General features: G+C 70.2%; 50 protein-coding genes (2 of these 50 only partly in view). 35 read left to right on the forward strand and 15 right to left on the reverse strand.

What is annotated here, in order from left to right:
• The 4 genes in view from gcl to alc are tightly spaced (at most 14 nt apart) and all read left to right on the forward strand, a layout consistent with a single transcriptional unit that may run on beyond the window.
• On the forward strand, nt 1–16 hold the 3' portion of the coding sequence (gcl, locus tag C8E96_RS26330; protein ID WP_091369623.1) for a glyoxylate carboligase. 1,748 nt of this gene lie to the left of the window's left edge; only the last 16 of its 1,764 coding nucleotides appear in the window; the start codon falls outside the window, past its left edge; the stop codon is at nt 14–16.
• A gap of 14 nt (nt 17–30) precedes the next feature.
• Complete coding sequence (locus C8E96_RS26335) at nt 31–1,143, forward strand: glycerate kinase (protein ID WP_091369625.1); 1,113 nt, start codon at nt 31–33, stop codon at nt 1,141–1,143.
• Nucleotides 1,140–2,474, forward strand: a complete 1,335-nt coding sequence (gene allB / locus C8E96_RS26340) for an allantoinase AllB (protein ID WP_091369627.1) — start codon at nt 1,140–1,142, stop codon at nt 2,472–2,474. Before C8E96_RS26335 ends, allB begins: the two co-directional genes overlap by 4 nt.
• A complete protein-coding gene (gene alc, locus C8E96_RS26345; protein ID WP_091369628.1) occupies nt 2,471–3,451 on the forward strand; it encodes an allantoicase in 981 nt (326 codons plus the stop codon). The genes allB and alc overlap by 4 nt, the downstream gene beginning before the upstream one ends.
• 221 nt (nt 3,452–3,672) lie before the next feature.
• Here alc and C8E96_RS26350 read toward each other — a convergent pair whose 3' ends face one another.
• Complete coding sequence (locus C8E96_RS26350; protein WP_091369630.1) at nt 3,673–4,170, reverse strand: GNAT family N-acetyltransferase; 498 nt, start codon at nt 4,168–4,170, stop codon at nt 3,673–3,675.
• A 144-nt stretch (nt 4,171–4,314) separates the two neighbouring features.
• Between C8E96_RS26350 and C8E96_RS26355 the strand changes: the two genes are divergently transcribed.
• From C8E96_RS26355 to C8E96_RS26365, 3 genes are read left to right on the forward strand one after another with little or no spacing between them, the layout of a single operon-like run.
• Nucleotides 4,315–5,439 carry a GNAT family N-acetyltransferase gene (locus tag C8E96_RS26355; protein WP_091369632.1) on the forward strand — a complete coding sequence of 375 codons (1,125 nt, stop codon included), beginning with the start codon at nt 4,315–4,317 and terminating at the stop codon, nt 5,437–5,439.
• A gap of 60 nt (nt 5,440–5,499) precedes the next feature.
• Complete coding sequence (locus tag C8E96_RS26360) at nt 5,500–6,831, forward strand: hypothetical protein (RefSeq protein ID WP_091369633.1); 1,332 nt, start codon at nt 5,500–5,502, stop codon at nt 6,829–6,831.
• Entirely contained in the window at nt 6,831–8,060 is a 1,230-nt protein-coding gene (locus C8E96_RS26365; protein WP_091369635.1) for an MFS transporter, read from the forward strand. The genes C8E96_RS26360 and C8E96_RS26365 overlap by 1 nt, the downstream gene beginning before the upstream one ends.
• On the opposite strand, the gene C8E96_RS26370 is transcribed toward C8E96_RS26365, so the two are convergent.
• Complete coding sequence (locus tag C8E96_RS26370; RefSeq protein WP_166658127.1) at nt 8,057–9,601, reverse strand: PucR family transcriptional regulator; 1,545 nt, start codon at nt 9,599–9,601, stop codon at nt 8,057–8,059. The genes C8E96_RS26365 and C8E96_RS26370 overlap by 4 nt on opposite strands.
• 139 nt (nt 9,602–9,740) lie before the next feature.
• Here C8E96_RS26370 and uraD (C8E96_RS26375) point away from each other — a divergent pair, with 139 nt between their 5' ends.
• Genes uraD (C8E96_RS26375) through C8E96_RS26420 form a run of 10 tightly spaced genes read left to right on the forward strand, consistent with a single transcriptional unit; the run spans nt 9,741 to nt 20,014 of the window.
• Nucleotides 9,741–10,253, forward strand: a complete 513-nt coding sequence (uraD, locus tag C8E96_RS26375) for a 2-oxo-4-hydroxy-4-carboxy-5-ureidoimidazoline decarboxylase (protein ID WP_091370175.1) — start codon at nt 9,741–9,743, stop codon at nt 10,251–10,253.
• Entirely contained in the window at nt 10,250–10,561 is a 312-nt protein-coding gene (uraH, locus tag C8E96_RS26380; protein WP_091369638.1) for a hydroxyisourate hydrolase, read from the forward strand. The genes uraD (C8E96_RS26375) and uraH overlap by 4 nt, the downstream gene beginning before the upstream one ends.
• A gap of 4 nt (nt 10,562–10,565) precedes the next feature.
• Nucleotides 10,566–11,444, forward strand: coding sequence for a factor-independent urate hydroxylase (pucL, locus tag C8E96_RS26385; RefSeq protein WP_091369640.1), 879 nt, complete (start codon nt 10,566–10,568; stop codon nt 11,442–11,444).
• Nucleotides 11,444–12,298, forward strand: coding sequence for an FAD binding domain-containing protein (locus C8E96_RS26390; protein ID WP_091369641.1), 855 nt, complete (start codon nt 11,444–11,446; stop codon nt 12,296–12,298). The genes pucL and C8E96_RS26390 overlap by 1 nt, the downstream gene beginning before the upstream one ends.
• A complete protein-coding gene (locus C8E96_RS26395; RefSeq protein WP_091369643.1) occupies nt 12,298–12,768 on the forward strand; it encodes a (2Fe-2S)-binding protein in 471 nt (156 codons plus the stop codon). Before C8E96_RS26390 ends, C8E96_RS26395 begins: the two co-directional genes overlap by 1 nt.
• Nucleotides 12,765–14,120 (forward strand): 8-oxoguanine deaminase, encoded by a 1,356-nt coding sequence (locus tag C8E96_RS26400; protein ID WP_091369645.1) that lies wholly within the window; start codon nt 12,765–12,767, stop codon nt 14,118–14,120. Before C8E96_RS26395 ends, C8E96_RS26400 begins: the two co-directional genes overlap by 4 nt.
• 5 nt (nt 14,121–14,125) lie before the next feature.
• Complete coding sequence (gene pucD / locus C8E96_RS26405; RefSeq protein ID WP_091369647.1) at nt 14,126–16,432, forward strand: xanthine dehydrogenase subunit D; 2,307 nt, start codon at nt 14,126–14,128, stop codon at nt 16,430–16,432.
• 35 nt (nt 16,433–16,467) lie between these two features.
• Nucleotides 16,468–18,387, forward strand: a complete 1,920-nt coding sequence (uraD, locus tag C8E96_RS26410; protein WP_091369649.1) for a 2-oxo-4-hydroxy-4-carboxy-5-ureidoimidazoline decarboxylase — start codon at nt 16,468–16,470, stop codon at nt 18,385–18,387.
• Between the two features lie 9 nt (nt 18,388–18,396).
• Nucleotides 18,397–18,873 (forward strand): nucleoside deaminase, encoded by a 477-nt coding sequence (locus C8E96_RS26415; RefSeq protein ID WP_091369651.1) that lies wholly within the window; start codon nt 18,397–18,399, stop codon nt 18,871–18,873.
• 1 nt (nt 18,874) lies between these two features.
• Nucleotides 18,875–20,014 (forward strand): XdhC family protein, encoded by a 1,140-nt coding sequence (locus C8E96_RS26420; RefSeq protein ID WP_091369653.1) that lies wholly within the window; start codon nt 18,875–18,877, stop codon nt 20,012–20,014.
• Between the two features lie 185 nt (nt 20,015–20,199).
• Here C8E96_RS26420 and C8E96_RS26425 read toward each other — a convergent pair whose 3' ends face one another.
• On the reverse strand, nt 20,200–21,813 hold the full coding sequence (locus C8E96_RS26425) for a peptide chain release factor 3 (RefSeq protein ID WP_091369655.1): 1,614 nt from the start codon (nt 21,811–21,813) through the stop codon (nt 20,200–20,202).
• A gap of 131 nt (nt 21,814–21,944) precedes the next feature.
• Here C8E96_RS26425 and C8E96_RS26430 point away from each other — a divergent pair, with 131 nt between their 5' ends.
• A complete protein-coding gene (locus tag C8E96_RS26430) occupies nt 21,945–23,624 on the forward strand; it encodes a ribonuclease J (protein WP_091369657.1) in 1,680 nt (559 codons plus the stop codon).
• Between the two features lie 4 nt (nt 23,625–23,628).
• On the opposite strand, the gene C8E96_RS26435 is transcribed toward C8E96_RS26430, so the two are convergent.
• From C8E96_RS26435 to C8E96_RS26445, 3 genes are all read right to left on the reverse strand, one after another.
• Nucleotides 23,629–23,967: a DoxX family protein gene (locus C8E96_RS26435; protein WP_091369659.1), complete on the reverse strand. Its 339-nt coding sequence runs from the start codon at nt 23,965–23,967 to the stop codon at nt 23,629–23,631.
• Between the two features lie 82 nt (nt 23,968–24,049).
• Entirely contained in the window at nt 24,050–24,727 is a 678-nt protein-coding gene (locus tag C8E96_RS26440; protein WP_091369662.1) for a hypothetical protein, read from the reverse strand.
• A gap of 183 nt (nt 24,728–24,910) precedes the next feature.
• Nucleotides 24,911–28,756, reverse strand: coding sequence for an endo-alpha-N-acetylgalactosaminidase family protein (locus tag C8E96_RS26445; RefSeq protein WP_228769633.1), 3,846 nt, complete (start codon nt 28,754–28,756; stop codon nt 24,911–24,913).
• Between the two features lie 169 nt (nt 28,757–28,925).
• Here C8E96_RS26445 and C8E96_RS26450 point away from each other — a divergent pair, with 169 nt between their 5' ends.
• The 4 genes from C8E96_RS26450 to C8E96_RS26465 all read left to right on the forward strand — a co-directional run bounded on the left by C8E96_RS26450 (nt 28,926) and on the right by C8E96_RS26465 (nt 32,667).
• A complete protein-coding gene (locus C8E96_RS26450) occupies nt 28,926–30,170 on the forward strand; it encodes an ROK family transcriptional regulator (RefSeq protein WP_091369664.1) in 1,245 nt (414 codons plus the stop codon).
• Nucleotides 30,171–30,211: 41 nt separating this feature from the next.
• A complete protein-coding gene (locus C8E96_RS26455; RefSeq protein WP_091369668.1) occupies nt 30,212–31,036 on the forward strand; it encodes a class I SAM-dependent methyltransferase in 825 nt (274 codons plus the stop codon).
• Between the two features lie 267 nt (nt 31,037–31,303).
• The gene (locus tag C8E96_RS26460) at nt 31,304–31,828 is read left to right on the forward strand and encodes a hypothetical protein (RefSeq protein ID WP_091369670.1); all 525 of its coding nucleotides are present in this window, start codon (nt 31,304–31,306) and stop codon (nt 31,826–31,828) included.
• Nucleotides 31,829–31,929: 101 nt separating this feature from the next.
• Nucleotides 31,930–32,667, forward strand: coding sequence for a hypothetical protein (locus C8E96_RS26465; protein ID WP_091369672.1), 738 nt, complete (start codon nt 31,930–31,932; stop codon nt 32,665–32,667).
• Between the two features lie 7 nt (nt 32,668–32,674).
• Here the strand turns inward: C8E96_RS26465 and C8E96_RS26470 are convergent, their stop codons facing one another.
• On the reverse strand, nt 32,675–34,042 hold the full coding sequence (locus tag C8E96_RS26470; protein WP_091369674.1) for a permease prefix domain 1-containing protein: 1,368 nt from the start codon (nt 34,040–34,042) through the stop codon (nt 32,675–32,677).
• Nucleotides 34,039–34,413, reverse strand: coding sequence for a PadR family transcriptional regulator (locus tag C8E96_RS26475; protein WP_091369677.1), 375 nt, complete (start codon nt 34,411–34,413; stop codon nt 34,039–34,041). The genes C8E96_RS26470 and C8E96_RS26475 overlap by 4 nt, the downstream gene beginning before the upstream one ends.
• A gap of 147 nt (nt 34,414–34,560) precedes the next feature.
• Between C8E96_RS26475 and C8E96_RS26480 the strand changes: the two genes are divergently transcribed.
• From C8E96_RS26480 to C8E96_RS26495, 4 genes are all read left to right on the forward strand, one after another.
• Complete coding sequence (locus C8E96_RS26480; protein WP_166658128.1) at nt 34,561–35,553, forward strand: endonuclease/exonuclease/phosphatase family protein; 993 nt, start codon at nt 34,561–34,563, stop codon at nt 35,551–35,553.
• 27 nt (nt 35,554–35,580) lie between these two features.
• Nucleotides 35,581–36,021: a VOC family protein gene (locus C8E96_RS26485; protein WP_091369681.1), complete on the forward strand. Its 441-nt coding sequence runs from the start codon at nt 35,581–35,583 to the stop codon at nt 36,019–36,021.
• A 2-nt stretch (nt 36,022–36,023) separates the two neighbouring features.
• The gene (locus C8E96_RS26490) at nt 36,024–36,674 is read left to right on the forward strand and encodes an NAD(P)H-binding protein (RefSeq protein WP_091369683.1); all 651 of its coding nucleotides are present in this window, start codon (nt 36,024–36,026) and stop codon (nt 36,672–36,674) included.
• Between the two features lie 70 nt (nt 36,675–36,744).
• Complete coding sequence (locus C8E96_RS26495; protein WP_133794799.1) at nt 36,745–39,492, forward strand: helix-turn-helix transcriptional regulator; 2,748 nt, start codon at nt 36,745–36,747, stop codon at nt 39,490–39,492.
• Nucleotides 39,493–40,339: 847 nt separating this feature from the next.
• Here the strand turns inward: C8E96_RS26495 and C8E96_RS26500 are convergent.
• From C8E96_RS26500 to C8E96_RS26520, 5 genes are all read right to left on the reverse strand, one after another.
• On the reverse strand, nt 40,340–41,500 hold the full coding sequence (locus C8E96_RS26500; RefSeq protein WP_166658129.1) for a serine hydrolase domain-containing protein: 1,161 nt from the start codon (nt 41,498–41,500) through the stop codon (nt 40,340–40,342).
• A 555-nt stretch (nt 41,501–42,055) separates the two neighbouring features.
• Nucleotides 42,056–44,143: a metallopeptidase domain-containing protein gene (locus C8E96_RS26505; protein WP_091369689.1), complete on the reverse strand. Its 2,088-nt coding sequence runs from the start codon at nt 44,141–44,143 to the stop codon at nt 42,056–42,058.
• Between the two features lie 110 nt (nt 44,144–44,253).
• Nucleotides 44,254–45,477 carry a PucR family transcriptional regulator gene (locus C8E96_RS26510; protein WP_091369691.1) on the reverse strand — a complete coding sequence of 408 codons (1,224 nt, stop codon included), beginning with the start codon at nt 45,475–45,477 and terminating at the stop codon, nt 44,254–44,256.
• A gap of 45 nt (nt 45,478–45,522) precedes the next feature.
• On the reverse strand, nt 45,523–46,860 hold the full coding sequence (locus tag C8E96_RS26515) for a helix-turn-helix domain-containing protein (RefSeq protein ID WP_091369693.1): 1,338 nt from the start codon (nt 46,858–46,860) through the stop codon (nt 45,523–45,525).
• A 76-nt stretch (nt 46,861–46,936) separates the two neighbouring features.
• Nucleotides 46,937–48,667 (reverse strand): Xaa-Pro dipeptidyl-peptidase, encoded by a 1,731-nt coding sequence (locus C8E96_RS26520; RefSeq protein ID WP_091369695.1) that lies wholly within the window; start codon nt 48,665–48,667, stop codon nt 46,937–46,939.
• A gap of 125 nt (nt 48,668–48,792) precedes the next feature.
• Between C8E96_RS26520 and C8E96_RS26525 the strand changes: the two genes are divergently transcribed.
• Entirely contained in the window at nt 48,793–49,278 is a 486-nt protein-coding gene (locus C8E96_RS26525; protein WP_228769634.1) for a cupin domain-containing protein, read from the forward strand.
• A complete protein-coding gene (locus C8E96_RS26530) occupies nt 49,271–50,023 on the forward strand; it encodes an SDR family NAD(P)-dependent oxidoreductase (RefSeq protein ID WP_091369697.1) in 753 nt (250 codons plus the stop codon). The genes C8E96_RS26525 and C8E96_RS26530 overlap by 8 nt, the downstream gene beginning before the upstream one ends.
• 6 nt (nt 50,024–50,029) lie before the next feature.
• Here the strand turns inward: C8E96_RS26530 and C8E96_RS26535 are convergent, their stop codons facing one another.
• Nucleotides 50,030–50,539 (reverse strand): EF-hand domain-containing protein, encoded by a 510-nt coding sequence (locus C8E96_RS26535; RefSeq protein ID WP_176926708.1) that lies wholly within the window; start codon nt 50,537–50,539, stop codon nt 50,030–50,032.
• 333 nt (nt 50,540–50,872) lie between these two features.
• On the opposite strand from C8E96_RS26535, the gene C8E96_RS26540 reads away from it, so the two are divergent.
• The 3 genes from C8E96_RS26540 (at nt 50,873) to C8E96_RS26550 (ending at nt 54,252) form a co-directional block, all read left to right on the forward strand.
• Nucleotides 50,873–52,177, forward strand: a complete 1,305-nt coding sequence (locus tag C8E96_RS26540) for a S8 family peptidase (protein WP_228769635.1) — start codon at nt 50,873–50,875, stop codon at nt 52,175–52,177.
• A 112-nt stretch (nt 52,178–52,289) separates the two neighbouring features.
• Nucleotides 52,290–53,252 carry a carbohydrate kinase family protein gene (locus tag C8E96_RS26545; RefSeq protein ID WP_091369700.1) on the forward strand — a complete coding sequence of 321 codons (963 nt, stop codon included), beginning with the start codon at nt 52,290–52,292 and terminating at the stop codon, nt 53,250–53,252.
• A 25-nt stretch (nt 53,253–53,277) separates the two neighbouring features.
• Nucleotides 53,278–54,252 (forward strand): serine hydrolase domain-containing protein, encoded by a 975-nt coding sequence (locus tag C8E96_RS26550; protein ID WP_091369702.1) that lies wholly within the window; start codon nt 53,278–53,280, stop codon nt 54,250–54,252.
• A gap of 2 nt (nt 54,253–54,254) precedes the next feature.
• Here the strand turns inward: C8E96_RS26550 and C8E96_RS26555 are convergent, their stop codons facing one another.
• Entirely contained in the window at nt 54,255–54,638 is a 384-nt protein-coding gene (locus C8E96_RS26555; protein WP_166658130.1) for an STAS domain-containing protein, read from the reverse strand.
• Between the two features lie 141 nt (nt 54,639–54,779).
• Between C8E96_RS26555 and C8E96_RS26560 the strand changes: the two genes are divergently transcribed.
• From C8E96_RS26560 to C8E96_RS26575, 4 genes are all read left to right on the forward strand, one after another.
• Nucleotides 54,780–55,163, forward strand: a complete 384-nt coding sequence (locus tag C8E96_RS26560) for a hypothetical protein (protein ID WP_091369707.1) — start codon at nt 54,780–54,782, stop codon at nt 55,161–55,163.
• 108 nt (nt 55,164–55,271) lie between these two features.
• Nucleotides 55,272–55,775 (forward strand): hypothetical protein, encoded by a 504-nt coding sequence (locus C8E96_RS26565; RefSeq protein ID WP_133794803.1) that lies wholly within the window; start codon nt 55,272–55,274, stop codon nt 55,773–55,775.
• A 187-nt stretch (nt 55,776–55,962) separates the two neighbouring features.
• A complete protein-coding gene (locus tag C8E96_RS26570) occupies nt 55,963–56,583 on the forward strand; it encodes a LuxR C-terminal-related transcriptional regulator (protein WP_091369714.1) in 621 nt (206 codons plus the stop codon).
• An 83-nt stretch (nt 56,584–56,666) separates the two neighbouring features.
• Nucleotides 56,667–57,671 carry the 5' portion of a hypothetical protein gene (locus C8E96_RS26575; protein ID WP_133794805.1) on the forward strand. Its footprint extends 432 nt past the window's final position, so the window shows 1,005 of its 1,437 coding nt (coding positions 1–1,005); it begins with the start codon at nt 56,667–56,669; its stop codon lies off the right edge, out of view.

Genomic DNA, 57,671 nt, shown 5'->3' on the forward strand with positions numbered 1-57,671 from the left:
CCTCACGCTCGATTGAGCGAGGATCAGGGTATGGACGTGCTGGTCGCACCGGACAAGTTCAAGGGCTCGCTGACCGCCCGCGAGGTCGCCGCGCACCTCGCCGCCGGGTTGCGCTCGGTGGTGCCCGGTCTCGCGGTGCGGGAGGTGCCCGTGGCCGACGGCGGCGAGGGCACCCTCGACGCGGTGGTCGCGGGCGGGTTCGAGCGGGTCGGAGTCCGGGCGAGTGGCCCGACGGGGGCGCCGGTCGACACCGGGTACGCCCTGCGCGACGGGGTCGCGGTGGTCGAGCTGGCCGACGTGTCCGGGCTCGCGCGGCTGCCCGGTGGCGTGCTGGAGCCGATGCGGGCGTCGTCGTACGGGACCGGGGAGGTGGTGCGCGCGGCGCTCGACGCGGGCGCGCGCACCGTCGTCCTCGGTCTCGGCGGGTCGGCGTGCACCGATGGTGGTGCGGGTCTGCTGCGGGCACTCGGTGCCCGCTTCCTCGACCGGCATGGCATCGAGGTCGACGCCTGGACCGAGGCGGAACGCCTCGACCTGAGCGGGCTGCACCCGGGGGCGCGCGCGACGGAGATCGTCGTCGCCTCCGATGTGGACAACCCGCTGCTCGGCCCGCACGGCGCGGCGGCGGTGTATGGGCCGCAGAAGGGCGCGGACGCCGCCCAGGTGCGGATGCTGGACTCCGCACTGGCCCGGTGGGCGGAGGTCGTGCGCCGGGAGACCGGTGTGGACGCCGCCGAGCAGCCTGGGTCGGGTGCCGCGGGTGGAGTCGGGTTCGCCTCGCTCGCCCTCGGCGCCACCCTGCGCCCGGGTATCGCCTACCTGCTCGACGTCCTCGGGTTCGGCAAACACCTGACCGAGGCCCGGCTCGTCGTCACCGGTGAGGGCTCGCTCGACGAGCAGACCCTGCGCGGCAAGGCACCCGCCGGGGTGGCCGCGGCGGCCCGAGCGGCCGGGGTCCCGGTGGTCGCCGTGGCCGGTCGGATCCAGTTGGCCCGTGCGGACTTGGCGGCGGCGGGGTTTGCTGGGGCGTATGCCTTGACGGATCTGGAACCCGACCCGGCCCGCTGTATGGCCGAGGCGGGTCCACTGCTCGAACGGCTCGCCGCCCAGCGGGTCGCCACCCACTTGGAGGTTTCTCCATGACCGACTTCGACCTGGTGTTGCGGGCGCGGCGGGTCATCACCGGGGCCGGTGAGCAGGCCCGCTGGGTGGGTGTCCGCAACGAGCGCATCGCCGCCATCGAACCCTTCGACACCCCGGTGCGGGCCGCACAGGTGATCGACCTGGCCGACGACGAGGTGCTGCTGCCCGGGCTGGTCGACACCCATGTGCATGTCAACGAACCCGGCCGCACCGAATGGGAGGGCTTCGCCAGCGCCACCCGGGCCGCCGCCGCGGGCGGGGTGACGACCATCGTCGACATGCCGCTCAACAGCGTGCCCCCCACGGTGGACGTCGACGCGCTGCGGGTGAAGCGCAAGGCCGCGCAGGGGCAGGTGTGGGTCGACACCGGCTTCTGGGGCGGCGCGGTCCCCGGCAACGTCTCGGCACTGCGACCGCTGCACGACGCCGGGGTGTTCGGGTTCAAATGCTTCCTGCTGCACTCCGGTGTCGACGAGTTCCCGCACCTCACCGCCGCCGAACTCGACGAGGCCATGCGCGCGGTGGCCGCGTTCGACGGCCTGCTGATCGTGCACGCCGAGGACGCCGACACCATCGACCATGCCCCACACGAGCCCGGTGCCGCCTACGCCGACTTCCTGCGGTCGCGGCCCCGGGTCGCCGAGGATGTGGCGATCGCGCAGGTCATCGAGCTGGCCAAGAGCACCGGGTGCCGGGCGCACATCCTGCACCTGTCCAGCGCCGACGCCCTGCCGATGATCGCCGCCGCGCGCGGCGAAGGTGTCCGGCTCACCGTGGAGACCTGCCCGCACTACCTGAGTTTCACGGCCGAGGAGATCGGCGACGGCGCCACCCAGTTCAAGTGCTGCCCACCGATCCGGGAAGCCGACAATCGCGAGCAGCTCTGGCAGGCTCTCGCGGAGGGCGTCATCGACTGCGTCGTGTCCGACCACTCCCCCTGCACCCCGGAGCTGAAACGCCTCGACCTGGGTGACTTCGCGGTCGCGTGGGGCGGGATCTCCTCGATCCAACTGGGCCTGCCCGCCGTCTGGTCCGGCGCCCGCGAACGCGGCCACACCCTGGCGAACGTCGTCGAGTGGATGGCGGAACGCCCCGCCACCGTGGCCGGGCTGGCCAACAAGGGCCGCGTCGCGGTGGGCGCCGACGCCGACTTCTGCGTGTTCGCCCCGGATGCGGAGTTCGTGGTCGACCCAGCGGCCCTGCACCACAAGAACCCCATCACCCCCTACGCGGGCCGCGCGCTGACCGGCGTCGTCCGCGAAACCTGGCTGCGCGGCACCCGCGTCGCCGAGCGGCCACACGGACAACTGATCTCCCGAGGAGAGTCATGAGCGACTTCACCGACCTGCCCGACCTGGCCGTCCGCACCCTGGGCGGCGGTGTGGTCGCCGCCAACGACGAACTCTTCGCCGAACGGGAAAACCTGATCCGCCCCACCGCGGCGGTCTACCAACCCCACACCTTCGGCCACAAGGGCCAAATCTACGACGGTTGGGAAACCCGCCGCAGGCGCGAACCCGGCCACGACTGGGCGATCGTGCGACTCGGCGTCCCCGGCGTTGTGCGTGGTGTCGTGGTCGACACGGCCTGGTTCGTCGGCAACTACCCAGAACACTGCACAGTCGAGGGCGCGGCGGTCACCGGCTACCCCAGCCCGGAGGAACTGGCCGACGCCGACTGGGTGGAACTGGTACCGAAGTCAGCCCTCAAGGGCGACACCCGCAACCTCTTCACGGTCGACTCGACCAAGCGCTTCACCCACGTACGACTCAACATCTTCCCCGACGGCGGTGTGGCCCGTCTGCGCGTACACGGCGAAGCCGTACCCGACCCAGCCCTCTTCGACGGTGTGCCGTTGGACTTGGCGGCGATGGAGAACGGCGGCGTGATCACGGGCTGCTCGAACATGTTCTTCGGCGGCCCCGCGAACCTGCTGCTCCCCGGCAAGGCCCGAACCATGGGCGAAGGCTGGGAAACAGCCCGCAGGCGCGACGACGGCAACGAGTGGGTAGAGGTGCGCCTGGCGGAAGAAGGCGTGGTGCGGCAGGTCGAGATCGACACAACCCACTTCGTCGGAAACGCACCAGGCTGGTTCCGCCTAAGCAGCGGGGACCTAGAGCTCATCCCACGAACGAGGTTGCAGCCAGACACCCGACACCTGTTCGTAGTCGAGGTCCCCACCCCAGTACGAAACATCCGGGTCGACACCTACCCAGACGGCGGCTTCGGCAGGCTACGCGTCTACGGCGCACTGACCCCAGAAGGCCAAGCCCGATTGACCCAGCGCTACACCGATTCCCAGCACTAACCACCGCACCAAGTAACGGGCCGAACCCAACGGCCTGTTTGGGTGGTTCGCCTTGATTTGGGGTGAAATGGGCCTAAACTTTCGCGGCGCGGGGCAGTTTCCCTATCCTGCCCGCTTTACCCGCGCAGGCCCATTTCCGGGGTCCCCAAATCAAGGCGAACCACCCAAACAGGCCCACCCGTCAAGCCAGCGGCGAGCCCCCAGGCACCCAAGCCAAAGGCTCAGTCCGAAGGCATCTCACGGTTGGAGAAGTAAGGGTTCTTGAACGGCAACTCCGACAGCCACTCCAACAACCCGCGATACACCTTCACGTAATACCCCTGCTCATAAGCCTCAGGCGTAACCCACCAACTCACGTCGACGTCGTGGTCGAGGTTGTCCGCAGTCAGCGGCGTACGCCCACCCATCGGATACAGGTAGCAACACCCGAGATACCGGTCCGAAGTGTCGTACAAGGCATACGTATACGAGCCACCGTCCCGGAACTCGGCTTCATGCCAGACCAGGTCGACGTAGTTGTACTCCTCGGTGACCGGCCCAGTCGGCCACGAACCGCCCCGCGTCTGCCGGATGAGGTCCAGGCTGGCGTTGATGCCGCGCACATCCTCGCTCAGGTCCGCGCGCGTGATCGCCTTGGCGACGACGTCCTCGTACGTCAGCCGCTGCGAGACCGCCTCCGGAGGCGCGTCGAGTTTCCGTTTGAACGTGCGGTAGTCCATCTCGCTCCTCGTCGTTGGGATTCCCACGCTAACGGGTGCGGGCCGCTCGGACCCCTCGACTGGTGAAGGTCCGCACTCTGCGAGAAGACCCGCCGATGTGGCGTCGTGATACTGCGGTCGACGTCGCTGAGGTGAGGGGACACCATGAGCATCGAAACCGAGCGGGCGGGACCGCGATTAGGCGGCCTGTCGGCGGCTGCCTGGGACGGGTTGGCCGGGCCGCATTTCTATTCGTCCGCGGACTGGTTGGGGTACTGCGCCGCGGAGTTCGGTGGGGAGAGCGCCGCCGCGGTGTCCTATCAGGACGGTGCGCCGGTGTGCGCGGTCCCCTACGCGTGGGCTGGGGACTCCCTGTTCGGGCGGTATCGCTGGCACAACATCCTGACCGCCGCGGGTCTGCCCGCGCCCGCACCGGAGGGGATTCTCGTCGGCCCGCGGGAGGGGTACCAGGCGCATTTCCTTGGGACGCCGGGTCCGGCCGCGCTGGGTGAGGTGGTGGACCAGGTGCGGGTGGCGGCCAGGGGGCAGTCGTGTGTGGCCATGTACGTCACGACCGAGGACGCGCTCGCCTTGCGCCGCGCGGGGGTGACGGCGACACCGGTCCTGCTCGACGCGGACGCGTGGGTCGAGGTGCCGGGGGGCGACCGCGCGAAGTGGGAGGCGTCGCTGTCGAGCAAGCGGCGCACGATGGTCCGCCGTGAGCAGCGCAAGTTCCGCGATAGCGGCTACCGGATCGAGCAGGTTCCGCTGACCGGGTGCTGGGAGCGCCTGGGTGCGGTGGCCAGCGCGACCCAGGCGAAGTACGGGCATGCCACCACACCCGAGGTCGAGCTGGCGGCGCTGCGCAGCCACGCGGTCCACATGGGCGACGCGGCGCAGGTGGCGCTGCTGTCCACACCGGAGGGCTCGGTGGTCGGCTTCTGCCTCTACTACGTGTGGCGGGGCACGGCGTTCCTGCGGTGGGTGGGTTTCGACTACGAACGGCTTGCGGGCTGCGAGTACTTCAGCGTCGTCTACTACGCCCAGATCGAGTGCGCCACCGAACTCGGCATCCAGTGGCTGCACGCGGGCGTGGGCGCGATGGAGGCCAAGGCGATGCGGGGCGCCCGGCTGCGGCCGCTCTGGCTGGTCGACCTCACCGAGGACAGCGTGCTCGCGGGCGCGGAGCCCGAGATCCGCGCGCACAACGCGGCCGCGTATGGCGAACTCAAAGCCGCCTCGGCGACGGCGAGCGCGGTCGACGACGACGCCTGGCGGCCTTTCCTTTAGTCCGCCGCATAGAGCAATGACGAAGAACCATGCCTGCTGTCTAAGAAGGACAATCCGATCATGTCTTCCGACGCGGTGACGCGCGCGTATCTCACGGCCGCCGGTGAACCTGGATCGCGCCTGGGCGCGGCGATCGAGCAGGTGCGGAGCGCGGCGTCACTCGCCGCGTGGGGCGGGCAGTTCCTCGACCGGCCACTGTTTGTGGGCGAGGCGGAACTGCGGGCTTTCGGCGCCGACCTGCATCAGCTGACCGGGTTGCTGCTGGACCTGCCGGGGCGGCTTTTCGACGGCGACCTCGAACGGTTCGCCGACGCCGCGGGTGTCGATGGGGAGCGCGGCGCGCTCATGCGCAGGCTGGGGGTGGCGCCGCCCGCGACCGGGCGCGCGGACGTCTACCACGACGGCGAGGCCTACCGGGTGTTGGAGTTGGGCATCGGCAGCGACCACGGGGGCTGGGACCGCAGCGGCGAGGTGCCCCGCGCGTTCCTGAAGGACGAGGCGTTCGCCGCGTTCGCCGCCGAGCACCGGCTCGGCTACACCCACAGCCCGACGGAGCTGGCGGCTACGCTGCGCGGTGTCGCCGGGGACGACGACCCGGTCGTCGCATTGGTGGAGGGGCCCGGCGCCTTGGGCGAGTGGATCGCCGCCTGGCAGCCGCTGCGCGACACCCTGCGCGACTGTGGGATCCGGTGCCACCTGGGCGAACTGGGCGACCTCTCCGTGCACGGCGACAAGCTGTTCTTCGGCGGTGACCGGGTCGACGTCGTCTACCGGTGCTTCGACACCGAGCAGGTGCTGGCCGACCCGGCGGCGCTCGACCTCGTCGAGCGGATCTGCAAACTGCATGAGGCGGGCGAGGTGGTGCTCTGGACGCCGCTGGAGTCGAACCTGTTCGTCGAGAAGGGATGCCTGGCGCTGTTGTCCGACCACGGCCGGTCCGGTGCTTTCTCCGCTGATGAGCGGACCCTGATCGACCGGGTGGTCCCGTGGACCCGCCTGCTCAGCGAGCCGTCTCTGCGGGCCGACCCCGACCTGCTCGACCGGTGCCGCGCCGAGCGCGAGCAGCTGATCCTCAAGCCCACCGACCAGTTCGGCGGACACGGCATCGTCGCCGGGTGGGAGACCCCCGAACGCGAGTGGCTCGACGCGCTGCACGCGGCGGCGTCGACGAGCGCGGTCATCCAGCGCCGGGTGATCCCCCGGACCGAACCGGCCATCGGGCCCGACGGGCAACCGGAGACCTGGCACGCCGTCTACGGGTTCTATTACACGCCAACGGGTTTCGCGGGCGTGCACGCCCGGGTGGCACCGGTGGACCGCAGCGCCGTCATCGGCCTGGCCACCAACCAGAGCGTCCGCTCGGCGGGCGTCTTCCACATCGAGGAGAACTGATGACGCAGACAGCGGCGGCGCCCGCCCGCACCAAGCTGCCCGGCGCCTTCCACTACCTGTGGGGAGCCAGCTTCATCGCCACGCTCGGCGACGGCGTGCTCCTGGCCGCGCTCCCGCTCATGGCCAAGTCGCTGAGCGCCGACCCGCAGCTCATCGCCGGGGTGGCCACCGCGGGCACCGCGCCCTGGCTGCTCGCGCTGGTCGTCGGGGTCGTCGTCGACCGGCACGACCGCAAGCGGCTGATGATGCTGGCGCAGCTGACGCAGTGCGCCCTGGTCGTGCTGATCGCGGTGATCGCCACCACCGGCCTGACCCAGCTGTGGATGCTGTTCGTCCTGGCGTTCGGCATCGGCTCGGCGGAGGTGCTGTTCACCGCGGCCAGTCAGGCGTTCGTGCCCTCGATCGTGGGCCGGGACAACCTCGAGACCGCCAACGGCAGGCTCATCACCACGCAGATGGTGTCCAAGCAGTTCCTCGGCCCGCCGCTGGGCGGGGCGCTGTTCGCCTTCGCCCTGCCCCTGCCGTTCTGGCTCAACACGATCACGTTCGCCGTCTCGGTGGTCCTCATCGCCCGTGTGCGCCGCACGGCCGCGCCCGCGGTGACCGCACCGCGGCGGTCGATGGCCGCGGAGATCGGCGAGGGCCTGCGCTGGCTGTTCCGCAACCGCCTGCCGCGGGTGCTCACCCTGGGCGCGGGCGCGGGGAACTTCTGCGAGTGGATGGCGCTGTCGGTGCTGGTGCTATTCGCCACCGAGGTCCTGCACCTGGGCGACCAGGGGTTCGGTCTGCTGCTGGGCGCCATGGCCATCGGCGGGGTCATCGGCGGCCTGGTCAGCGGCCGCGCCGTCACCCGCTTCGGCGCCCGCCAGGTCGCGATCGGCGCGCAGCTCGTCTGCCCGTTCGCCTGGTTGGCCATCGGCCTCGTCGGCCGGGACCCGGTCACGGTCGTGCTGCTGTTCACCGCGTTCTCCACCGCGGTGACCCTGTGGAGCGTCGTGTCGCTCTCGGCGCGGCAGCGGCTGATCCCCGACGCCCTGCTGGGCCGGGTCACCAGCGCCAGCCGGATGCTCACCTACGGCGCGATCCCCCTCGGCGCCCTGTGCGGCGGGTTCATCGCCAAGGAGTTCGGCCTCATCGCCCCGTGGATCGTCGGTGGTGTGCTGTCCCTGCTGGTCACCATCGTCTCGATGCCCGCGATGCTCCGCTGGGACAAGGAAGTTCCGGACTAGCGAATCCGCAAGGCCAGGAACAGGTCAACCCGGTCCTCCAAAGAGGACAGTGAGCGCCCGGTCAGTTCCTCCACCCGCTGCATCCGGTACCGCAACGTGTTGACGTGCACGTGCAGCAACTCGGCTGTCCGCTGCCAGGACCCGGAACACTCCAGGAAGGTCCGCAGCGTCGACACCAGCTCGGAGTTGTGCGACGAGTCGTAGCTCAGGACCGGGCCCAGCACCCGGTCCTGGAAGGTCTGGCGCACGTCGTCGGGCACCGACGCGATCAGCAGCATGTGCGAGTCGACCTCGTCGGCCGTCGCCACCGCCACCCTGCTGTGCCGCAGTTCGGCCAGTCCACGCACGTGCCGTGCCTCGTCGATCGCCCCGCGCAGCGCGGCCGAGCCCAGGGCGGGGCCGCTGATCCCGATGACCAGCCTGCGCCTGCCCATCGCCCGTTCCATGCGTTCGCCCGCCTGACGCACCAGGTCGGCGACCGCGTGGGCGTTCGCGGGCGCCCCCACGGGGATCAGCGCGATTGTCTCCGCGCCCACGCGCGCCACCATCAGCGACGGGAACACCGGCCCCAGCAGCTCGTCGAGCAACGCCCGCGGCACGTCCACCGGGCCGGTCACGCCCTCGGTCGACACCACCACCGCGACGAACGCCCCCTCCGGTTCCAGATCCGCCGCGCGCAGCCGGGCCGCCAGTTCCGCCGGGTCCCGCACCGCGGCGGTGACCAGGGGGATGATCTGGTCGCCGAACCGGTGCCGGGCCCGCGCCCCCTCTTCGGTCCGTGAGCGCTCCACCCCGGCCAGGCTGGCCAGTTCCAACACCGACTCACGCGCCTCCCGCGGCCACTGGTCATGTACGCCTTCGCAGGCCAGGAACCAGCCGACCAGGCCGCGCGCCCCGACCGGGAACACACTCATCCGCCGGTCACCGGCCAGCCGAACCACCGTCGGAACCTGTTGCGCGGTGAGAAACGTACGAACCAGTTTGTCCACATCGGACTCATCGAGGGTGGCCGCCGCGGCGACCTGCCGCCCGGAGGTGGACAGCAGCGCGCACGGGATCTCGTTGTCCTGCGACCACACCCGCACCAGTCCGCCCAGCCCGGCGCCCTCGGCGATCGCGTTGACCAGCCGCCGCCGCTTGCTCAGCACCCCCGCGATCCCGCTGCCGCTCTCCTCGGCCAGCCTGCGGCTGACGTCCTCGGTGACGGTCGCGAACGAGATGGCGATGGGCACCTCGATCAGCGTCACCCCGTGCCTGCGGCACGCCTCGATGAGGTCCGCCGGGATCTCGCCGTACACGGCGTCACCGGCGGCGACCGCGGCCACGTCGGCCGCGGCGACGGCGGCGGCGAAGGTCTCCGAGTCCTCGGGTGAGCGCCGCCAGATCAGGCCGGTGAGCACCAGTTCGCCGCCGCTGAGGTACCTCCCGGGGTCGAGCAGGTCGGTCGTGTAGACCCAGCGGATGGGCCGGTCCAGCGACTCCTCCCCCGCCAGCACGGTGAGCCCCAGCTCGGGCTTGTCGACCAGATCGCGGACCCGCATCCACCGATCGTAGTTGGAGGATCCTCCAAATGGGGCGCTCCACATCGGACTTGTTTCGTGGTCGCCGCCCCTAGGCCCCTCCCCCCTCGAACTGGTGTGCTTCTGCTCACAGCGACACGAGATCGAGGGGACCACCGCGATGACCGCTATACCCGGCCTGACCTGGCTCAACGGCCTGGCACCGGAGGACGCCGAACGGGAGTTGCGCACGTGCTGCGCCTCCCGCGCGTGGGCGGGGAAGGTGGCGGCTGGGAGGCCGTTCACCGACCTGTCCGCGGCGGCGTACGCGGCGGACACCGCGCTCGACGATCTGGGCTGGGCCGACGTCGAGGAGGCGCTCGCCGCGCACCCCCGCATCGGCGACCGTGCCAGTGGCACTGACCGGGAGGCCGCCTGGTCTCGGGGCGAGCAGTCGGCCGCGAGCCAGGCGGCCAGTCAGACCCTGCGGGACGTGGCCGAGGGCAACCGGGCCTACGAGGAGCGCTTCGGGCATGTGTTCCTGATCTGCGCGACCGGGCTGGCCGCCGACGAGATCCTGGCGAACCTGCGGTCCCGGCTGGGCAACGACCCGGCCACCGAGCGCGGTGTCGTGCACGCCGAGCTCCGCAAGATCACCCATCTGCGGCTGCGCAAGCTGGTGACAATCCCGTGAGTCTCTCCACGCACGTCCTGGACAGCACGCGGGGGCTGCCTGCCGCGGCGATGTCGGTGCGCCTGGAGTCCCCGGGCGGCATCACCACCGCGCTGACCGACGCTGACGGGCGGGTCCGTGACTTCGGTCCGCTGACGGCCGGGACGCACCGCCTGGTGTTCGACACCGGCGCCTACTTCACCGGCCTCGGCGTGCCCGCGTTCTACCCCGAGGTCGTCATCACCTACGGCATCGACGACCCCGAGCAGCACTACCACGTTCCGCTGCTGCTCTCCCCATTCGCCTACTCGACCTACCGAGGGAGCTGACCCCATGGCCATCATCTTGGGCCCCAACCAGTACGGCAAGGCCGAGACCCGCGTGGTGCACGTGACCCGCAACGGCTCCGTGCACGAGATCAAGGATCTCAACGTCAGCGTCGCCCTCGGCGGCGACATGACCGACACGCACATCACCGGCGACAACTCCAAGGTCCTGCCGACCGACACGCAGAAGAACACGGTGTTCGCCTTCGCCAAGGAGCACGGTGTCGGCGAGATCGAGGAGTTCGGCCTGCGGCTGGCGAAGCATTTCGTCGACTCGCAGCCCACGATCCACTCCGCCCGGGTGCAGATCGAGGAGTTCGCCTGGGAGCGGTTGTCGGTAGGCGGCGCGCCCGCCCCGCACTCGTTCCAGCGCTCCGGCGTGGAGACCCGCACCGCCACCGTCACCTATGACGGCACGAAAGCGTGGGTGGTCTCCGGGCTCAAGGACCTGGTGGTGCTGAACTCGACAGCCTCGGAGTTCTGGGGATATATCCGCGATCCGTACACCACGCTGCGCGAGACCGCCGACCGTGTGCTGGCCACGGCGGTCACCGCGCGCTGGCGGCACGCCTCGGAGGACACCGACTGGGGCAAGTCCTACGCCGAGTCCCGGCAGCACCTGGTGGAGGCGTTCGCCGAGACGCACAGCCTCTCGCTGCAGCAGACCCTCTACGCGATGGGTCAGCGCGTGCTGGAGAACCGCCCGGAGGTCGCCGAGGTGCGGCTGACGCTGCCGAACAAGCACCACTTCGTCGTGGACCTCTCGGCGTTCGACCTGGACAACGACAACGAGGTGTTCTTCGCCGCCGACCGCCCCTACGGGCTGATCGAGGGCACCGTGCTCCGCGACGACTCGCCGGAGCCGGGACTGGCCTGGAGCGAATGATGGAGTTCTTCAAACCCGCCACCTGGTCCGAGGCGCTGGCCATCAAGGCCGAGCACCCGGACGCCACCCCGATCGCGGGTGGCACCGACATCATGGTCGAACTGAACTTCGACGTCCGCCGCCCGGGCGCGCTGCTGGATCTGACCGAGATCGCCGAGTTGCGGGAGTGGTCCGCGGTGGGCGACGGGTTCCGGGTCGGCTCCGGGGTCAGCTACGCGCGGATCATCGAGGAGCTGGGCGCGTCGCTGCCCGGCCTGGCGATGGCGGCCCGCACCGTGGGTTCGCCGCAGATCCGCAACCGGGGAACCGTCGGCGGCAACCTCGGGGCGGCCTCACCGGCCGGGGACTCGCACCCGCCGCTGCTGGCCGCGGCCGCCGAGATCGAGGTCGCCTCGGTGCGCGGCACCCGCCGCATCCCGGCCGCGGAGTTCTACAAGGGCGTCAAGCGCAACGCGATGGAACCGGACGAGCTGATCGCCGCGTTCCACATCGCCGCCGCCGACGGCCCGCAGCAGTTCGCGAAGATCGGCACCCGCAACGCCATGGTGATCGCGGTCTGCTCGTTCGGGCTCGCGCTGCACCCGTCGACCCGCACGGTCGGGACCGGCGTTGGCTCCGCGGCGCCCACCCCGCGTCGGGCGTTGGACGCGGAGACGTTCATCGCCGCCGAACTGGAGTGGGATTCGCCGGGTCCGCTGCGTGACAGCGTGCTCGTCCGCTTCGGCGAACTGGTGGCCCAAGCCGCGTCACCGATCGACGACGTCCGCGGCACCGCGGACTACCGCCGCCATGCCCTGTCCGTCATGGCCCGCCGCACGCTCGGCTGGGCCTGGGACTCCTACCGGAGGAACTGATGCGACTTCGCTGCAAAGTCAACGGCGAGGCCCTCGAGGCCGACGACGTGTGGCCCGGGGAGTCCCTGCTGTACGTGCTGCGGGAGCGGCTGGGCCTGCCCGGTTCGAAGAACGCCTGCGAGCAGGGCGAATGCGGGTCCTGCACGGTGTACCTCGACGGGGTGCCGGTGTGTTCGTGCCTGGTCGCCGCGGGTCAGGTCGAGGGCCACGAGGTGACCACTGTGGAGGGTCTGGCCGACGGTGACCGGCTCGACCCGGTGCAGCAGGCGTTCGTGGAGAAGGGCGCGGTGCAGTGCGGGTTCTGCACGCCCGGCCTGATCGTGGCCACGCACGACTTGCTGGAGCGCCGGTGTCAGCCGAGCGACCCGGAGATCCGGGAGGCGTTGGCCGGGAACCTGTGCCGCTGCACCGGGTACGAGAAGATCCTGGACGCGGTGCGGCTGGCCGCTGACCGCAAGGCCGCCTCATGACCACTTTGGTGATCGAGGACTGCGCGGTGGCGACCGTCGACGCGGCGGGCACCGAGCACGAGTCCGGGCATGTCGTGGTCGAGGGCGACCGCATCACCGCGGTCGGCCCCGGTTCCGCGCCGCCCGTGCGGGGCGGGGACGTGCGGCGGATCGACGGCAGCGGCTGCGTCATCACACCCGGTCTGATCAACACCCACCACCACCTCTACCAGTGGGCGACCCGCGGCTTGGCGCAGGACGCGACCCTGTTCGGGTGGCTCAGCGAGCTGTACCCGGTGTGGTCGCGCATCGACACCGGTGTCCTGGCCGGGGCGGCCGAGGCCGCCCTTGGGTGGCTCGCGAAGTCCGGGTGCACCACCACGACCGACCACCACTACGTGTTCCCGCGCGCGGGCGGCGACCTGTTCGCCGAGGAGATCGCCGCCGCGGCCCGCATCGGTGTCCGGTTCCACCCGGCCCGCGGGTCCATGGACCTGGGCAAGTCGCAGGGTGGGCTGCCGCCGGACACTGTCGTCGAGGACCGCGACGAGGCGCTGGTCGCCACGGAGGCGGCGATCGACCGCTGGCACGACGCCTCCCCCGGCGCGATGGTCCGGGTCGCGGTCGCGCCATGCTCCCCGTTCTCGGTGACCTCGGAGCTGATGCGCGATGCCGCGGAGTTGGCCCGTCGCAAGGGAGTCCGCCTGCACACCCACCTCGCCGAGACCCTCGACGAGGAGGAGTTCTGCCTGCAGCGCTTCGGGTGCACCCCCACCGAGTACCTCGACCGGCTCGGCTGGCTGGGCGAGGACGTGTGGCTCGCGCACTGCGTGCACCTGTCCGACGTGGCGATCAAGCGGTTCGGCGAGACCGGCACCGGGGTGGCGCACTGCCCCACCTCCAACGCCCGCCTCGGCGCCGGGATCGCCCCCGTGCGCGCCCTGCTGGACGCCGGTGTCCCGGTCGGCCTCGGCGTCGACGGCGCCGCGTCCAACGAGCAGAGTTCATTGATCGACGACGTCCGCGAAGCGCTTCTGGTGGCCCGCCTGCGCGGCGGTCCCGCGGCGCTGACCGCGCGGGAAGCGCTGCGCCTGGGCACCATCGGCGGCGCCGCCTGCCTGGGCCGGGCCGACGAACTCGGGTCGATCGAACCCGGCAAACTCGCCGACCTCGCCCTGTGGCGGATCGACGGCCTCGGCCACGCAGGCATCGAGGACCCCGTCGCCGCCGTCGTCCTGGGCCCACGCCCACCGCTGGACCTGCTCCTCGTCGGCGGCAAGCCCGTCGTCGAGGACGACCACCTCCGCATGGCCGACGAGCGACGACTCGCCGCCGCCGCCCGCGCCGCCCACCGCACGCTTCTGTCGAGGTGACCACAATGAGTCGACCCACTTCCGCCCCGGACCGCATCACCACGCCCATCAGCGGCGGCGTGGGGGCCAGCCCGCTGCGCCCCGACGGCACGCTGAAGGTCAAGGGCGAGTTCGCCTACTCCTCCGACATGTGGATGGACGACATGCTGTGGGGCGCCACGCTGCGCTCCCCGCACCCGTACGCCCGCATCAACTCCGTCGACCTGACCGAGGCGCTCAAAGTGCCCGGCGTGTACGCGGTGCTCACCCACGACGACGTGCCCGGGCAGCTGCTGTTCGGTCTCGAGCACACCGACCAGCCCGTCCTCGCCGTCGACATCGTGCGTTACCAAGGGGAAGCGGTCGCGGTCGTCGCCGCCGACCACCCGGAGACCGCGCGCCGCGCGATCGCGAAGATCGTCGTCGACTACGAGGTCCTCGAACCGCTCACCGACATGGAGCAGGCGGTGTCCGACACCGAGGCGCCGCACCTGCACCCGGGCGGGAATGTGGTGCGACACCTCCCGATCCGCCGCGGCAACCAGGAAGTGACCGCGCCGGTGGTGATCCGCGGCGAGTACGAGGTCGGCATGCAGGACCAGGCGTTCCTCGGCCCCGAGTCCGGGCTCGCCGTCCCCGCCGAGGACGGCGGGATCGACCTCTACATCGCCACCCAGTGGCTGCACGTCGACCAGAAGCAGGTCGCCGCGTGCCTGGGGCTGCCGCCGGAGAAGGTCCGGCTGACCCTGGCCGGGGTCGGCGGCGCGTTCGGCGCGCGGGAGGACCTGTCGATGCAGGTGCACGCGTCGATGCTGGCGCTGCGGACCGGTCGCCCGGTGAAGATGGTCTACTCCCGTGAGGAGTCGTTCTTCGGCCATGTGCACCGCCACCCGGCGAAGCTGTACTACGAGCACGGCGCCACCCGCGACGGGAAACTCGTCTACGTCAAAGCGCGGATGTTCCTCGACGGCGGCGCGTACGCGTCGAGCACCGGCGCGGTCGTCGCGAACGCGGCGACCCTGGGGGTCGGCCCGTACGACGTGCCGAACGTGTCGATCGACTGCTGGGGCACCTACACCAACAACCCGCCGTGCGGTGCGATGCGCGGGTTCGGCGCGGTGCAGGCCGCGTTCGCCTACGAGTCCCAGATGGACAGACTGGCCGCCGAACTCGGGCTCGACCCGGTCGACGTGCGGGTGCTCAACGCCATGTCCGAGGGTTCGGTGATGCCGACCGGGCAGGTCATCGACAGCCCCGCCCCCGTCGAGGAGCTGCTGCGCCGCGTCCAGGCCATGCCGCTGCCCGCCGACGCCCCCACCGACAGCTACGACCTGCGGCAACTGCCCGGCGGGGTGTCCAACACGACCCACGGCGAAGGTGTCGTGCGTGGTGTCGGGTACGGCATCGGCATCAAGAACGTGTGCTTTTCCGAGGGGTTCGACGACTTCTCCACCGCCCGGGTGCGGCTGGAGATCATCGCCGGGGAACCCACCGCCATGGTCCACACCGCGGCCGCCGAGGTCGGCCAGGGCCTGGTCACCGTGCAGGCGCAGATCGCCCGCACGGAGCTGGGCGTCGAGCGGGTCACCATCCACCCCGCGGACACCCAGGTCGGCAGCGGCGGCTCCACCTCCGCGTCACGGCAGACCTATGTGACCGGCGGCGCGGTGAAGGCCGCCTGCGAGAAGGTCCGCGGCATGGTCCTCGACCTGGCCCGCGAGAGGCTCGATGTCGACGGTGAGCTGCGCATGGAGGGCGGCAAGATCGTCTCCGACCAGCTGGGGGTGCTCGCAGATGTTGCCGATGTGCTCGGCGACGACGCGATCGACGAGACCGTCGAGTGGCGCCACCGCCCCACCGAGGCCCTCGACCCCACCACCGGCCAGGGCTTCGCGCACGTCCAGTACGCCTTCGCCGTGCACCGCGCCGTGGTCGACGTCGACATCGACCTGGGTCTGGTGCGCGTGGTCGCCCTGGACTGCGTGCAGGACGTCGGCAAGGCCATCAACCCCGACGCCGTGGTCGGGCAGATCCACGGCGGCTCCGCCCAGGGCCTCGGCCTCGCGGTCATGGAGGAAATCCAGGTCAAGGGCGGCAAGATCCGCAACCCGTCCTTCACCGACTACCTGATCCCCACCATCCTCGACATGCCCCCCATGAAGGTGGACGTGCTCGAACTGGCCGACCCGCATGCGCCCTACGGCCTGCGCGGTGTCGGTGAACCGCCGACGATCTCGTCCACCCCCGCGATCGCCGCCGCCATCCGCGCCGCGACCGGACTCGCCATCCCGCGTGTTCCGGTCCGACCGGAAGACATCACCGGTACTGCATAAGACATGCCCTGCGCCCCCTAGAGGAGTTGGCCGCAATGTCCGCCAAGACCCGTGGAACACCAGCACATCTGCACCCCGTGGACGAGGTACTGCCCGCGGGCAAGCTCGCCCTGTACGGCTTCCAGCACGTCCTCGCCTTCTACGCGGGCGCCGTCATCGTCCCGATCTTGCTCGCCAGCGCGATCGGGCTGTCCGACACCGAACTGATCCACCTCATCAACGCCGACCTGTTCACCTGCGGCATCGCGTCGATCATCCAGTCCATCGGGTTCTGGAAGGTCGGGGTGCGGCTGCCGCTGCTGCAGGGCGTCACCTTCACCGCCGTGTCCCCGATGATCGCGATCGGCATGGCGGCCGGTGGCGGCACCGAGGGTCTGGTCACGATCTACGGGTCGGTGATCGTCGCGGGCCTGTTCACCTTCTTCATCGCACCGTTCTTCAGCAAGCTCGTCCGGTTCTTCCCACCGGTCGTCACCGGCACCGTCATCTCGGTCATCGGCATCGCGCTGCTGCCCGTGGCCGCCAACGACGCCGCGGGCGGCAACATCAACTCACCGGACTACGCGAGCCTGACGAACCTCGCCTACGCCGGTGGCACCCTGGCCATCATCCTGGTGATCTACCGGCTCTCCCGCGGGTTCTTCAGCACCGTGGCCGTCCTCATCGGACTGGTCTGCGGCACGCTTCTCGCCACCATCCTCGGCCACGCGCACTTCGACGCCGTCGCCAGCTCCGACTGGTTCGGCGTGACCACCCCGTTCCACTTCGGGTGGCCCAAGTTCAGCGTCACCGCGATCATCTCCATGATCGTCGTCATGCTGATCACCGCGGTGGAGACCACCGGCGACGTGTTCGCCACCGGGGAGATCGTCAAGAAGCGCATCACCCGCGACGACATCTCCCGCGCCCTGCGCGCCGACGGCCTGGCCACCACCCTCGGCGGTGTCCTGAACTCCTTCCCGTACACCTGTTTCGCCGAGAACGTCGGCCTGGTCCGGCTGACCCGGATCAAGAGCCGCTACGTCATCGCCGCGGCCGGGGGGTTCATGATCCTGATCGGCCTGATCCCCAAGGCGGGCGCGATCGTCGCGGGCATCCCGCACCCGGTGCTCGGCGGCGCGGGCCTGGCCATGTTCGGCACGGTCGCCGTCGTCGGCTTCCAAACCCTGGGCCGGGTCAACTTCCACGACCAGCGCAACGTCATGGTCGTCGCCGTCAGCGTCGGGCTCGCCCTGATCCCGGTCGGGGTGCCGAAGTTCTTCAGCAACGTGCCCGACAGCCTGCAGATCATCGTGGGCAGCGGCATCACCCTCGGCAGCCTCTCGGCGATCTTCCTCAACCTGCTGTTCAACGTGTGGGGCGGCAAGAAGACCCGCGGCGACTCCGTGCCCGCGACGCCCGACCCGGAGAAGGTCACCCTCGACGAGGTCAACCACATGTCGCGCGAGGAGTTCACCCGCCGGTTCTCGGTGCTGTTCCAGAACGGCCCGTGGATCGCCGAGGAAGCCTGGTCCGCCCGCCCGTTCGACGGTGTCTACGCCATGCGCCACGCCTTCCACACCGCCCTGTTCAACGCCCCGGACCACGTCGCGCTGGAACTGATCAAGTCCTACCCGGACCTGGCGGGCAAAGCCCTCGTCGAACGGGTACTGGGCCCGGAGTCGCTGCGCGATCAGTGCGCGGCGGGCCTGGACCGGCTCACCTTCGAGGAGTACGACCGGTTCCACGACCTCACCGACGCCTACCACGAGAAGTTCGGCTTCCCGCTGGTCATCTGCGTCCGCGAGAACACCAAGGAGACGATCCTGCCCGTCGCCGAGGCGCGGCTGCAGAACTCGCTCGGCCAGGAACGCGCCACCGCCCTGGTGGAAATCGCCAAGATCGCCAACCTGCGGCTGCGGGACCTCGTCGAGGAACCCGAGCACGCCGATTCGCTCGCCATCTCAGAGAAGTAGGGAAACGTCATGTCCTCCGACCTCAAGCCCTGGCTCGACCGGGCGGTCGCCCTCGCCACCGAGAACGTCGCCGACGGCGGCGGCCCGTTCGGCGCGGTGATCGTCCGCGACGGCAGCGAACTGATCTCCGTCGGCGTCAACCGGGTCACCCGCGACTTCGACCCCACCGCCCACGCCGAAGTAGTGGCCATCCGCGAGGCGTGCCGCAAACTGTCGAGCTTCACCCTCGACGGCTGCGTCCTGGTGACCTCGTGCGAACCGTGCCCGCTGTGCCTGGCCGCGGCCCTGTGGTCCCGCGTCGACCAGGTCGTCTACGCCGCCGACCGCTACGACGCCGCCGCGGCCGGTTTCGACGACCTGGCGTTCTACAAGCTGTTCGAATCCCCCAGGGACACCTGGACCGTGCCGGTCGCCCACCTGTCGGTAGACCAGCACAACGCCCCCTTCGACGCCTGGTCCGCGAACACGGCGCGAGTGGAGTACTGACATGCGCGACGTCCTCGACCACCTCCGCCCCTGGTACCGCGACGGTGAACGGTTCGCGGTGGCCACGGTGATCGACACGTTCCGGTCCGCCCCCCGCCTACCCGGGGCCGCCATGGCGGTCTCGGCGGCCGGGGAAGCGGTCGGCAGCGTGTCCGGCGGCTGCGTCGAGGGCGCCGTGTACGAACTGGCCAGGGAAGTCATCGAAACCGGCCGGCCCGCCGTGGCCCGCTACGGCGTCGCCGACGACGACGCGTTCGCCGTGGGCCTGACCTGCGGCGGGATCATCGACATCCTGGTCCAGCCGGTCGACGCCGCCACTTTCACCGAATTCGACGAGGTGGCGGCGTCGATCGACACCAACCCGGTGGCGATAGCGACCGTGGTCAGCCCAGGCACGACCTTGGGCGAACGGATCATCGTGTGGCCGGACCGAGTCTCCGGCGGCCTGGGCGACGCGACACTGGACGCGGCGGTCATCGAGGACGCCGTGGCGATGCTGGAACAGGGCACTACAGCGGTCCGCCACTACGGGCCACGCGGCGAGCGGATGCGGGATGAGATCGCTGTGTTCGTGCAGTCGTTCGCCCCACCGGCCCGAATGGTCGTCTTCGGCGCCATCGACTTCGCGGCAGCAGTGGCCCGGATCGGCAAGTTCCTCGGTTACCACGTGACGGTGTGCGACGCACGGCCTGTGTTCGCCACCCGAAAGCGGTTTCCAGATGCTGATGAGGTCGTGGTCGATTGGCCGCATAGGTACCTCGCCGCAGCGATCGACCAAAACCTGATCGACGGCCGCACCGCGCTATGCGTGCTGACCCATGACCCGAAGTTCGACGTGCCACTGCTGGAACTCGCGCTGCGCACCGAAGCGGGATTCATCGGAGCGATGGGATCACGGCGAACCCACGATGACCGGCTGGCGCAATTGAGGGAATTGGGCCTGACCAAGGCCGAACTGAGTCGGCTGGCATCGCCCATCGGCCTCGACCTCGGCGCACGCACCCCAGAAGAGACGGCGGTATCGATCGCGGCAGAGATCATCGCCGCCCGCTGGGGAGCCACCGGAAGACCCTTGTCGAACACCACCGGCCGCATCCACGGCGAGTCAGTAGATCACCTGCAAAGCGTGCAACCTGAGTAATAAAGCCCCGCGAAGCGCAAGGGGCAGAACCGAACGGCCTGTTTGGGTGGTTCGCCTTGATTTGGGGCAAATGGGGCTAAACTCGCGGTGCGGGTGGGCTTTCCCTTGCCCCGCCTTTTGACCCGCACAGCCCCATTTGGAGGGGCCCCAAATCAAGGCGAACCACCCAAACAGGCACCCAAAGATCAATCGGTGCTGGCCACCAACGGCTCAAGCAGAATCTCAGGATTAAGCCGCCGCATCACACCCATAGCAGTAGCGTCGATGAACAACGCCAAATCCACCCCATCAGTCCGAGTCAAGACCTCACTACGAGTCCCACCATCCACAATGGACCGCTGCTTAGGATCAGCCAGACGACGCACCACCGAGTAAGGCAGCGGCTCAAGACGAACAGGCGATTTGAACTCAGCATCCATCCGATGCGTAGCAACCTCAAACTGCATAGGCCCCACAGCAGCGAACACCGGCGCCCCATCACCCCGCCGCAGAGACCGAAGAATCTGAATCACACCCTCAGACTCCAACTGATCCACACCCTTGCGGAACTGCTTCGCCCGACTCAGATCAGCAGGCCGCGCCACAGCGAAGTGCGCAGGCGCGAAACTAGGCAGCCCCGGATACCGCACGGCAGGCTTGTCGGCGTAAAGAGTGTCGCCAACCCTCAGCGAAGTAGCGTTGACGAGCCCGATCACATCACCAGGAAACGCACTGTCCAAAGTGGTGCGCTCACGCCCGAACACCTGCTGCACATACTTCGTCGCGAACGGCTTCCCGGTAGTCGAGTTCGTGACGACCATCCCCCGCTCGAACATCCCCGAACACACCCGAGCGAACGCCACCTGATCCCGGTGCGACGGGTCCATCCCCGTCTGCACCTTGAACACGAACGCCGAGAACGGCGACTCCAGCGGCCGCGGCCGGTCCTTCACATCCAGCCGAGGCGCCGGCCGAGGCGCCAGCTCAACGAGCAAGTCCAGCAGATGCCGCACCCCGAAGTTCAACACCGCCGACCCGAACAGCACCGGCGTCGCCGAGGCCTCAAGGAACCGGTCGAGGTCGAACTCCCCACCGGTCTCGGCCAGCAGGTCGGCCTCCTCAACAGCCCGACTCCACTCCGCACCCTCGGCCTCCGCCGCAGCGGAAGGATCGAGCCGCTCCTCCCCCGCCGCGGTCGCCCCACCCGCGGTGCGGGAGTAACGGATGAAGTTGCCGTCGCGGCGGTCCACCACACCACGGAAGTGACCCGCGTCGCCGACAGGCCAGGTCAGGGGCATCGGCTGCAGACCGATCCGCTCCACCAGCTCGTCACACAGACGCAGCGCGTCCATGCCCGGCCGGTCCCACTTGTTGATGAACGTGATGACCGGAATCCCCCGGTGCCGACACACGTCGAACAGCTTCAGCGTCTGCGGCTCCAGCCCCTTCGCGGCGTCGAGCAGCATGACCGCGCAGTCCACGGCGGACAGAACCCGGTAGGTGTCCTCGGAGAAGTCCGCGTGACCGGGGGTGTCGAGCAGGTTGATGACCGAGTCGCCGTAGGAGAACTGCAGGGCCGCCGACGTGATGGAGATCCCGCGGGAGCGTTCCATCTCCATCCAGTCCGACACGACGCCGCGCCGCCCGGCCTTGCCGTGGACCGCGCCCGCCTCCGAGATGACCTTGGCGTGCAGCGCCAGGGCCTCGGTGAGCGTCGACTTGCCCGCGTCGGGGTGGCTGATCACCGCGAACGTGCGGCGGCGGCCCGCTTCCCACACCACATCCGAGGTCGAGGCGGTCACCGGACTGGCGGCGGTCATGCGAGTTCCCCACGTTCTGGTCGGATTCGGAGTCAATCCTACGTGGCGGTACCCGCGGGCCTGTCGCCGCGCATGATCAGGACGGCCGATTTCCCTCAGGAAACACCCGCACGTAGCGTGAAGGGGTGACTATGGCCCGTATCTCCGCCCCGCCCCCACCACTGGAACCGGGTGCCCTCCGGGTACTCGCCTTGGGCGGGCTCGGTGAGATCGGCCGGAACATGACCGTGTTCGAGCACGAGGGCAAGCTGCTCATCGTCGACTGCGGTGTCCTGTTCCCCGAGGAGCACCAGCCCGGTGTGGACGTCATCCTCCCCGACTGGAGCTGCATCCGCGACCGCCTCCACGAGGTCGTCGCCCTGGTGCTGACCCACGGCCACGAGGACCACATCGGCGCCGTCCCCTACCTGCTGCGTGAGCGCCCCGACATCCCGATCGTCGGGTCCCGGCTGACGCTGAGCCTGCTCGCCGCGAAGCTCGTCGAGCACCGCATCAAGCCGGTCCTGGTCGAGGTGAAGGAAGGCGAACACCTCACCAAAGGCCCGTTCGACCTGGAGTTCCTCGCCGTCAACCACTCCATCCCGGACGGCCTCGCCATCGCCATCCGCACCCAGGCAGGCCTGGTCCTGCACACCGGCGACTTCAAGATGGACCAGTTCCCGCTCGACAAGCGGATCACCGACCTGCGCGGCTTCGCCCGCCTCGGCGAGGAAGGGGTCGACCTGTTCCTCACCGACTCCACCAACGCCGACGTGCCCGGCTTCACCATGTCCGAACGCGACCTGGCCCCGGCGATCAACGAGGTGTTCCGCACCACGCCGCGCCGGGTCATCGTCTCCAGCTTCGCCAGCCACGTGCACCGCATCCAGCAGATCCTCGACGCCGCCGCGGAGCACGGCCGCAAGGTCGCGTTCGTCGGCCGGTCGATGGTCCGCAACATGGCCGTCGCGACCGAGCTGGGCTACCTGAACGTCCCGCCCGGCCTCGTCGTCGACGTCAAGGCCATGGACGGGATGGCGCCGAACAAGGTGACGCTGGTCTGCACCGGCTCCCAGGGCGAGCCGATGGCCGCCCTGTCGCGGATGGCCACCGGCGACCACCACATGATCACCATCGAGGAAGGCGACACGGTCCTGCTGGCCAGCTCGCTGATCCCCGGCAACGAGAACGCCATCTACCGGGTCATCAACGGCCTGACCGACCTCGGCGCGAACGTCGTCCACAAGGGCAACGCGAAGGTCCACGTCTCCGGCCACGCCAGCGCGGGCGAGCTCGTCTACTGCTACAACATCGTGCAGCCCTCCAACGTCATGCCGGTGCACGGCGAGGCCCGCCACCTGCGGGCCAACGCCGAACTCGCGGTCCGGACCGGGGTCGCCCGCGAACGGGTCCTCATCGCCGCCGACGGCAACGTCGTCGACCTGCAGGACGGGCTCGCCTCGATCACCGGGAAGATCAAACTGCACTATGTCTACGTCGACGGGCAGACCGTCGGCGGCGTCACCGAGGCCTCTCTGGCGCAGCGCCGCACCCTCGGTGAGGAAGGCGTCATCACCGTCGTCGCCATCATCGACATGGAGACCGGCGGCCTCGCCGAGGAACCCGACTACATCGCCCACGGCTTCGAGCACGACACCGAGACCTTCCGGCCCGCCACGTCCGCCATCGAGAAGGCCCTCGCCGGGGCCGCGGAACGCGAAGTGAAGGACCTCGAGGAACTCGAGAAGATCATCAGCCGCGAGGTCAGGCAGTGGGCGCAGCGCAGCTACAAGCGCCGACCGGTCGTCATCCCCGTGGTCATCGAGGCCTGAGGGCTCAGGCCAGCACCAGCGAAGCGGCGGGCGGGGCCAGGTACAGCACCGGAAACGGAATGTGCGCGTACCGGCCCGCCCGGACCACCGTGATCACGGCCCCGGCGAAGTACAGCACCAACCCGATGGCCGCGAGCACCCCGATGACCGGCACGAACAGGCCCACCACCAGGCCCACAGCCCCCGCGGCCTTCGCCGCACCGAGCCACGGCCACCACGACCGCGGCACCCCGTACTCGACCAAGGACGCCACGGCGAAGCCGAGATTCAGGAAGCTGGCGACCGCCGAGAACGCCGCCATGGCGGCGGCGACCAGGGTGACAACGACGTACGGGGTGGACATGGGACTCCTGTCAGTCGCGGATGCCGGGTGTCGGTCCGTCGCTGAACAGACGGCACCCGGCTCGCGGATGTGACAGAAACCGTCACCACTTCTGCAGGATCAGCAGGTGGCGCATCGCGTCCTCGCCGAAGCTGCTCCGGCAGTTCGGCCCCTGGGTCTGGAACTCCCCGGCGTTGGGCAGCGCGCCGTAGGTCTGGCCGTCGAAGTGGTAGATCACGCTGAAGAACACCTGCAACGCCGAGTCCAGCAGCGAACCGTCCAGCTTGCCCCGGAACGCCGCGGTCCCGTCAGCGGCGGCCACGAACGACGACGCGTCGGGCGCCTGACCAGCGTCCACGCTCGGCAGCGCCAGCGTGCGCTCCACACCAGGGCACAACGGGTTCTCCGAGTCGGGCGTCAGCGTGCCCCAGAACACCGAGTACACCCCGCCCGGGACCAGACCCGCGAAGCTGAGCCGCACATCGGTACGCGGAGACCGCCCGCCGGAACTGCGCACCACCGACGACGCGGTCGCGGCGGACCACTCGCCCCACGTCCGGTTCAGCCCGACACCGGAGTTGCCGAACAGCGGGGCCGACGGGTCGGTCTCCGCCGTGGGGTTGCGCAGCGTGGAACCGACGATCTCGAACACGTCGCCGCTGTACACCTCCAGACCGTCGGCCATGTCGGGTCCGGCCGCGTGCGCCGGAGTCACGAACGTGACCGCCGCGACAGCCGCCACCAGGACCGCCGCACCACGCCACAAGACGGATCTGCTCATCGTCGTACTCCTTACGGGGGTCCTGACTGGAGCCGAAACCAAACGTTCGACCCTCGTCCAAGCGAACGCCGCCTGCCCCGCACAAGCCATTACGAGCCGCTTATGACTCCCTTACCGAACCCTTACGCACGCGAACGGGGCAGGCGACGCGATGTCGCCTGCCCCGTCAGTCATGGCAGGTACCTAGCCGCAGAGGAAGCGGGCGGAACCCCAGTCGGCGTGGTCGTTGCCGACACCGTCACCGCCGTCGGACACCACCAACCGGACCTCCTGCGCCCCCGCGATGTCCGCCGCCAGCGAGTGCGTCGCCGTGTCCGGCCGCATCACCGGCGACTGGGCGACCTGCTTGCCGTCCGCCCACACCGTGAACTGCACCGACCCGCGGCTCGCCTGCTTGTCGTCCACCCCGACCTGCGCGGTGAACGACGCGCAGTTGCCGCCCAGGTAGTAGACGACCGTGCTCGGCGCGTGCGTACCCAGCCCCTTCTCGTGCACGACACCGTTCAGCGTGAGCGGGCCACCGTCACCGGCACCCGACTCCCCGTTGGACCGGTCCCGCTCGACCGGCCCCCACCCGTTGCTCGCCGAAAGCCAGCCGTGGTCACTGGCCCACACGTCGGCCGTCGGCGGCGCGGGCACCGTCTCGATCCGAAGCACACCCGTCACCGCCCGAGGACCGTCCTGCACCTGGTACGCGGTGTTCGCGACCACGTCATACACCGCGGTCGCCGCGTCGGCGGGCGGGGTCACCGCCCACTGGGTGCTCACCGACGCACCCGACGCCACCGATTCGAAAGCCGCCGGACCCGTCGCCGCGACCTGCCAACCCGTCGGCACGGTCAACGCCATCGACACACCGGTCGCCGCGTCCGACTCACCGTTGCGGAACGTCGTCGTCACCGTGTTCGCCTTGCCGGGCAAGAACTTCTGCGTCGCCGAGCTGACGTCCACGCTGCCGCACGCGTCAGCGCTGTCGGCCTTGCCGAGGTCCTCCACCGCGAAGTCGTCCAACGCGAACTCGACCTGGTCGCCATTGGGACCGAGCCGCTTGAGGCCGACCCAATAGTCACCGCACGCGCCCGCCACGAACTCCTGCACATGCCGAGCCGCGGTCGTCTGCTTGCCCAACGGAGTCGTGGAGACCTCCTTCGTGCCCGCCGGCCCATCCACGCCGAGCGTCCACCCGTATGCGCCTGCCAGCGCGTTCTCGTAGTCGAAGCTCACCCGGTACCGGTGACCCGGCAGGAACCGCACGGTCGCCGGAGCGGTCCGGTAGCTGATGCCATGGTCGTACTCGTACGACTTCAGGCTCCACTTCCCGGAGATCACATCGTCGATCACCTTGCCGTTCCACCCGCGCTGCGTGAACGGCGCGTGCAGCTCCGACAGGTGCGTGTTCGCGTCACCGATCGGCAGCACACCCCGGTAGAACGGACCCCACCCCGCGTCGACGGACTCGAAGTCCCACGAGGTCACCCGGCCCGGCGCCGCAGGCCGCTTCATCGCCACGACCCGCGCGTTGTCGAACTTCACCACGCCCTGGCCAGGCGCCACCCGCAGCGACAGCGTCACCACACCACCGGCCCGCACATCGAAGAACACGCGCACCCGCTGGAACCGCGTCCCCAGCTTCTCATCCGACGCCGTGGTGTTCACCAGCGTGGAACGGTCCACGAACGTCGACTCCGGCCGCCCCGACCGGGGATTCACCCCGACGAACACCGGCCGGGTCCGCCCCTGCTCCACCTCGACGTCGACCGACGCCGCGTAGCTGCCGGGAGCGAGACCCTCGATGTCCTGGCTGATCACCGTGTTGCCGTGACCGGACACGACCGCCTCGAACTGCCCACGCGCGTTGCGCTCCACCTTCGCCGCGCCCGGGTCACCCGCGACCTGCCACGCCCGGAAGTCGCCATAGGTGAACCCGGGGTCGCGCAGCGGGCTTCCCTCGCCGTACCGCACATCAGGGACAGCCTTCGCCGAACCCGGCTCCAACACGTACGCGGTGTTCGGCTCCGCGGTCAGCGTCACCTGACCGCCCTCCACCGCCACCGTGCCCGCCGAGACCCGACCGGTGTCGGTCAGCTTGGACACCGTGAGCGAAGCGGCACCGGTGAACGGCGCGGGCACCTGCCACGTGGTCTGACCACCCTTGGCGTTGTAGTGGTAAAGCTTGTCCGGCGCCGCCGGGTTCCACGGCAGCAGGTACGCCTCACCATCGGCGACCTTGGCCGAACCAGCGAAGATCTTCCGGTCCGCCGCCGACGTGCCGGTCACCCGCACACCCTTGTCCAGCACGATCTCCTCGGCACCCCAACGCTGAATCGGGAAATGCTGCAGGAACTTCACCGGCAAGTTGTTGCCGAACACGTTGCGGGAGAACGCGCTGTAGTCCACTTCGCCGGTCCAGCCCTCGAACTCCACGATCTGCGCGCTGCCCAGCAGCGGGTTCGAGATGTACACATCACGGCGGTGGTTGTCGACGAACCGCATGATCTGCGAGTTGACGCCCTTCGAGTCGACGCCACCGTAGTCCAGGTCCGCCGACCAGTGCGTCCACAACGCGTCCCGCACGAACCGGTGCGACCACTCGGTGGTGATCTCCCAGCCCAGCGCCCGCACCTCACGCGCGAGCCGGTCCGCGGTCCACCCCGACTCCCGGAACACGTCCCAGTACAGGAAGTCCAGCTTCCCGCCGGTCTCCTCGGCCAGCTGCCTGAGCCGCTTCTGGATGTCGCCGCTGATCAGGTCCCGACGCTGGTCGATCCGGTAGGACTGGTCCATCCAGGCCCACTGCTCGTTGTTCTTGTCGACCAGCGTCTCGGAGAACGCCCGCGCCTCCGGGTACGACTCGGTCGCGTTGACGTGCACACCGAAGTCCGCGTTGTACGCCGAACCCTTGTCCAGCAACGTCTTCAGATCCGCCAGGCCACCGGCCCGGGTGTTGTAGTTGCCGCCGTAGTCCGGGTGCGCCGCGTCATGCCCCTCCGACTGGTAGCCCTTGAGGATCGCCATCTGCCCGAGCCCGTCGGTGGCCAGGCTGATCCGCTTCGTCTCGTCGAGGGTCTTCCCGAACGGGTTGGTCGCCATCGACGCGATGTTGAACGGAATCCGCTGCACCACCCGATCCGCGACCTTCTCACCGCCCTTGGGGGCGTGGGCGATCTCCCGCAACGACAACGCCGCGTCCTGCCAGTCCACGACGTTGTCACCGTTGCGCTCCGGGGTGACCGCGACCTTCACCTCCGGCAACGGCTCCGTGTCCGCCGCCGCCGCACCAGCGGCCCGGTACGTCCACTGCCCGCTCCACACGCCGACCACCGTGTCGGCGCCCGACTTGCGGGCCTGCCGCCAGAAATGGGCGTTGTCGTTCACCGTCGACCCGGCAGGCTTGTCATAAACCGAGTTGGTCTCCAACGCGGCCGCCAGCTTCCCCGTCGACACCAGCGTGAAGTACGAGCCGATCGGCGCGGCATCCGCGGGCGTGGCCGGGGTGACACCGTAGATCGTGTCCCCGCGCCGGTTGATCGACAGGTCGACCTTGGCCGCCGCGACCTGCGCGCCCGGGTCCGAACCACGCACCGACACCAAGTCGTGGTTGGGGATCTCGATGGTGTGCACCCGCGACGCCTCGGTGTCGCGCACCGCGTCGATCCGGAACGTCGTGACCCGGCGGTCGACCGACAGGCTCGCGTCGAGCCGAACACCGGGCAACTGCGGGAACACCAGCCGGTAGGACACCTTGCGGCCATCGGAGACCGGGACGCCGTCCAGCTTCGGCTGCTGGGCCTTCCCGTCGATCACCACGCTGGTCACCGCCTCGGCACGCCCGGACAGGGTCGCGCCCGAGGCGTTGTCGGCGTAGGAGATCACCCGCGGGAAATCGCCCGCGACGGTGACGGTGAGGTCGGCGGAACGAAGTGTCAGAGACGTGGGTTGGGCGCCTGCGACGGGAACTGTGATCAGTCCCGCGCCTAACGCGAGAACTGCCGCGGCGGCGACACGCACCGGCCGGTGGGGAATGGGCACTGGCTACTCCTACAAGAGTGAGAGCTGTGGGCCCGCTTTTTAGCGCGCAAACCAACAGAAGTCAACGCTCAACCGCTCTACCAGCAGAGATATAGTTAAGGCACAATCCTAAAAGGTGGACGATCACGCCCCGTAAAGTCGGCGCCGCCCACCGGCGACAGGGAGTCCCATGCTGGAACACCCGGCGACCACCGCCGAGAAGTCGGCCGACCAGTCCGACATCCGCAGGCACAACCTCTCGGTCGTGCTGCGCTCCCTGCGCGACGGCGGACCCAACACCCGCGCCAAGATCGCCGACGAGACCGGACTCACCAAAGCCGCCATGTCCAGCCTCGTCGCCGAACTCGCCGACCGCGGCCTCGTCCGCGAAGGCCAGTACGAGCAGACCGGATACACCGGTCGACCCGGCCGCGCGTACCAAGTGGACGGACACGTCTACGGGATCGGCGTCGAGATCAACGTCGACTACGTCAGCACCATCGCCCTCGACCTCGCAGGCGACGTCCGCGACAACCGCCGACTCCCCCTCGACACCAAGGCGACCACCCCCGACGACGTCCTCGACACCGTCGCCGCCCTGCTCCGCCAAACCCTGCGCGCCACCGCCCTGCGCGGCTGCCGACCAATCGGCATCACCGTCGCCGCACCCGGCGTCGTCAACCACGCCCAGGGCCTCGTGCAGTACGCCTCCAACCTCGGCTGGCGCGACGTCGCCGTCACCGCCGGACTGGCCAAACGCCTGCGCGGCCACCGCATCCCCATCCAGGTGGACAACGACGTCAAACTCTCCGCCATCGCCGAATGGGCCAGCGGCGTCGCCGCGGGCACACCCGACCTCGCCTACCTCTCCGGCGAGACCGGCGTCGGCGCCGGATTCCTCTCCGACGGCCGGATCGTGCGCGGCACCCGAGGCTTCTCCGGCGAGATCGGACACCTCCCCCTCGACCCCGACCTGCGCGAATGCACCTGCGGGCGGCGCGGCTGCTGGGAAACCATCGTCAGCCTCACCCACCTGCTGCGCCTCGCCGCCGACCCCGGTGACGAAGTCCACGACCCGCGACGCGACATCGACGACCGACTCACCGAACTGCGCCGCCGAGCCGAACACGGCGACCGCCGCACCCTCGACGCGCTCGACACCATCGCGGGCAACCTCGGCCTCGGCGCCTCCGTGCTGATCAACATGGTCAACCCGGCGGTGCTGGTGCTCGGCGGCTACTTCGCCGCACTCGGCGACTTCCTCCTCGACGGCGTCAACCGCGAGGTCGACTCCCGGGTGGTCGCCCCCGACCTGGGCGGCTGCCGCATCGAGCTGTCCACCCTCGGCTTCGCCGCCGCCTGCCGCGGCGGCGCCCACGTCGCCCTCGAACGCGTCCTCGCCGACCCCACCGTCGTCCCCGCGCGCGTCGGCTGATCGCGATACGGTTCCCGCCGGACAACTGGGGGGAACATCCGATGCGCGTCGATCCGACCAACACCGAGCAGCTGACCGCCTGGGACGGCGGCCAAGGCGCCTTCTGGGCCAAGTGGGCCGACCGCTTCGATGAAGGAGTCGCCGCCTACCGCGACCACCTCCTCGCCGCGGCGGCGATCCAGCCCACCGACGCTGTGGTGGACATCGGCTGCGGCGCAGGCCAAACCACCCGAGACGCCGCCCGATTGGCCCCCGAAGGGTCCGCCCTCGGCGTCGACCTCTCCTCCCCCATGCTCGACCTCGCCCGCGAGCGGGCCGGGCACCTCGCGAACGTGACCTTCCTGCAGGCCGACGCCCAGGTCCACCCGTTCCCGCCGGAGTCCTTCGACCTGGCACTGAGCCGCCACGGCGCCATGTTCTTCGGCGACCCACCCGCCGCCTTCACCAACCTCGCCCGCTCCCTGCGCCCCACGGGACGGCTGGCCCTGCTGACCTGGCAACCCCCACACCGCAACGAGTGGGTCAGCACGTTCCGGGCGATCTTCGCCGGCCCAGACCAGCCCGCGCCGAAGTCACCACCCCCGTTCTCCCTGAGCGACCCGGACCACGTGCACCCCCTGCTGACCACAGCTGGATTCACCGATGTGCAACTCCACGGCCTCGAGGAACCCATGTACTTCGGCCGCGACGTCGACGACGCCTGCGACTTCCTCAGCGGGCAGTTCAGCTCAGCCCTACGCACCCTCGACGCCGACGCCCAAACCCACGTCCTCGACACCCTCCGCGCAAACCTGGCCGACCACCAGACACCCCACGGCATCCACTACGACTCCGCCGCCTGGCTCATCACCGCCCACCGCGCCTGACCTCTGCTGTCTCATCGCAGCGCCAATCCCCGGCACCCGCCCGGCTAGCCGGCGAGAACGGCCAGGGCAAGACCAACATCGCGTCCAAGGGTGTTCCCTCCCCGTCCTGGCGTTTTTGGTTTGCGCAGAAAGCTGCGCCGATCTTTTGGCGCCACCATCGGATATCGTGATAGTTAATAGTTGATATTTAGGATCAGAACGAGTGAGGGGAGAGGCGAGGAAGGAGGTCAGAGCCAACGCGGGGGCGGTGTCGCGCGTCCTGAGGGCATGTCTGGTTCCTGGTGGCGGTGGGTCCGCGTCGCACTGGTCGTGATCGCGCTGCCCGCGTTGGTGATCGGCGCCTGTTTCGGGCTGCACGCGGTGCTGAATCCGTGGTCGCGGACGCTTCCGGGGGCGTGGGTGGGGACCGCGGCGTTCGGGCCCGGCGATGATCGGGTCGTGGCGATGACGCTGGTCTCCTACCCCGGCCAGGGGCGCGGTGACTCCGACCTCGACGGTGAGGCGGTGGTCTGCGGCCTGGCGGGCACGATGCGGTACCGGGTCTACGGCTACGTCGCCGACCGTGCCGCCAGCAGGCTGACCCTCGACCTGGACGAGGAGACCCAGGGCGAAGGCATCTACCTCGGCACGGCGAAAGGCACCTGGAACGGCGCCGACGAGCTGGTCTTCACCGCGGACCTGCGCCGGCTCGGGCCGGACGGTGTCTCGGATTCGGCCATTCCCGACCCGCCGCCGACCACGGTGGCCCTGCGCCGGACGACCGATGAGACCGTGGCGGCGGCTTGCGGGTAGGTCGAACGGTCAGCTGTTCGTCGCGGAGGTGGACAGGAGGTCTTCCCCCTCTCCCCCGGCCTACCCGCACCGCCCGACTCCTACACCGGCAGGATGGGACTGTGGACCTATCGGACGGGTGCCTGCAATGCAACACCAAGCAAGACCTGGCGACCCTCGCGGGCGACCCGGCCGAGGTGCCTGACGACCTCGTCACCAGGTTCGCGCGCGACCCGGTCGACCATTGGTCCAGCGAACAGTGGCGCCACCTGGCGCGGCGGTTCGCGCCTCGCATCGTCTCGCTGGTGCGGGCGCAGGCGGTCGATCCCGGCCTGGCCCTGCGGATCTTCGGCCAGTCCTACGCCGACCTGTCGAGCTGGCCCGCCGACGAGCGCCTGGCGACCGAGGACGCGCTGAGCGCGGCGCTGGAGCACGCCTTGGAGCGTTGGGTGTCCTGGCACGTCGTCGACCTACTCGGCGGCTTGGCCTCCGTGCACGACGACCTTCGGCCCTGGCTCGCCCGGCTCGACGCCGCCGCCGGTCCGGGCGCGGAGGGCGGCGTCGTCCGGCTGGCGTGCCACTGGGCGACGGACCTGCTGTGGGGCGAGAGCGACTGGTTCGCCTGGTGGTTCACCGACGACCCGATGACGCCGGTCCGCGAATGGACCCTCGCGGCGAGGAACAGGGTCACCCGGTTCGCCGACGCCCACCCTGAGTGCAAGACCGCGGGCGACGCAGTCATCGCCTACGACCTGCTGGACCGCGACGAGCCCAGCCCCTGGGTCTATCCGGGCTACGCCTGGGATTACTGGACGCAACGTGGGCAGCCTGGCGGCTACGGCTGGCTCACGCCGACGTGACAGCCCCTCAGAGGTAGGCGAACAGCGGCGGGAAGACCAGGACCACGACCCACGCCCACACGGCGTATACCGGCAGGTACGCGGTCTGCCAGCGTTCGAGTGCGGCGAACGGGGTGCGCCCGCGGACGAGGCCCACCATCAGCCACGCCGACCACGCCAGGTTCGCCAGCAGGATGATGTTCTCGCCGAGGGCGGCCGCCTTGTTCGGGGTGGTGCCGAACTCGGTGATGCGGCCGGTGATCTCCAGCAGCACCAACACATCGATGGCCAGCGCGCTGAGCACGAGGGCAAGCTGCAGCTTGTCGAACACCCCGGCCGGGGCCAGCGGGTCGCGGGCGGAGATGGAGTAGAGCAGCAGCCCGAGGACCACCACCAGCAGCAGGTCGAACAGGATCAGCGCTTCCCGTTCGACGTCGATGCCGCCGCTGGTGACGGCGAGGGCGACGAGGAAAGCCAGCAGTGCCACGGTGAACAGCGGGGTGAACAGTCGCGTGAGGACTGGGGCGATGTTCTCGACGACGCTCTGCTTGGCCTCGACCAGCCACCCGGCCACCACGACCGCCGCCGCGGCCCCGCAGGGGGCGACCCACTGCGCGATGAAGCCCTCCGGGGAGATCCCGATGGCCTCGAAGGTGCCGAACAGGAAGGCGATCAGCACACCACCGCCGAGTCCTATGAGGACGTAGTAGACGAACCACTCGCCGGTGAAACGGATGAAGTCCATCCGCCTGCGCGGCGCGCGCAGGTCGTCGGCGATGTAGGCCAGGCCGACGACGAGCCACAGGGCGATGGGGAGGTGGATGCTGGTCAGCACCAGCGATTGCGACTCGTCGGCGAGCGGGAAGGCGTTGGCGGCGACGGCGCCGATCGCGAACAGCGCCACCAGGACACCGATCACCGCTTTGCCCGCTTGCCTGCGCCACGCCAGGAAAGCCGCGAGCCAAGGCAGCGCGAACAGGCTGAGGTTGGCGGCGTAGAAAGCGCCGTCCTGTTCCAGGTTCAGGCCGAACAGCTCGGGCGCCTTGATCGACACCGCCGCGCCCGCCGCGCAGCCGACCATGGCGATCAGGTCGCGCCGTGACCGGGTGTCGGCTGCCGGGCTGTCGGTGTCGCCGGTGAGCACCAGTTGCTTCCACAGCCGTTCCGAGTGTTCCCGGGCGAACTCGCGGGACAGCTCGTCGAGGCTGCCCATGCGCTTGACCGCGACCAGGAACGCCTCGTCGGCGCGCAGGCCCGCGGCGACGAGTTCGTCGACCGAGCCGCGCAGGTGGTCTTCGAGTTCGTCGGCGTCGGCGCTCGTCAGCTCGCGGCGGCGCTGCACGTAGTGCCGCCACTGTGCGAACTGGGCTTCCAGTTCAGCCTGATCGTCCGTCATGCGTAACCCCCCAGCTGGATCGCGATCAGCGGCCGGGTATCGCCCCGGCCGAGCCAGATCTCCTTGAGCGTGTCGACCACGGTGTCCCACTGGCGGCGCTGCTCGGCGAGCTCGGCCAGGCCGCTGCGGGTGATTCGGTAGTACTTGCGGCGCCGCTCCCCCGCGACCGACCGCCAGTCGGACTCGACATGGCCGAGGCGCTCCAGCCGGTGCAGCAACGGGTAGAGCAGCCCCTCGGTCCAGTCCAGCTCGCCGCCGGACAGCTCGCTGATCCGCCGCAGGATCGCGTAGCCGTAGCTGTCCGCCTCGGCCAGGATGCCCAGCACCATCGGCGTCGCCGAGGCGGCCACGAGATCCTTGGTGACTTTCACACGACCTCCGGCTCGTACCCTAGATCTGCGATGCATAGTAGCTCGATGCATAGTAGCGCTAGGTATCGTCTGCCGCAACGCGATCACACCTACGGGGTCACCGGCGATATAGGAGTCGACCCATCTCCGAATGGCGGGGGCGACGCCATGATCGTCAAAGTCGGCACCTTCAACGTCCTGAACCTCGCACTGCCCGAGGTCCCCTACTACCCCGATGAGCTGCCGTACTCGATCGCCGAGTTCGACCGCAAGGCCGCCTGGATCGGCGAGCAGCTGCGGCGGATGGACGCCGACGTGGTGGGCTTCCAGGAAGTCTTCGCCGAGGCGGCGCTGCGCGAGGTTTGTGCCCGCTCCCAGGCGTTCGCCAGCGCGACCGTGGTCGCGCCCGGCGCGGACGGGGCGAGTGGCCCGCGGGTCGGCCTGGCCACGAACCTGCCGCTGGCCGAGCCCGCCGTGTCGATCACCGACTTCCCGCCGGGCCTGCACACCGCCGTGGACGGCATCGCCCTGCCCGTGGGCACGTTCAGCCGCCCGGTCCTGCGCGCCCGCGTCGCCTTCTCCCCCACTGTCACCGTGACGGTGTTCGTCGTGCACCTGAAGTCCAAGCGGCCCATCGTCGACGTCACCATCCCGCCGCACGACCCGCGGGAGGAGGCGCTCGGCAAGGCGCGGTCGCTGATCCGCCGCACCGCCGAGGCGGCCGCGCTGCGGTTCCTGGTGTTGGACGAGGTCGTGGGCAACAGCGGGCCCGTGATCGTGCTCGGCGACCTCAACGACGGGCCGCGCGCGGTCTCCACGGAGATCGTCGCGGGCGACCTGCCGTCGCGGTTCTGGCCGCGGGGACCAGAGCTGCGCCAGGCGTACTGGGACCGGGCGCTCTACTCCGCCCACGAACTGCAGGCCAGGAACATCGGCCGCGACGTCGGGTACTCGCACATCTTCAACAGCCACTACGAGAACCTCGACCACATCCTGGTGAGCCAGGAGTTCTACGACCGCAACCCGAACCGGCTCGGCGAACTGGCCAACCTCCGGCACTTCAACGACCACCTGGTCGACAACCAGCTCAGCAACGACCGCCCCGACCGCACCACGTCCGACCACGCCCAACTGGTCGCCGAGATCGACCTGCGAGCCTGAGCACGTGCTGATCCCTAACATTCAGGCATGACCACTCTCGACTCCCCCATCCCGCGGTTCCACCTGGCAGTGCCCGTCGACGACCTGGATGCGGCGCGCCACTTCTACGGCGAGGTGCTCGGGCTGGCGCGGGGCCGCAGCGCGGAGACCTGGGTGGACTGGAACCTGCACGGCCACCAGTTCGTCACGCACCTCGCGCCAAGCCGTGCGGCCCAGGTGAGCAACCCGGTCGACGGGCACGACGTGCCGGTCCCGCACTTCGGCCTGATCCTGACCGTGCCGGAGTTCGGCAGGCTCGCCGAGCGGCTGCGGACGGCGGGCACCGAGTTCGTCATCGAGCCGTATGTGCGGTTCGAGGGGCAGACCGGCGAGCAGTGGACCATGTTCCTGCTCGACCCGGCGGGGAACGCCCTCGAGTTCAAGGCGTTCGCCGACGACTCCCAGGTGTTCGCCGCGGGAAAGGACTGATCATGAAGGTGTTCCTGATCGGCGCCGGTGGCGGGGTGGGACGTCGGCTCGCCGCGCTGCTGACGGCTCGCGGCGACCACGTGACCGGCATGCACCGCGCGCCAACCCAGGCCGACACCGTGCGCTCGGTGGACGCGACCCCAGTGCTCGGCGACCTCATCGCCGACTCGGTGGACGGGCTGGCGGAGAAGATCCGCGGGCACGACGCCGTGGTGTCCTCGGCGGGCGCGCACGGCACCGGCATGGACAAGACCAGCGCCATCGACGGCGAGGGCCTGGTGAAGACGGCCGCCGCGGCCGCCCGCGCGGGCGTGTCGAGGCTCCTGCTGGTGTCGGTGTTCCCGGAAGCGGGGCGTGACCGTGAGACCAGCGAAGGTTTCGAGCACTACATGAAGGTCAAGAAGACCGCCGATGTCCACCTCGCGGGCACCGAGCTCGACTGGCTCATCGTCCGGCCGGGCACGCTCCGGGACGAGCCGGGCACCGGCCGAGTGACCGCGGGCCTGGCGATCGAGTACGGCGCCATCCCCCGCGACGATGTGGCCGCGTTCCTCGCCGCCGCCCTGCGCGAACCGGCCTTGAACCGCGTCGTCGTCGAACTCACCGCGGGCGAGACACCCGTCGCCGACGCGGTCGCACAGCTCGTGACCTGACCCAGTCCGCGCCCGTTGGCAGTTGTGCGGGAGTCTCACACTGCAAGCGATCGATTCCGGGGAGGCGGGCTTGTCTTTGCTCGAACGCGATGAGGCTGTGCGGCGGCTCAAGGCCGCCATGGACTCGGCGGCGGAGGGCACGGGGCGGTTCGTGGTGGTCGAAGGGCCGCCGGGCATCGGCAAGACCCGGCTGCTGGGCTGCGCCCGCGATCTGGCCGAGGCCGACGGGTTCGACCGGCTCACGGCGACCGCCGACGACGCCGAGCGGGAGATCCCCTGGGGGATCGTCCGCCAGCTCGTCGAACGCTCCGTCGCCCGGGTCGGCGCCGGTGAGCGGCAGGCCGCGCTGGCCGGGCCCGCGGGCGCGGCACTGACCGCGATCGAGCAGGCCGAGGCGGGCGGGCACGACGAGGGCGAGCGCATGCGCACCCTGCACGCGCTGTGGTGGGCGATCGCCGATCTGGTGGGCGACCGCCCGACCCTGATCACCATCGACGACTTGCAGTGGGCTGACGCCCCCTCACTCGAGTTCGTCGGCTACCTCGCGCGCAGGCTGTCGGACCTGCGGATCGCGCTGGTCGTCGGCAGCAGGCCCGCGCGGGTGGAGGACGGCGCGCTGGCCGAGCTCACCTCGGGCAGGCTCGGCGACCTGCTGCGACCCGCCCCGCTGTCCGTCGCGGCGGTGGGCGAGTTGGCGCCGGAGCACCCGCCGGGCGCGGTCGCCGCGTTGCACGAAGCCAGTGGTGGCAACCCGTTCCTCACCCAGCAGCTGCTCGCCGAGCTCGCCGCCCGCGGGCTGGCCGGTGACGACCCCCGCACGCCGGAGGTGATCAGCACGCTCGGGCCGCGCAGCGTGTCGCACGCGCTGCTGGCCCGGCTCACGCCGCAGGCGCACTCGGTCGCCGCCGCGGCGGCCGTCCTCGGGGTGCGCTGCGACCCGATGCAAGCCGCCCGGCTCGCCGAGGTCGACGACCCGGCCGCCGCCGTCGCCGAGTTGGCGCGCGCGCATGTGCTGGTCGGCACCGAGTTCACCCACCCGGTGATCCGCGAGGCCGTGCTCACCGAACTGCTGCCCACCGACAGGGCCGAACTCCACGCGCGGGCCGCGGCGGACCTGCGGCGCACCGGTGCGTCGGCGCCGCGGGTGGCCGCCCACCTGGTCGAGTCACCCCACCGCCTCGACGCCGACGGCGTGCGGGTGCTCGCCGAGGCGGGCCGCACGCTGCTCGCCGACGGCATGGGCGAGACGGCGGGCCGCTACCTGCGGCTCGCCTTCGACGCCGGAATCCCGGAGGTGCGCGGAGAGCTGGGCGAGGCGCTGCTGATCGCCGGCCGGTTCGCCGAGGCGCGCGCGGAGCTGATCGCCGCGGCCGAGGCCGACCCCACCCGGGCGGGCACCCTGCTGGCACAGGCCGCGACGGCGACGATGCGGCTCGACGGGCACCAGGCGGCGATCGCGTGGCTGCGGGCGACGCTGGAGACCTTCCCGGGGGATCCGCTGCCGATGGAGGCCCGGCTCGGGCTGTTCAGCGCGTACGTACCCGACGAGTTCGAACGGTCGGGCCGCAGGCTGCGCCGGTTCGCCGAGCTGCCGGGGACCACGACCATCGAACGGTTCCTGCTGGCCCTGCTCGCGCAACGGGCCTACGCCGAGGTGTGGCCCGCCGAGAAGGTGCGTGCCCTGGTGCCACGCGCGCTCGGCCCCGACGTGATGCGCCTGGACGGGCACGAGGGCGCGGTCACCTGGGGCAGCGCCCTGCACGCGCTGATCATGGCCGACGGCGTCGCCGTCGCCGCCCGGGAGATCGACCGGGCGCGGGCCGCGGTGCTGCCCGACGGGTCGCCGATGGACTACGCGATCGTCGGCGCGGTCGGGACCGTCCTCGCCTGGCGCGTCGGCGATGTTCGGGGTTGTGAGACCGAGGCCGCGGCCGGGCTCACCGCGCTGGACGCGGCCGACCCCGGCCCGCTCGCGTCGGCGCTGCGGTCGGTACTCACCCGGTTCGCCGTGCTCGCGGCGGTCGAGCGCGGCGACGTCCCCGGCGCCCGCGCCTACCTGCGTTCCCACGACGACGCCCTGACCGGGCCCGCGACCGTCCCGGCGAACCGCGTGGGTCACGCCCGGGCATACCTCGCCCTGGCCGAGGACGACGCGGTGACCGCGCTGGAGGAGGCACTCGCCCTCGGGGCGGCGGAGGCCGCGGCGGGCGCGGACAACCCGGCGGTGCCGTGGCGGGCCCAAGCCGCGCTGGCGCATTTGCGGCAGGGCGACACCAGGGCGGCCAGGGCACTCGCCGCCGAGCAGCACCAGCGCGCGATGCGCTGGGGCGCGGCCACCGACATCGGCGCCGCCCTGCGGGTCCTGGCCATGGTCGGCGGCGAGCACGATCGCATCGACCTGCTCAGACAGGCGCACGACATCCTCGATGAATCCCCCTGTGTGCTTGAGCGGGTCATGGTCGAACGCGACCTCGGCGAAGCCCTGCGGGTGGTGGGCAGGAGATCCGACGCCCGCGAGTACCTGGTGAGCGCCGCCGAACGAGCCACCGAAATCGGCGCGGGCAGACTGCGCGCCGCCGCAGTGGACGCGTTGGACCGCCTCGGCGACCGACCACGCAAGCTGGCCATGGCAGGCGCTGACGCATTGACCGCCAGCGAACGCCGAATCGCAGCGCTGGCCGGGGCGGGCCGCTCGAATCGGGAGATCGCCCAGGAGATCTTCGTGACCCCGAAGACGGTGGAGAACCACTTGGGCCGCATCTACCAGAAACTCGGCATCAGCAGCCGCCGAGACCTCGGCGCTGCCCTACATGCGTAGGGGCAGAAAGCCTTCGTGGGTTGGGTTTGTTCGTCCCCACACCCCTCTCACCACCCACGGCCCCACCCCGACAAGAAAGCCCTAGGGAAGCTCTTCGCCTTCGGGGATGCACTCGTCCTTGCACCTCCGAACGCGGTCACCTTCGGGAATGCCCTCGCCCTTGCACCTCCGAACGCGGTCACCTTCGGGGATGCCCTCGTCCTTGCACCTCCGAACGCGGTCACCTTCGGGAATGCCCTCGCCCTTGCACCTCCGAACGCGGCCACCCTCAGGGACACGCCTCCCCCATAGCTCCGGACGTGGTTGCCTTCGGGGACGGCTCTTCGCCCCTGCACTTCCCCCTTGCCCCTCGTCCTGGCCGCTTTAATTCTCGATCATCGCTGTCAAGGGTCGGCTTGCCGATCGCGCAGCGACGGCCGTTTACGGCCGCCCTTGACAGCGATGATCGAGAATTAAACAATCAAGCCAGAGGGGCCCACCCACTTCTCTTTGGTACCAACAAGAACAGTCCCCCTCGGCCACAATTGTTTAACTCTCGATCATCGGCGTCAAGGGCGGCCGTAAACGGCCGTCGCTGCGCGATCGCTGCGCGACCCTTGACACCGATGATCGAGAGTTAAAGATGGCCAGGACGAGGGGGCAGGGGGTAGAGCAGGGATTAAAAGCCAAAGACCGCAAGGGCAACCCCGTTGTCGTGGGGCTGTGGGCGGTGCGGTTGGGCTGCGCGGCTCGGTTGGTTTGGTGGTGTGGGGCTGGGCTTTCGGCGGGCAGGTAGCTCGGGCGGTGCGCCGCACGCCTGAAAGGGCGGCCCGGGTGGGCCGCCCTTTCTAGGTCAAACCGTTCTGCTTCAGCTGGTGGCGGTCTTCACCGCGTCAAGCAGGATGCTGCACTGGTACGAGCCCAGCACCTTGCTGTTGACCAGCACGGTGACCTCCACGTTGCCCGGGAACTTGCCCTGGCAGCTGTGCTGCTCACGGTCGCCGCCGAGGAACAGGTCACCGCCGTGGGTGTAGGAGCCTGCCCACGAACCGGTGTTGGACATCGTCTCGTACCAGCCGAGGCGGAACGAGTCCATCTGCTGACGGACGTTCGACGAGACCACGGTGCCGTGCCGCAGGTGTGCCTGCCAGCGGACCATGTCCACAGCGGACAGGTGCAGACCGCGGTGGCCGCCGCAGGCCTCGAAGTCTGTTCCGTCGAGCTGGACCAGCACGCCGCCCTTCGACGTGTCGGCGATGTCATAGGCGTGGGCCGCCGTGTCGGCGTTCGCGACGCACGTGGTCGGGGCGATGCCGGCCGGGGCGAACAACCGCTCGTTGATGTAGGCGAGGGTCCACGGTCCCGAGTTGGTCGAGTTGATCGAGTCCGGGACGCCGCGGGTGGGCTCGGTGAGGTCCCACAGCTTCGGGATGATCAGCCGGGCTACCGCGTAGTTCATGTTCTTGTACGACCAGGGCGAGTCGACCACGATCGGCTTGGTCATGGCGAACTTGATGCCTTCGTACAGGTTGGACGTCTTCGCCCGGTCGGCGTCGGAAAGGCCTGCCAGCATCTGCTCGATGCCCGACCGGTGGCCGAGGATGTGCTTGATCGTCAGGTTCTTCCACGACTCGTGCATGGTCGAGCGCATGTCCAGCGGCAGGTAGCCCCACAGCTTGGTGTCGAGGCTGACCCCCCGCTTCTCGACCAGCTTCAGCAGCGCCGCGGCCGAGATGTTCTTCGTCGCGCTGGCGATGTCCATGCGGGTGTTCGCAGTGAAGGCGATGTTCTTGTCGATTCTGGCCTTGCCGCCCGCCCCGGTGGCGGCGAGTTGCCCGTCCTCGGTGATGGCGAACGCGTAGCCAACGGTGTTGCCGCCGCCCAGCTTGGTGTGCAGGGTCTGCGCCACCTTCGCGGTGTCGACCTCCACGGTCGGGTTGATGATGTCGGCCCCCGCCGAACCCGCCCCCACCAGCGCCGTCGCCACCATCGCGACTGCCACCGCGGTCCCCTTGATGCTGCTCTTCATCTCTGACTCCCCTGTCTCGCCTGTCTCGCCTCCGGCCCCTCCGTCGGCGTTGGGACAACCTTCGCGCAGCCCGCTGCCCCCTCGCGTGAGGGAAGATCCCTCAACTGGTGGGGCGGAAATTGGGGGGTGGGAGAGGGACAACCCGGGCACTGTCTGGGCGTCTCTTCTTCGTTGGGCGCCCGGAGGGGAACGTACTGAGCGCGGACGCGATGCAGAGGCCAGGCCATCAGGTCGAGCGCAGCGTATGTCCGGAAGGACCGCCATGACCAGCACCGAATTGCAGCAGGCGTCCGAAGTGGAGGCGGCTATCCGGGACACCCTGGCGGCCCACCACTCGATGTATCCGGCGACAGCGGGCACCGCGGGCCCTTAAAACAGCGGCGTGTACTTCGCCGAGGTCGACCCGTTCACCCTCGTGCTGGGCCCTCGTCGTGTCCACCGGCTCACCCGCGCAGCCGTTCCTCCAGGGGCGCGCGAACGCGCCGCGCCCGGTTCCTGACGAACGCGGCCTGGCCGGGGCTCACCCCGGCCAGGCCATCACGTCGCCGGGTCAGCTCACCGAATGATCTGGACGTTGTCGATAGCGGCCTCGACGAGACTCCCGGTGCCCGCGTCGACCGTCTCGACGAGCAGGCGGACCGTCTGCCCGGCGTAGGGCGTCAGGCTGACGTCCGCGGCGGCGAAGGTTCCGCCGACGTTGCTCGCAGTGCCCTTGCGTTCGAACACCGTCGTCATGCCGCCGTCGTGCACGACCCGGACGCGGAGGAAGTCCTCGGCGGTCGCGTTGTCCAGGTGCGCGAGGTAGTGGCTGAACCGCAACCGGTAGGAGACTCCCGCGGTGAGGCTGATGGCGGGTGACAAGACGCTGGTCACGCCGCCATCGACGTCGTTAGCGCCCACCTCCGAGCCCGCCGCCGCGCCGGTCACGAGATCGTGGGTGCCCGGCCCCGGTGTGGTTCCGTTCTGCACAGTGATCCCGTTGTGGGAGGTGGCCTGCGGCTGCGCGCGCTCCCACCGGCCGCTGGTGGCGGTGTCGGTCCCGTTCGGGTTGACCCGCCACCCCTTGTCCGACTCGAAGTCGTCGGCGAACTCGACCGTGGGCGGCGCCCCGACGGTGAGGGTGAACGCGGCCGTCCGGCTCGCGGTCGCCCCGCGGCCGGTGACGCTGACCGGGTAGGTGCCGTTCGGGGTCGACGCGGTGGTGCTGATCGTCATCCGGGACGACCCGCCCGCGGTCACCTCCGAGGGCTCGAAGACCGCCGAGGCGCCCGACGGCAGGCCCGACGCCGACAGCGCCACCCGCTGTGCCGACCCGGAGGTCACCGACGTCGCCACGGTCGCCGACGTCGACCCGCCCGGGGTGACCTGGCCCGCCGAGGGCGCGACGGACATGGCGAAGTCGTCGGCCGCCGGGGTGCCGAAGGTCGCCCGGACCGTGAAGTCGTTGCCGGACTTGGCCATCACCTGGATCCGCACCTGGTTGGCGCTGTCGGTGAACGTGGACACTTCGCCCGACCCGAGGTCGTACGGCGCGTCGTTGAGGCCGTTGTTGCCGCAGCCCGTGTTCGGGTGGGAGTCCATCACCCGCACCGGCCCGCTGCCGCTGGGCGTTCGCGAGTCGACCCGGTAGACCAGCACGCCGGTGTCACACGCCCGGGTGTCGAGCCCGAGACGCTGCCGGACCTCGGCGATATAGGCGGTGTTGGTCCCGTACCGGACGACCACCGCCTTCGTCCCCCCTGGCGTCTCCACCGGGCTGACCGTGTGCTCGATGACCGCGTTTCGCGTTGCCAGGCAGGCGATCTGGGTGTCGTCGAGCCAGCCGACCTTCCACTTGTGCCAGGCGAACTGGTCGGGCGCCGGGCCCCACATGTGGCCCATGACGTCCCAGCCGCCGGTCCAGCCGAAGCCGCCCGGACCGCCGTAGGTGTCGGGCAGGCTGATCAGGTGGCCGCCCTCATGGTTGAGCAGGATGTGCCCGTCGCGATAGCGGGAGGTGGCTAGGTTCGTCTCGGCCAGGATGGTGTTGCCGTCGGCGCTGATGTGCTCGAACGTGGCGTAGCCGCGCGAATAGCTGGAGCGCCGCGACGGCACCAGCAACAGGGCGTCGGTCTGGGAGAAGTCGAAGTTCGGGTCGGCCAACTGCACGGCGTTGCGGAAGATGCTCGCCAGCATCGGGTCGTCGGTGACCACGTCCGGCCTGCTGTCCCGGGCCGTCATCAGCGGATGCGTGCGCGCGTGCTCGTTCAGCGAGGACGGCAGCCGCAGCCATCGCTTGTACGGCACGATGTCGAGGTCGAACTTTCCGTAGGAACTGGTGGCGTACCAGTCCTCGCTCTCGGTCGAGAAGATCTCCAGTTCGGAGTCGACCGACGTGTCCGCGGGCGCGTCGGCGAAGTCGACGAACAGCATCGCCATCTTCACTTTCCCCAGCGGGCGCGGGAAGGAGCGCCAGTCGGTCGGCCCCTCGGACAGGAACCCGCCGGGCGCCACCATGCAGGACCGGGCCGGGTCCGCCATCGGCGCGGCTGCCGTGGCGCGCTCGGCGGCGAGGAACAGGGTGAGCGGTAAGGCGGTCAGGACCGCCAGGGCGACAGTGAGAAGACGACGCAGCCTGCCGCGTCGCCCAGGGTCGATCGACATGGGCACCTCCGTGGGGATCGGGAGATGCCCAGCGTGTCGATCAAGGAGGCGCGGATCACTGGCGTGCTGTCGCGAATCCCCAGGCCGGTCGCGACAGGTGTCGCAACCGGTCAGCGATCACCCGGGGTCGCCCTGGCGATCCCCGCGGGTGCGGGCGGGTACCGGCCCGCGAGGCGGCCGAGTTTGAGCGCGGCGTGCAGGCTCAGCCGCTCGCCGCCGTCCTTGAGGGTGGACTTGGTGAGCTCCTCGATCCGGCGCAGCCGGTAATAGAGCGTCGCCCGGTGAAGGTGGAGCCGGGCCGCCGTCATGGGCGCGTTGCCGCCCAGGTCGAGGTAGGTCTCCAAGGTTTCCAGCAGCGGCAGGCTGGCGTGGTCGGCGAAGAGCCGTTCCAGCCCGGGGTGGACGCGCACCTCGCTCAACGCGTCATCCGAGAGCCCGCTCAGCACCCGGTAGATGCCAAGACCCGACCAGCGCACGACCGTTCCCAGCTCCGGCACCCTGGCCGCGACCCGCGCCGCGGCGATCGCCTCGCGGAGACTGTCCCGGGCGTCCTGCAGCCGCGGCCGCGGCTGGCCCACGCCGACGACGGGCCTGCCGTCGGTGCGCGTGCCGACGGTCTCGGCGAGCAAGCCCGCGAACCGGTCCGCCACCGCGTCACCTTTGCCCGTCGGGAGGAACAGCACCTCGTGGTCCGCCTCCCGCACGTGCAGCCCCGGCCAGGTTCGGACCGGGCCGGGCCCACTTCGGCCCGCGATGAACGCGCCACCGGGGCCCACCACCGCGGCCACCAGCGCGACCACACCCGCGGCGTCCGGGAACCCAGCCCCTTGGCCGATCGCGCGCGCGGCCCGCGTGCGCGTGACGTCGTCGCCGCCCAGAAGATCCTCGACCGGGCCGGGCGGATTTCTCCGCGGGCCAAGACCGTCCAGCGCTCCGGCGAGGCCACCGACGGCCAGCTCGGCGAGGGCGACCTCGGCGTCGGACATCGGCTCGTCGGCGTCGATGAACCACACGAAGCCGCGGAGCGTGTCCCCGGAGCGAACCGGCACGCACACCCTGGGCAGCATGTGGAGTTCGCCGCAGGCGGGTACCCGCAGCGCGTGTCCGGCGTCGAAGACGCCTTGCCGCACCAGCCATCGCGCCACTTCCGGCGTCGCCCGCCGGGACATGATCGACTGCTGTCTGACCTGGTCGCCCGCCGCGTGGTGGGCGCTGTGGGCGAGCAGGTCGAGGCCGGGGCCCTCGATGACGGCCGGTCTCGCGAGCGCGGTGCTGAGGCTGTCGACCGCTTGCTGGAGCAGGGCGAGCGGCGCCGACGGAACGCAATCAGGCATGTCGACCTCTAAAGGTGTGGCCAGGGGCCACTTCGCAGGGTTCGATCACCCTACGGCCGAGTGATCGTTCCTCGTCCTCGCCAAGACCGTGTTGTCAAGAGCTGTCAAGGCTCCCCCACGGGCGAGGCGGGCCCGGAGCCCGGCCAGTTCCCGACCGATCAGCGCCATCCGCACCCGCTGGGCCTCGGCGACAACCGGACCGGCCGTCGCGACCGCGGCGTCGAGTTCCCCGGCGCACGCGTGGCTGTCCGCCAGCCGCAGGGTCAGCAGGACCCGCGACGGGTACATCTGTCGCGGCAGCGTGACCAGTGAACGCCGGGCGAGCTCGGCCGCCCGGGCGGCGGGACGGACGTCGCCGCTCCGCTTGGCCAGGTCCCGCAATCCGCCGGAGAGGAAGGAGCTGACGAAGGTCTGCCCCTCGGCGCCGCACAGCCAGGGCGCCTCGACCTGGTCGCGCTCGCCGAGCCGTTCGGCCAGGGTCAGCACCTCCCCCGCGACGCGGTCGAACTCGCGGCCGTCGCCGAGCTGGGCGTGTCCCCGTGCGGCGTGCAGTTGTCCGTACAGCGCGGCCCACCGGCGGCGCGGGTCGGTGGCCTGCGCCGCCGTGGCGTAGGTGATGGCCGAGTGGCCGTCGCCCTCCAACCTGGCCACACCGCTCATCCGGGCGAACAGCGCGCACTGGGCGGGAACGTTGTCCGACGCGCGCGCCCAGTCCAGTCCCCGCTGGAACCACGCCATGCCCAGCCCGTTCTGGCCGCTCTCGACCCGCAGCCACCCGGCCAGGTCGGCGAAGTGCGCGGCCAGGCTCGACAGCGCGAGCGCCACCGGCTTGCCCGCGCCGTCCATGGCCCGACTGATGGCGTGCACACAACGCTCCACCGGAGCGATGATGTCCGTCGTCGCACGTTCAAGGTTGAGCTGGCTGTACCCGGCGAGCAGCGCGGCGAACCCGTGCACCACCGCCGCGCGTGGCTTCGATGGCTGCCGACCGAGCAGCTCCGCGATCGGCGTGTCAGCCACACTGGCCGTGCATCCGGTGCGGCTGTGCAGCGGGCAGACGATGCCGTACACGGGGAACCGCGCGCTCCAGTGTTGGACCGCCGTGTCCGCCCGCTCCGCCGCGAATCCCGTTCCGGGCAAGGGATCCACGATCGAACCAGGATCGCCGGTGAGCGGCCACCTGCCGTCCGACCGCGCGAACGTGGCGAGGTCACCGCCCGCGCCCAACAACTCGTCGGCTCGCCGCGCCAGGTCCGAGGGCGGTCGCCTGCCGCCGCTCTCCAGCTTGGAGATGTAGGTGTGGTGATAGCCGAGGCGGTCCGCGAGCTGGGTCTGGGTCAGCCCCGCCACTTCGCGCCAGTAGCGCAGCCGCTCACCGAACATCCGCACCTCGCCTTGTCGTGGCGTGGTTTCAAGGGCGGATCGGATGGTAGCAGCGGCTGTTCCACCTCCCCGGAACTCACCTGATGGGTGAAGCGACCAATGGCACGGTCAGGGAACTGCCGCCGGGGACCAGCCGCAGCCTGCTGCCGCCGAGGGGACGCAGGGTGAAGTCGTAGTCCGTGGAGATCACCACCAGGCCGATCCGCCGACCGGCGGCGAACACGTAGTCCTTGGGCTCCATCTCGAACCGCATCGTGTACTCCTGGCCCTGGACCACCCGTTCGCTCGACGACTGCGAGGTCCGGTTCTGCGGGTCGATCCAGCCGCGGGTCACGATCACCGGTGTCCCGCTGCCGTAGTCGACCAGCAGAGCGGTCAGGTTGGCGTCATTGCGGTTCTCGACCGCGGCGCGCAGGGCGACGCTCGCGATGCCGGACATCCGAGCGGCTGTAGCCAGCGGCTGCGACCGGAACACCAACCGGTTGCCGTTCGCGCGATCCGGATTCGCCACGAGGGTGGCGGCGGTGTTGCTCCGGCCTTGGTCGACGAAGGTCTGCGCGACCCCGCCGCCGGGGCCAGTGGTCAGCCGTCCCGGTGCGGTCGCCGAGTCGGTGCCCAGCTGGTAGGTCACCGGCCGGGCGGCCGGGTCGGGCCAGTCCGCCAGCTTGCGCCAGGCACCGCCCGCGTCCTGCACCTCGGCCATGGGCTCGCGCATGATCCCGGTGTCGATTCCCTTGAGCCAGTAGTCGAACCAGCGCGACAGGGTGGCCTGGTAGTCCGAGCGCGACGGCGGCGCGTGGCCGCCGCGGTGCAGCCAGATCTTGCGCGGCACACCGTGTTCACTCAGCGCCTCCCACCACTGGGAGTACTGCTTGCCGCGCACGTTCCAGTCGGAGTGGCCGTGCATGACGAACACGCTCGCGCGCACGTTGCCCGCGAGCCGCGTGTAATCGCGCTGCCGCCAGAACTCGTTGTAGTCGCCCGTGATCCGGTCCTGCTGCCGGGTCAGCTCGCCGATCTCGTCGGCGCAGCCGTCGCGCGTGAGCACCGCCTTGGCCAGCGCGTCGGTGTCCTCGCCCTGCCAACCGCCAGGCGCAACCACCAGGCCGTTGGCCCGGTAGTAGTCGTACCAGTTGGACTGCGCCGCGATCGGGACGATCGTGCGCAGGCCCGGAACCCCAGTCGTGGCAACCATATTGGGCAGCGTCCCGTTGTAGGACACACCGGTCATGCCGACGCTGCCGGTACTCCAGTCGGCACGGACGAGTCGCCCGGCCGAGTCGAATGCCCGCGCCCGCCCGTTGAGCCAGTCGATCACCGCCTTCGTGCTCAGCGTCTCCTGCTGGTCACCACTGGTCGGGCAGCCCTGGGAATCCCCGGTGCCGATGCTGTGGCCGAGCACGACCGCGTAGCCGCGCGGGACGAAGTAGTCGTCGAGCCATCCAGGGAGATCCGGCGCGGCTTTGCGCACTATCGGACCCTCAGCGGTGTCACTCGCCGCCGGGAACAGCCCCTCCTGCGGCAGCCGGTTCACGTTCACCGGGTGGAACGGCACGGTCCCGAGGCCGTGGCGGTAGGGGCTGTGCTCGAAGATCACCGGCACCTTCGTGGTTCCCGAGGGGCGGGCGATGTCGAGCGCGACCCGGTCGGGTCTACCGTCCCGGTCACTGTCCACTGTGGTCTCGACATAGACGCGCTGCTCGATGGCCGCCGTGCCGGTCTCGGCCGCGGCGGGCAGCGGCGCCAAGCACAGCGTCAAGACCAGCGCCGATGCCAGGTGCCGCCGGGGAAACGACCGTTGTCGCATAGTGCCTCCTTGCCAGGGGAACCGAGGTAAACACGTGATGGCGGGCAAGATCACTGGACAGCTGTCGCGTGCTTCGTCAGCGTTTCGACAGGTGTCGCCTCCCGCCCCCGACTAAGATCACTTCGGTGGACGAGATCGCGGAGATCGCCGCGCGTTACGGGCTGGAGCCCCTGCCGGTCGAGGGTGGCCTGTTCCGGCGGACGTGGGCCGGACCGGCCGATGAGACGGGCAGGCCCGCGGGGTCGGCGATCATCGCGCTGTTCGCCGCCGGTGAGCTGTTCTCGGCGATGCACCGGCTGCCGATCGACGAGGTCTGGCACTTCTACCAGGGCGACCCGCTGGAGCTGCTGCTCCTGGGCCCCGAGGATGCCCGGGTCGTCACGCTGGGCCCGTCACTGGTGCAGACCGTCGTCCCGGCGGGCACGTGGATGGGCGCGGCGGTCGCGCCCGGTGGCCGGTGGTCGCTGTGCGGGACCACGATGGCCCCGGGATTCATGCCGTCGGACTACGAGGGCGGCGACGCGGACGACCTGTGCGCGCGGTACCCCTCGATGGCCGACCGCATCCGCGCCCTGTGCCGCCCCGAGGCGCCGCTGCGGTTCGATGCGTGACCCGATGCTGCCGGACCTGACCGGCACCGTGTCCCTGGTGACCGGGGCGAGTGGCGGGATCGGCGGCGGCATCGCCTGGCGGTTCGCCCAGGCGGGAAGTGCGGTGGTGCTGCACTTCCACCGCAACCGGCCGACGGAGCTGCTCGCCAGGATCGAGGCGTCCGGCGGTCGCGCGCTCGCCGTGGGCGCCGATCTCACGCGGGGCTGCGACGACCTGATCGACGCGACCGTGAGCTGGGGCGGCCGACTGGACACGTTGGTCAACAACGCGGGTATCCAACCGGTCGAGCCGCTGGAGTCGATGTCGGCGCGGAGCTGGCGGGAGATGATCGAGACCAACCTGACCAGCGCCGTCCTGTGCACCCAGGCCGCCGCCCGCGCGATGGCCGAGGGCAGCGTCACCCACATCGCCTCCATCGAGGCGAGCCACCCCACGTTCGGCCACGCCCACTACGGCACGGCGAAGGCCGCGCTGGTGACCCACGCCCGCGCGGCCGCCCTGGAATACGGGCCTCAGGGCATCCGCGTCAACGCGGTCTCCCCCGGCCTGATCGACCGCCCCGGGCTGGCCGAGGCGTGGCCGGAGGGCGTGGACCGCTGGCGGAAGGCGGCTCCGCTCAGCCGCCTCGGCACCCCGGAGGACGTCGCCGACGCCTGCGTCTTCCTGGCGTCCCCGCTGGCGCGGTGGATCACGGGGCACAACCTCGTCGTGGACGGCGGGGTCAGCGCCCACCCGACTTGGTGACCGGGTTCAGCTGAAGCGGCCGAAGACCCAGGTGCCAGGGGCGTCGAGGTCGTCGCCCGCCCAGAACTCGACCCAGTGGGCGGTGAACTCGTCGCGGGAGATGGTGCCGTCCTGGTCGAGGTCGAGCAGGGGGAAGATCTCGTCGGTGTCGGTGGGGGCGCCGTTCCAGGCCTCGATGAGGACGCGGTACTCGGCTGCGGAAATGGCCGAGTCGCCATTGGTGTCGATGGCGTCGAAAGCCGTGTGGGCGGTCGCGACGACAGCGTCGGTCATCTCGCCCAACCGATCCACCACCGACAAGACCTCGGTCACGGTGACCCGCTCGGCTTCCGAAGCCGCGAGCAAGGTGGCCCACCATCCCGACGTGACCGCCTCCGCGCGGTCGCGGTCGGCGCCGAGCGCCACCCACCGGTCCGCTATGGAGGCGAAGTCCGACTCGATGAGACAGCCGTCCCGGTTGGTGTCCATCGCGGTGAACACGTGGCTGATCTTGCGGCGCTGCAGAGCGGTTGCCATGGCTCCAGAGTGGATCCGCGGCCATCCCGGCCCAAGCGCCAACCGGGTGCCTCCGCGCCACGACCCGGCGACGGCACCGGTGACCCACCGTCACCGCGATGGGCATTCGGCCGTTCAGCGGAAATGTTCGCCATTCCACGCAAATCGAGCGCACCGAAACACTCACGCCCAGGCGAGTTCCAGCGGCTCGGGAAAATCCCCGTATTTCTCCTGACGATTCGCCCTCGATTGTCCGGCATTCTCCCAACCTGAGCAGGTTTCGGGTGAAGGGACGGTTCGATGCCGAACAGTTCGATGACGACCTCGCGCAAGAGGTCCTGGCGAAGGCGCGGAGTGGGAATCGGGTCGGTGTCGCTGGCCGTCGCGCTGGTGGCGCTGGCGGTGCCGATGTCCGCGAACGCCGCCGAGGGCGACATCCGCGGCGCGGGTGCGGCGCAGGCGATCGACGGTTCCTACATCGTGGTGCTGAAGGACGGGGCGACGTCGCGGTCCGCGGCGGCCTCGCACGCCCGCGATTACGGCGCCCAGGTGCGGTATTCGTACAACAGCGTGCTGCGCGGGTACTCGGCCACGATGAGCGAGCGGCAAGCCCGGCGCCTGGCGGCGGACCCGGCCGTGGCCTACGTGGAGCAGGACCGGGTCGTCAGCCTGCGGGAGACCCAGCCCAGCCCGCCGTCGTGGGGCCTGGACCGGGTCGACCAGCGCGACCTCCCGCTCGACGCGGCCTACACCTACTCGACCACGGCCGACGCCGTGACCGCGTACGTCATCGACACCGGCATCCGGACCACCCACAGCGACTTCGGCGGCCGCGCCACCTGGGGCACCAACACCGTCAACGACGGCAACAACACCGACTGCCACGGCCACGGCACCCACGTCGCGGGCACGATCGGCGGCAAGGCGCACGGTGTCGCCAAGGGCGTCAAGCTCGTCGCGGTGAAGGTGCTCGGCTGCACCGGTTCGGGCGCGAACTCCGGGGTCATCGCCGGGGTGGACTGGGTGACCGCGAACGCGCGACGGCCCGCGGTCGCCAACATGAGCCTCGGCGGCGGCCTCTCGACCGCCCTCGACGACGCGGTCAAGCGGTCCATCAACGCGGGCGTCACCTACGCCGTCGCCTCGGGCAACGGCAACACCTCCGGCACGCCGCTGGACGCCTGCACCCAGTCCCCGGCCAGGACCGGCGGTGCCCTGGGCCCCGCGATCACCGTGAACGCGTCCACGAAGACCGACGAGAAGGCGTCGTTCTCGAACTTCGGCAAGTGCACCGACCTCTACGCCCCGGGCTATGGGATCACCTCGGCGTGGATCACCTCGGACACCGCGACCAGGAGCCTGTCGGGCACCTCCATGGCCACACCGCACGTCGCGGGCGCTGTCGCGCTGCACCTGGCGGTCAACCCGTCGGCCACCCCGGCGCAGGTGAAGAGCGCCATCACCGGCAGCGCCTCCACCAGCAAGATCAGCAGCGTCCGGACCGACACCCCGAACCGCCTGCTCCACCTCGCCGAGTCCGGCACCACTCCACCCCCCACGCCAACTCCGACTCCCACCCCGACCCCGACGCCGACCCCCACTCCCACCCCGACGCCCACGACCCCACCGCCGTGGTGGTGCCAGTGGTGGTGCTGGTAGCCCGCCACCGCCCAGCCGCATCGATGAGACGTCAGACGAGCAACTTTCCAATTCCGGAATAATGACCCGGTAGGCCGAGGTAGGTGGTGGTCACCGCTCCGAAGGGCAGGTCATGAATCCGCGGGTCATCGTGGCGGGCGAAGCGCTCATCGACCTGATCGTCGGCGAGGACCCGCGCCGCCCCACGGCCATTCCCGGCGGGAGCCCGGCCAACACGGCCATCGCGCTGGCCCGGCTCGGCACCCCCGTCACGTTCCTCGGGCGGTTCGGCAGCGACACGTTCGGCGAACTCCTGCGGACGAACCTCGCGGCCAACGGGGTCGACCTCGCCTACGCCGTGGCGGCGGACGAACCGGCGAGCCTGGCCGTCGTCACCCACACCTCGGACGGCCCGGCCTACGGCTTCCACGTCAGCGGTACCGCCGACTGGGCCTGGCAGCCGACCGAGCTGCCCGACCTTCCCGCGGAGGTCAGAGCGGTGCACACAGGCTCGCTGGCACTCGCGCTGGAACCGGGCGCGAGTGTGCTCGGCCGGTGGTTCGCCGCGCAGCGCGAGCACAGGGTCACCAGTTTCGACCCCAATATCCGCCCCGCCCTGGTCGGGCCACGCGAGGAGTACCGGCAGCGGCTGACAGCGCTCTGGGCGGTCAGCGACATCGTCAAGGTCAGCGTCGAGGACCTCCAGTGGGTCTACCCGGACTCGGACCCCGTCGCTGTCGGGCGGAGGTTGCAGGACGATCACGGCACCCCGCTGGTCGTGGTGACACTCGGCGGCGAAGGCGCCGTCGCGCTCCACGGCGGGCGGACCTGTCGACGGCGGGCGGCGCCGGTGTCCGTTGTGGACACTGTGGGCGCGGGCGACACGTTCTCCGGCGGGCTGTTGCACTGGCTCGACGAGAACGGCGCACTGAGCCGCGAGGGCCTGCGTTCCCTCACCGAGCAGGAGATCGATCAGGCGTTGGAGTTCGCGATCACGGTGGCGGGCCTGGCCTGCACGCGGCCCGGCGCCGACCCGCCGCGGCGCGCGGAGGCCCACGCCGCGCTTCAGCGATCGCAGGGCATGATCGGGTCATGATCGAGACGCTGGTCGGGTGGCGGTAATGCCGGAGGTCCATGGAGACCAGGCGCTCGGGGACACCGTGCGCGAGCTCTTGGGCGCTCGGCACCCGGTCGTCGCCGTGGCCGTGATCTCGCCGCGTGGCACCAGGGTGGCGAGTGTGGGCGCCGAGGCGGGCGCGGACTTCGAGCTCGGGTCGATCTCCAAGGGGATCACCGGCCTGCTGTACGCCGACGCGCTCGCGCGCGGGGAGGTCACGCCGTCGACGACCGTGGGCGACCTGCTGCCCGTCGACGGAACCCCGGTGGCGGGGGTTGCGCTGGCGTCGCTGACCACGCACCAGTCGGGTCTGCCGAGGCTGCCCCCGTCATCGGGTTCGACGCGACGCGGCTTCGCGCTGTGGCGGCACGGCACGAATCCCTACGGCGAGAGCCTCGACGAACTCATCTCCCAAACACGCGCCGTCCGGCTGAGGAAGCCGCGGACCCGGTACTCCAACCTCGGCTTCGAACTGCTCGGGCACGCGCTCGCCCGCGGGGCCGACACGACCTTCGAGGACCTCGTTCGGCGGCGGATCGCCGAACCGCTCAGCCTCGACGGCCTGTACGTCCCCGCGACGCCGGACCAGTTGCGTCCCGGCGCCTTGCCCGGGCGGACCAAGTCCGGCCGGGCGCGGCAACCGTGGACCGGCGAGGCGCTCGGACCGGCGGGCGGCATCCGCGCGTCGATCGGGGACCTGGCCCGGCTCGCGACCGCGCTGCTCGACGGGTCGGCCCCGGGCCGCGCTGCCCTCGACCCGGTGACGAAGTTCCGCGGGCAGGCCCGCATCGGCGCGGGCTGGCTCACCCTGCCGCACAAGGGCCGGGTCGTCACCTGGCACAACGGCGCGACCGGCGGGTTCCGCTCGTGGCTCGGCCTCGACCGCCAGGCGCGGACCGGCGTCGTCATCCTGTCCGCGACCTCGGCGTCGGTGGACCACCAGGGGTTCACCCTGCTCGCCGCCGAGGAAGGCCGCTAGAGCTACGCGGCCGCGTTGGCCTCGTCGAGGGTGTCGTAGAGGTCGAGCAGCGCGTCGAAGCCGACGATGCCGAGAATCCTGCGGATGGCGGGCGTGACCACCACCCGCATGGGGCATTTCGTCCGGCGGTCCGCCTCGATCAGCGCGCTGATGCCGACCGAGCCGAAGAAGGCGACCTCGCTGAGGTCGACCACCAGGACCGCGGGCTTCCTATCCAGCGCGTCATCGATGCCGGTGACCAAGGTCGCGGCGGTGGCCGTGTCCACCTCGCCGACCACACGTACCACGAACACGCCACCGGGCAGCGCACTACCGGTGACCAGTAAGCCCCCGACCTCGCGCCGCGGCGCACCCGGTTCGGACACCACGCTCATCGTCTCCCTCACCCGCCTCAAAGGTGCCTGGCTGCTTGTCTGGACCTGAAGGACCGTGCTCGTCCAATCCCGTAAAATGGCATCCTGAAGTAAAGTACATGAAGTTCGCTTCATGGCAAGAGCAGGCGACAATTTTGGGGAGGTGGAGCGCTCGTGCCCTACGTCGACGCGCTGTGCACCCTGCTGGAGCGGCTGATCCGCGAACGGCAGGCCGAACCCGACCACCCGACTGACCTGCTGGGCGAGGTGGTGCCGCAGCTGCGCACCGTGCTGGCCCAGGCAGGCCACCACGACACGCCCGACCCGAGAGCCGCGGCCGAGCCCGACAACGACACCGAGGTCGATCCGGGCGCCGCACTGGCGGTGGTCTCCGCCGCGAGAGCCGCCCAGGAACACCTGGCCTCCATCGAGCGCGCGGCCGCGGCCATCGCCCGCGACAGCGGCATCACCCTGCGCAGACTCGCCGACGCGGCGGGCATCACCGAACGCGCCGCGGCCGACCGCTACAAGAAACCGGTCTCCTCCGGCCGGACCTGACCTTCGGGGCCCGCGAGGTCCACTGTGGAGTCCGCACTTCCGGTCACGAGACGGACCGGAATCGCCGATATTCACCCGATCGGGCCGTCCGTGCCGCAGAATGCCGCCGTGCGCATCCGACTTGCCTTGATCGCCTGCCCCCTCTTGATCGCGGGCTGCACTACGACGGTGGCCGGGACGGCCGCTCCAGCGCCGCCGAGGCCGCTCAAGTCGTCGATCATCGCGGTGGACGTGGGCGACTGGGTGGACACCGGTCAGGGGTTGCGGTTCGTGGTCGAGAAGATCGAGGTCGACCCCAAGTGCACCGCCGAGAAACCGCTGCCGCTGGGCCGCAACCGGCACCTGGTGGTGTTGACCGTCGCCGTCGAGACGGGGGCCGGGTTCGTCAAGCGGTCGGACACCCCGGTGTGGGACACCTTCCTGACCTACGGGCCGTACGGGTTCGACACCCTCATCAGCTCCGCCGGGCCGCGGTGCTTCCCGCAGGAGCAGTCGATCCACTGGAGCGATCCCAAGCCGAACGGGAGATACCGGGGCAAGGTCGTGGTCGAGACGTACTCGACCGAAGGGCTGGTCGTCCACAAAGACTGGAAGTGGGCATACCCCGGCTGACGTCACCGGTGGCGCGATCGGGTGATTTCGCCGTCACCCGAAGAGCTACCTCCGCGCTGATCTCGTTGCCTCCCGCCGACGCGACCTGTCACCGTCGAGCGGTCTCGTCGGGAGGTGAGTCGTCGGACGGACGGACTGGCCGGGCGGACCACCGGTCATCCCGCGGCCCCGGGCGAACCCGCACGTCGTGCGCCTGGTCGGCGCCGGGGTGCTGCGCGCCGTCCTGGCCGCCGGGCTCGCCGCCCTGGGGTGGACCTGCGTGCGCGACCCGGCCGGGTTGGCGGTCTGCGCGGCGGTGATCGTCCACGAGCACGGGGTGCTGTCGAGCGACCTGGTCGCCGAGTGCGTCGCCCACGCGATGCCCACGGTGGTGGTGGGTTCCGTCCGGTGCCCACGGGAGCTGATCATCGCCGTGCGCGCCGGGGCGACCAGCGTCGTCGACCGCGACCTGCCGGTCCCCGAACTCCTCGCCGCCGTGCAGCAGGGACTCACCGACACCTCGCGCCACGGGGCGCTGGTGGAGGGCCTGCGCCTGCGGATGCGCCTGCAGGAGCGCCTCGACCGGCTCACCCCGCGCGAACGCACTGTGCTGACCGACCTGGCCGCGGGCCTGGCGGCGGCCGAGATCGCCCACCGGGAACATGTGAGCCTCACGACCGTGCGCACGCACATCCGGTCGATCCTGCTCAAGCTCAACGTCTCGTCCCAGCTGGCCGCGGTCGCCGCGGGACGGGCGGGCTGGCGGGAGCTGAACCTGCCCGACCATGCCGTCCATGCCCGCCAAGCCGTTGCCGGTCATCAATTTTGACGATGCCGGGCGCGCACGGACGGCCACACACTTGCCGGACGCGCGGCCGCAGGGACCGTGCCCACACCCCCGAGGAGACACCCATGTGCAGGACGTTGAACGTGGCAGGCGTGACCATGGCGAACTGGCCCGGCGTCATGGTCCTCAAGTCCGACGGCCACGGCGGCTTCGTTCAGGACGACGAGTGGAACTGGTCCAGGGAGATCCACTGGCACTACGAGGTCGCGTCCTTCGACGAAGGGTCCTACTGGGTTCCGGCCTCCAGCCACCCGCCGCGCTGGTGGGACAAGGTGCTCATCGAGGGCGACGCTCCGACGTCCGGCACGAAAGTGAATCCCAAGGGCACGGAGTACAGACCCAACGGCGTGTTCATCTGGATCCCAGCCCTCCCGCCCCAGGTCGGCCCCGGCAAGACCGACAACAAGGTCAAGTGCGACCCGCCGAAGTCGGCCCCCGTGGTGACAGCCTCCGCGCCCGGCGGCGACGGCGTCGCCTCGGGCAATGGTCTCGCCGCCGCGGGGAACGGTGCCGCGGGCCCGGTCTCCCCCACCCCACCGGTCTCCCCGACCGGCGGGGGCATCGAATTCGCCCGACAGCGGCTCAACACGATCCTCGCCCAGCCCACCGTGCTCGCCGCCGACACGGGAGGCAGCGCGTTCCAGGACTCCGACGGCCTGATCTCGTTCGTCAACCTCTCCTCGGACCTGGTGAACCACAGCCCCGCGTACAAGACCGGGACCGCGGTGTTCGACAAGATCGCGAACTTCATCTCGACGCTGCGCATCAAGACCTTCGCCGCGATGCAGAAGGGAATCATCCAACCGCTGCAGGGTGACACGCCGCCCGCCACGCAGTGGGACGCGTCGGTCACCCACGTCATGCAGCACCTGCTGCAGGAGTCGGGCGGGCTCACCGACTACTCCATCACCCAGGAGACCTACTCCGACACCCAGGTCCTCGCCGAGTTCAGCACCAGCTTCATCAAGCTCTTCTTCGACGCCGTCACGGTGCCCAGCTCCATCATCAGCGGCATCTCCACCTTCATCTCCGGCGTCGGCAAGTCGCTGCAGCTGGGCTGGGACAACAGG

Source organism: Actinokineospora alba (genome assembly GCF_004362515.1).
In the GTDB taxonomy this organism is placed as follows: domain Bacteria; phylum Actinomycetota; class Actinomycetes; order Mycobacteriales; family Pseudonocardiaceae; genus Actinokineospora; species Actinokineospora alba.

Excerpts from the sequence above, each read along its gene's own strand:
- C8E96_RS26485 (WP_091369681.1), top strand. The coding sequence starts at position 35,581 with ATGACCACTCTCGACTCCCCCATCCCGCGGTTCCACCTGGCAGTGCCC.
- C8E96_RS26510 (WP_091369691.1), bottom strand. The coding sequence starts at position 45,477 with ATGCCTGATTGCGTTCCGTCGGCGCCGCTCGCCCTGCTCCAGCAAGCG.
- C8E96_RS26515 (WP_091369693.1), bottom strand. The coding sequence starts at position 46,860 with ATGTTCGGTGAGCGGCTGCGCTACTGGCGCGAAGTGGCGGGGCTGACC.
- pucL (WP_091369640.1), top strand. The coding sequence starts at position 10,566 with ATGGCCATCATCTTGGGCCCCAACCAGTACGGCAAGGCCGAGACCCGC.
- allB (WP_091369627.1), top strand. The coding sequence starts at position 1,140 with ATGACCGACTTCGACCTGGTGTTGCGGGCGCGGCGGGTCATCACCGGG.
- C8E96_RS26350 (WP_091369630.1), bottom strand. The coding sequence starts at position 4,170 with ATGGACTACCGCACGTTCAAACGGAAACTCGACGCGCCTCCGGAGGCG.
- C8E96_RS26415 (WP_091369651.1), top strand. The coding sequence starts at position 18,397 with ATGTCCTCCGACCTCAAGCCCTGGCTCGACCGGGCGGTCGCCCTCGCC.
- alc (WP_091369628.1), top strand. The coding sequence starts at position 2,471 with ATGAGCGACTTCACCGACCTGCCCGACCTGGCCGTCCGCACCCTGGGC.
- C8E96_RS26550 (WP_091369702.1), top strand. The coding sequence starts at position 53,278 with ATGCCGGAGGTCCATGGAGACCAGGCGCTCGGGGACACCGTGCGCGAG.
- C8E96_RS26440 (WP_091369662.1), bottom strand. The coding sequence starts at position 24,727 with ATGAGCAGATCCGTCTTGTGGCGTGGTGCGGCGGTCCTGGTGGCGGCT.
- pucD (WP_091369647.1), top strand. The coding sequence starts at position 14,126 with ATGAGTCGACCCACTTCCGCCCCGGACCGCATCACCACGCCCATCAGC.
- C8E96_RS26545 (WP_091369700.1), top strand. The coding sequence starts at position 52,290 with ATGAATCCGCGGGTCATCGTGGCGGGCGAAGCGCTCATCGACCTGATC.
- C8E96_RS26430 (WP_091369657.1), top strand. The coding sequence starts at position 21,945 with ATGGCCCGTATCTCCGCCCCGCCCCCACCACTGGAACCGGGTGCCCTC.
- uraD (WP_091370175.1), top strand. The coding sequence starts at position 9,741 with ATGACCGCTATACCCGGCCTGACCTGGCTCAACGGCCTGGCACCGGAG.
- C8E96_RS26420 (WP_091369653.1), top strand. The coding sequence starts at position 18,875 with ATGCGCGACGTCCTCGACCACCTCCGCCCCTGGTACCGCGACGGTGAA.
- C8E96_RS26435 (WP_091369659.1), bottom strand. The coding sequence starts at position 23,967 with ATGTCCACCCCGTACGTCGTTGTCACCCTGGTCGCCGCCGCCATGGCG.
- C8E96_RS26520 (WP_091369695.1), bottom strand. The coding sequence starts at position 48,667 with ATGCGACAACGGTCGTTTCCCCGGCGGCACCTGGCATCGGCGCTGGTC.
- C8E96_RS26535 (WP_176926708.1), bottom strand. The coding sequence starts at position 50,539 with ATGGCAACCGCTCTGCAGCGCCGCAAGATCAGCCACGTGTTCACCGCG.
- C8E96_RS26395 (WP_091369643.1), top strand. The coding sequence starts at position 12,298 with ATGCGACTTCGCTGCAAAGTCAACGGCGAGGCCCTCGAGGCCGACGAC.
- C8E96_RS26455 (WP_091369668.1), top strand. The coding sequence starts at position 30,212 with ATGCGCGTCGATCCGACCAACACCGAGCAGCTGACCGCCTGGGACGGC.
- C8E96_RS26360 (WP_091369633.1), top strand. The coding sequence starts at position 5,500 with ATGTCTTCCGACGCGGTGACGCGCGCGTATCTCACGGCCGCCGGTGAA.
- C8E96_RS26425 (WP_091369655.1), bottom strand. The coding sequence starts at position 21,813 with ATGACCGCCGCCAGTCCGGTGACCGCCTCGACCTCGGATGTGGTGTGG.
- C8E96_RS26470 (WP_091369674.1), bottom strand. The coding sequence starts at position 34,042 with ATGACGGACGATCAGGCTGAACTGGAAGCCCAGTTCGCACAGTGGCGG.
- C8E96_RS26490 (WP_091369683.1), top strand. The coding sequence starts at position 36,024 with ATGAAGGTGTTCCTGATCGGCGCCGGTGGCGGGGTGGGACGTCGGCTC.
- C8E96_RS26400 (WP_091369645.1), top strand. The coding sequence starts at position 12,765 with ATGACCACTTTGGTGATCGAGGACTGCGCGGTGGCGACCGTCGACGCG.
- C8E96_RS26480 (WP_166658128.1), top strand. The coding sequence starts at position 34,561 with ATGATCGTCAAAGTCGGCACCTTCAACGTCCTGAACCTCGCACTGCCC.
- C8E96_RS26500 (WP_166658129.1), bottom strand. The coding sequence starts at position 41,500 with ATGAAGAGCAGCATCAAGGGGACCGCGGTGGCAGTCGCGATGGTGGCG.
- C8E96_RS26365 (WP_091369635.1), top strand. The coding sequence starts at position 6,831 with ATGACGCAGACAGCGGCGGCGCCCGCCCGCACCAAGCTGCCCGGCGCC.
- C8E96_RS26460 (WP_091369670.1), top strand. The coding sequence starts at position 31,304 with ATGTCTGGTTCCTGGTGGCGGTGGGTCCGCGTCGCACTGGTCGTGATC.
- C8E96_RS26335 (WP_091369625.1), top strand. The coding sequence starts at position 31 with ATGGACGTGCTGGTCGCACCGGACAAGTTCAAGGGCTCGCTGACCGCC.
- C8E96_RS26355 (WP_091369632.1), top strand. The coding sequence starts at position 4,315 with ATGAGCATCGAAACCGAGCGGGCGGGACCGCGATTAGGCGGCCTGTCG.
- uraD (WP_091369649.1), top strand. The coding sequence starts at position 16,468 with ATGTCCGCCAAGACCCGTGGAACACCAGCACATCTGCACCCCGTGGAC.
- C8E96_RS26505 (WP_091369689.1), bottom strand. The coding sequence starts at position 44,143 with ATGTCGATCGACCCTGGGCGACGCGGCAGGCTGCGTCGTCTTCTCACT.
- C8E96_RS26450 (WP_091369664.1), top strand. The coding sequence starts at position 28,926 with ATGCTGGAACACCCGGCGACCACCGCCGAGAAGTCGGCCGACCAGTCC.
- C8E96_RS26390 (WP_091369641.1), top strand. The coding sequence starts at position 11,444 with ATGGAGTTCTTCAAACCCGCCACCTGGTCCGAGGCGCTGGCCATCAAG.
- C8E96_RS26370 (WP_166658127.1), bottom strand. The coding sequence starts at position 9,601 with ATGCGGGTCCGCGATCTGGTCGACAAGCCCGAGCTGGGGCTCACCGTG.
- C8E96_RS26530 (WP_091369697.1), top strand. The coding sequence starts at position 49,271 with ATGCGTGACCCGATGCTGCCGGACCTGACCGGCACCGTGTCCCTGGTG.